Consider the following 55192-nt stretch of genomic DNA (forward strand, 5'->3'; position numbering starts at 1 on the left):
CATCGTCGGGCCGGTCGGATGCCTGGGTGGTGGCGGGGGAGGTGGGTGAGAAGGCTGGTGATGCTATGGCGAAGGTGCCGAGAGGCAAGCCGGGGATCCTTGGCTTGCCCTGTGGTGGTGTGCTGAAAAATTTATCTCAATGCGTCAGATTTTTGCTGAGCGAGGGGGCCTGATCTCAGCTCAGTTTTCCCTTCTGCAACCACTTGTCCAATGCGTTGGCGAAGCGCTGCTTGTCGGCGGCGTTGAAGGGGGCCGGGCCACCGGTCTGGACCCCGGCCGAGCGCAGCTCTTCCATGAAGTTACGCATGCCGAGCCGCGCCTGTATGGTCTCGCGGGTGTAGATCTCGCCGCGGGGATTGAGGGCTTCGCCACCGGCGTCGATCACCCAGGAGGCGAGCGGAATGTCCCCCGTTATCACCAGATCCCCCGGCATGACCTGCTGGGCGATGACATGATCCGCCACATCGAATCCTTTCTCTACCTGCTGGGTCTTGATGAAGGGAGAGGGAGGCACTCTGAGCCCCTGATTGGCCACTAGCGTGGTGACCACCTGGGCACGGTGGGCGGCGCGGTAGAGGATCTCCTTGACCGGGAGCGGGCAGGCATCGGCATCAACCCAGATGGGCATGGCATGGCTTCCTGTGTCTGAAACGAGGGCCGTATCTTAACACGGCTGACGCAGGGGCACCGCCATGAGGCTGAGTCGGGCCCGGCTTTCGTGTAAGCTGGCTCGATGAACCGAAGCGAGAAGGATGAATGGATGGATCGGGTGCCCAGTGATGTGATTTATGGCCTGACCCTGGATGGCAAGGGGGGCATGCAGCCGTTGGCGGCGGGGAGCGAGATCCCGGGACCGCAACCCAGCTGGTTGCACCTGGACTACGGCAATCCGGAGGCGGCCCGCTGGTTGCTGCAGACCCCTTTGCTCAACGAGGCGGTACGCGAGTCCCTGCTCGGCAAGAGCAACAGGCCCAAGCTGGTGCGGATGGGGGAAACCGTGCTGCTGATCCTGCGCGGCATCAACCACAACAAGGATCACAGGCCCGAAGAGATGGTGGCACTGCGCATCTACATCACGCCGGATCTCATCATCAGCAGCCGCCGCCGCCCCCTGCTGTCGGAGACGGATGTCTTCGAGCAGCTGAAACTGGGTGGGGGGGCCGACTCTCCCGCCGACTGGCTGGTGGAGATCTGCGACGCCCTGACCGACAGGGCGGGGGAATTTGTCGAAGTGCTGCACGACCAGATCCTGGATCTGGAGGAGATGGTGTTGCTGCGGGATCTGCCCGCCAATGGCCGGCTGGCGTTGATCCGCAAGCAACTCATCATGATCCGCCGCTACCTCTCCCCCCAGCGAGATCTGGTGGCCCGCCTCGCCAACGAGAAGATCAGCTGGCTGGATGAAGACGACAGGCGTCGCCTGCTCGACATCGCCGATCGCTTGCGGCGCTGGCTGGACGATCTGGATGCCGGGGTTGCCCGTACCGCCGTGCTGGCCGACGAGATCAACAACCTGATGGCGGAGGCGACCAATCGTCGCGCCTACCAGATGTCGGTGATGGCGCTGTTGTTCCTGCCTGCCAGCTTCCTGACCGGCCTGTTTGGCATCAACCTGGGAGGGATCCCGGGGGCCGAGAGTCCGACCGCTTTCTGGATCTTCTGTGGATCCTTGTTGGCGCTGGCGACCGGGCTGGCCATCTGGCTCAAACACCGGCGCTGGTGGTAAGGAGCACGCATGACAACATGGGAATCTTTTGGTGTGACCCTGCTGCTGTTGCTGGGCCATACCCTGATCCGCAGTCTCATCCACAAGAGTCTGCTGGCGTTGGCCCAGTCCAGGCAGGTGAGCGAGAACCGGGTGCTCTACGTGGAGCACGTGTTCCACTTCCTGCTCGGCTGCGCGACCCTGCTGATCCTGGCCGGGGTCTGGGGGCTCGACTTCTCCCGGCTGGTGGTGCTCGCCTCTTCCTTCTTCGCCGTGCTTGGCGTCGCCATGGTGGCGCAATGGTCGATCCTCTCCAACATCACCGCCAGCATCACCATCTTCTTCGCCTTCCCCTACAAGATTGGCGACAGGATCCGCATCCTCGACAAGGATGATTCGGTCACCGGTGTCATCACCGAGATAGGCCTGTTCTATGTCCGGGTGCGGGATGATAACGGCGATCTGGTCACCTATCCGGCCAACCTGATCCTGCAAAAGCCGGTCAGACGGCTGGAAGGCAAGGGCGTGGAGCCGACGCAACCGGAATGAAAAAGGCTCCTCACGGAGCCTTTTTTCTCACTCGATAGCGTCTCAGCGCTCGTAGAAGCGGTAGAGATGCTCGACCTGAATAGGGCAGTCGGCCACCCTGTGGATATGTTCCCGTGCATCCTCCTCCGAGGCGAATCTCACCGGGCAACCCAGGGTATCCGTCATCTCGTACAGGCGACCATCCTGGCCACGAAACTCCACTAGCCAGCCCGGAAAGGCGATGTCGTGCAGGATCTCGGCCTCCTTGAAGCGGCCTTGCTGATTCAGGGTGCGCAATTCGCTGACCGTCATGACATCCTCCTATGACCCATGGCGCCACCCTCAAGTCTAGTCGCCAGCCTGCGGTCCGGCTGGGGTCAGGGTCGTTAATGGCCGTTCACCGGCAATAGGGTTTCAGATGGAGGGTTCCGCTCACGAATGTCGGGGGATGGGGCGAGTCGTGTCACGAGATGAGGTGCAAAGAGGCGGCGGTCGGTCGGGCCGACCGGCCTGATTAGATGGGACTCTCTTTGTGGAGCTCGGTGACGCAATCGGTCACCGCCAGCACCAGGGCCGAGCGCACCACCTGATCGAGCCGGTTGAGCTGCATCTGGTAGAGGGGCCAGTCTTCCTCGTTGGCCGGGGGCTCCTGCGGCATCATGCTGCCTTGACTGAGGCAGTGCAGGCGCTCGAGCAGGTGGCGGATGGGCTTGTCGCTGAAGCGGTAATCCTTGGGATCGCGTACCAGCAGATCTCGGGTCTTCAAATAGAGCTCGAGATCCTGATAACGCTCGAGAGAGATGAGGCCGAGGGCGAAGATGAGCTTGAGGCGCACCTCCAGCTGGCCGAGGGGGCCGCTCTGGTTGAGCAGGGGTTCGATGGCGTATTTGACGGCATACTCCTCCTGGCGGAACGCACGCCGCATCAGGGAGTCGACCGCCTCTTCCAGGATGGTCACGACCTCGAGGAAGAAGCCGCGGGGGCCATCCTGCTCGTTCAGTCGTTCCAGTACTTCATCTTCCTGGTGTGTGGTCATAAGGGCATTGGGTCCAGCTGACAGGGAGAGAGTCAGCCTCTCTCCCGGTTTTTATCATATGAGGCGCAATCACTGCTCAGCCAACCGCGTGCCGCGGCCACCGGTGATAAGTGCGCCTCAGCAGGTCACTTCAAGTGGTGATAAAGGGCGACGATGGCATGAACGATGTCGCTGTCGGCATCCAGTCCGGTTACCCGCGCCAGGGCCTGGGCCGGGCCCAGATCCGCCAGCAGGGTCTGCAGTTCCACCGCCTGAGGGTCATCGGCGTTGCGATAATGCAGCGCCGCCGCTATCCCCTCCTGCAGTTGCTCGTTGGGCAGACCGTATTCCAGGGTCCCGAGCAGGGGTTTCACCAGCCGGTCTCCCGCCGCCAGCTTGCGCAGCGGTTGGCGGCCGACCCGGTCGATCTCGTCCACCAGATAGGGATTGGCGAAGCGAGACAGGATCTTCTCGATGTAGGCGGCGTGCAGCCGCTCATCGAAGCCGTAACGTTTCACCAGCACGGCCCCGCTCTCTTCCATGGCACGGCGCACCTTGCTGCGGATCACCGGATCCTCGATCGCCTCACGCACCGTCTGGTAACCCCGCAACTTGCCGAGGTAGGCGGTGACGATGTGGCCGGTGTTGAGGGTGAACAGCTTGCGCTCGATGAAGGCCATCAGGTTGTCGGTGGGCTCCATGCCCGCCACCTGGGGCAACTCCCCCTTGAACTGGGTCTGGTCGACTATCCACTCGCTGAAGCTCTCCACCGTCACCTCCAGCGGATCGTCGTTGGCCGCGGCGGGCGGCACTATGCGATCCACCGCAGAATCGACGAAACCGACGCAGGATTCGAGGGTGGCATGATACGCGACCGGCAGGTACTTGAGTACCTCCTGCTTGAGATGGCTGGTGCCCCGCACCATGTTCTCGCAGGCGATGACGTTGAGCGGGGTCAGGTTGCCGGCATCGAAGCGGGCCTGCAGCCCCTTGGCCAGGGTGCTGGCAATCTTGTCCAGGATGTTGGGGCCCACCGCCGTGGTCACCAGATCGGCGGTGATGATGCGGGCGATCACCTCGTGACCGGCGGAGCTGACCGCCGCCACGTTGCGCACCACATCCAGCTTCTGATCCGCACCCACCACATGCACCTTGTACTCCTGCCGGTGGTTGAGCTGATCGATCAGGGTCTCGTTGACGTCGGCAAAGGTGACCTGGTGGCTGGCGTCTGCCAGCAGTTTACCGATGAAGCCGCGTCCGATATTGCCGGCACCAAAATGCAATGTTTTCATGATGTTAACCTCTATAACCAAAGATGATGAAGATGACTTATGCGGCCTGTTCGGCGCCCAGCAGGTTCAGGAACTCCTGAGGATCCTGGGTGCTGGCCAAGCGGTCGATGAGACCAGGTTCATCCAGTGCATTGGTCAGTTTGGTTATTACTTGAATGTGTTCGTCGTTGCGGGCGGCGATGCCGATCACCAGCCTTGCCACTTCGTCGGCACCTTCACCGAAGGCGACCCCGGCCGGGTATTGGCAGATGACGATGCCGGTGCGCTTCACGTGCTCCTTGGCGGCTATGGTGCCGTGGGGCACGGCGATGGACTCGCCGAGGTAGGTGGAGACCAGCCGCTCGCGCTCCAGCATGGCGTTGACGTAGTCCGGTGCCACATAGCCTCGCTCGGCCAGCAGCTTGCCGGCGGCCAGGATGGCGGCCTCCTTGTTGTCGGCCTTGAGGCCGAGGTGCACGTCCTGCAGGCTCAGGGTGAAGACTTCACCTGCCTGCGGCTCGTAGCTGTCGTCGTTGGCGGCCACCAGCAGCTGCGGGTTGGCCACGTCGTCGTTGGCGGCACCGGCCAGGGTCAGGTTCTGCACCAGATCCTGATAGAGCGCATTGTCGAGGAAGTTGGTCAGGGAGATGTGCTGGGCGTGCGGCGCATGGCGACGGGCACGGTCGGTCAGATCCTTGTGAGTGATGACCAGGTCTACCTGATCGTCCAGGTTATTGATGGCACGGTTGGTCACGCTGATGTCCAGACCGGCAGCCTGCACCCGCTTGCGCAGCATGCCGGCACCCATGGCGCTGGAACCCATGCCCGCATCGCAGGCGACGACGATATTGCGGACCGCCATCAGCTCGGCGCCCGGTTTCTTGGCGGCAACGACCTCGGGCTTGGCACCCTTCATGGCCTTCATCTTGCGAGTGGCTTCACCCAGGGCATCGGCCTCATCGGCTTCCGGCTGTTGGGCACGGACGAAGACGGCGGCGACTAGGAAGGAGACCAGGGTGGAGCAGATGATGGAGAGCATGACCCCGATCAGGGAAGCTTTCGGCGTCATCAGCAGCACGGCGAAGATGGAGCCCGGTGAGGCAGGGGAGACCAGACCCGCGTTGAACAGGGTCAGGGTGAAGACACCTGTCATGCCACCGGCGATCACCGCCAGGATGAGGCGCGGGTTCATCAGCACGTAGGGGAAGTAGATCTCGTGGATGCCACCGAAGAAGTGAATGATGGAGGCACCGGCGGCGGATTGCTTGGCGGCGCCACGGCCGAACACCATGTAGGCCAGCAGCACGCCCAGACCCGGACCCGGGTTCGCTTCGATCAGGAAGAAGATGGAACGACCCTGCTCGGTGGCCTGCTGGATACCCAGCGGCGAGAAGATACCGTGGTTGATGGCGTTGTTCAGGAACAGGATCTTGGCCGGCTCGACGAAGATCGAGGTGAGCGGCAGCAGGCTGTTATCCACCAGGAAGCCCACGCCCGCCGCCAGCACGCCGGAGAGTACCTTGACGAAGGGACCGATCACGAAGAAGGCGAGGATGGCCAGCAGCATGCCGATGATGCCGGCGGAGAAGTTGTTGACCAGCATCTCGAAGCCGCTCTTGACACGACCTTCCATCAGCCTGTCGAAGCGCTTGATGGCCCAGCCGCCGAGGGGGCCGACCATCATGGCGCCCATGAACATGGGGATGTCGGTACCGACGATCACGCCCATGGTGGTGATGGCGCCGACCACGGCACCCCGTTCACCGCCGATCAGCTTGCCGCCGGTGTAGCCAATCAACAGCGGCAGCAGATAGGTGATCATGGGGCCGACCAGCTTGGCCAAGGTTTCGCTTGGCAGCCATCCGGTGGGGATGAAGAGCGCTGTGATGAAGCCCCAGGCGATGAATGCGCCTATGTTGGGCATGACCATATTGGACAGGAAGCGTCCAAAATTCTGTATCTTGACCTTGGTATCCGGTGATAACATGTCGGGACCCCGTTTTAAGCCTGATTGATTAAGAGTGGTAGCGGGAATGACGGGTTTTGCCGAACCCCCATCCCAGTCGTCTAAGCAACTTCAATCTACCAGTTTGCGCTCACATTAGGCTGAAAACGGGGCATCTTGTGACCTTCCTCTCAGTTATCCCCACCTCCCCCCTCCCTGCATGGTGATCCACATCACATTCGACGCCTGTTTTTTGGCTACAAATCGATCTTTCCCGTCCCGACAGTCAATTTTATGTGACTAAAGTCACTCTTTGTTGTTTGCGCAAATGACATGTCAATGTGATTTAGATCACAAAATGATGATTTGTATTCAAATGAGGCAAGTCTCCGCAGGGGAAAAGTGCGGGAATAAACGATGGATCGGCGGCCTTTTTCTATTATTGACCAATGAATGATGTATTTTGTAACCCACTTTCAGTTTTCGGCCGCGGCGCTATGACCGTAGTCTCCTGCTCCCAGCGTGCAAACAGGGCTCGTTCAAGCCACCTTGACCGCCAGATCTGCTGGTCGTGGGGCGTCGTGCCAGCCAGGTTTTGCACAGGCATAAAAAAGCCCGCCGAATGGCGGGCTTTTGCATCGAGCGGGTGGCTGCGAGCTTAGTCTGCCTTGGGGGCAGCTTCGGCCTGTGCCTCGGTGCTGTCGGCGGCCGGGGCTTCCGGCGCCGGGCCTGGTACCAGGGCTACCGCTGGTTTGGCGATGAGGGAGCGGGTCTCTTCCACCGCCTCGCTCAGCTTGACCTCGATGATCTGGCCCAGCTCATAGACCACCTCGGTCTTGTCCAGATAGACGCGACCGTTGTCCCAGTTGCACTCCAGCCTGTCCTTGTTGTCCAGGATGTGGCGGGCGGGCATGAACACCACGGCGCCGTTCTCCTGCAGACGCAGCTTGAGGCCGGCACGCATCACGTCGATGATCTCGGCGTTGAATACCTTGTCGGTGCCCGCATCGGCCATCAGGTAGCGGACATAGAGCCAGTCGCCGATGTCGCGCTCGACCCTGCGGTGCAGGCGGCGGCATTCGGTCAGGTGCTCGGTCAGCTCCTGGTTCGGGCGCTCGCCCGGGGTCTTGCCGGCGATGACGGCTTTCAGCAGACGATGGTTGACCATGTCGCCGTACTTGCGGATGGGGGAGGTCCAGGTCGCGTAGGCATCCAGCCCCAGGCCGTAGTGGGCACCCGGCTCGGCGGACATCAGCGCATAGCTCTGGAAGCGGCGGATCTTGCCATCCAGCCAACGGGTATCCTGGCTGTCGATCCAGCGGCGCAGGGCGCAGAAGCCGGACAGGCTCGCGATCTCTTCCTTCTCGAACGGGGCCTCGGCTGTCTTGAGCAGCTCGATGGCGCCGTCGAGGGACTCCTCGTCGAAACCGGTGTGGACGTTGAAGATGCCGTAGCCGACCTGCTTGCCGAGCACGCGGCCGGCGCAGATGTTGGCGGCGATCATCGACTCTTCGATCATCCGGTTCGCGATGCGGCGCGGCTCCACGTGGATCGCGAGCACGGCGCCGTTCTCACCCAGCTCGAAGTCGTAGTCGGGGCGGTCCGGGAACACCAGGGCATGCTCGGTGCGCCACTTGATGCGCGCCTCCGTCATGGCCTTCATCAGCGGCAGCTGGGCCAGCACGCCCGTGTCGATATCCAGTTCTTTGCCGTGTTCGGCCCAGTCGGAGACCTCGTCATAGTTCAGACGAGCGTGGGAGAGGATGCGGGCGGCGAAGAACTCGGTCTCCTCCAGCAGCAGGCCGTCTTCGGCGATCAGCAGGCGGGCGCACAGGGTGTTGCGCTCCTCGCCCTCTTTCAGGGAGCAGAGCTCGTCCGAGAGGGTGCGCGGGATCATGGGCACGTTGCGGCCCGGCATGTAGACGGTGAAGGCGCGCTGGGCGGCTTCCTTGTCCAGCTCGCTGCCTTCGGCTACGTAGGCGGTCGGATCGGCGATGGCGACCAGCAGCTCCCAGCCGTTGTCCAGCTTGCGGATGGCCAGGGCGTCATCCATGTCCTTGGTCTTGGCGCCGTCGATGGTGAAGAAGGGGGTGGCGGTCAGGTCGGTGCGCGGCAGCTCCTCTTCCTCGATCACCTTCCACTCGGGCAGGTCGGCCGGCTCAATCTGGGCCAGGTTGTGGCGCGCCAGCACCACCCACCAGGGCACGTTGTGATCATCTTTGTCGGCGATGAGCTGGGTGATCTCGGCAGAGAAGTTGCCGTCCACCAGGGCGTGACGCTTGAGAGTCGCCACCACCCAGTCCCCTTCCTTGAGGGACTTCTCATCCAGACCCTTCTTGGCGCGGGCCTTGATGGCGTCCTTGATGAGGGGATGGTCCGGCACCACGTTGAGGCGGTCGCGGAACATCTTCACGCGGCCGACGAAGCGGGTCACCGCCTGCTCCAGCAGGGCATCCGGCTCAGCCACTTCCTTCTCTTTTTCGGTGCGGATCAGGGCGCTCACCCGGTCACCGTGCATCACCTTCTTCATGTAGGGAGGCGGCACGAAATAGCTGGTCTTCTCATCGACCTCCAGGAAGCCGAAGCCCCGATCGGAGGCGCGGATCACACCCTCTTTCTTGGGGATGTTCTCGCGGATTTGTTGCTTGAGCTGAGCCAGCAGGGGATTGTCTTGAAACATAAGTGAGGAACCTGAGTGGAGACCTGATGAAGAATCGCCCAGCACTATACGTTTTTACCCCCCCAAAGCCAAGGTGAATGGCCCCCTCAGCGGGGTTGCAATGCCCGACGACCCTGCTGGATCAGACGCGAGGAGATCTGCTTGTGCAGCCCCCGCTCCAGCACCCAACGGTGCCAGTACAGGCGTTCGACCAGGTGATTGTCCGGGCAGAGATCGAGCAGCAGCCCCTGTGCCAGCTGCTGGCGGATCTGCAGCTCGGGGATGAGGCAGCAGGCCAGCCCCTGCTCGGCCATGGCGACGAAGGCCTCGGACGAGCGCACCGTGTGGCAGGGATAGCCACCGGGCTCCAGCCCGAAGTGGCGGGCCATGAAGCTGACGTGCATGTCGTCCCGCTGATCGAAGGCCACTGCCGGCGCCTTGGCCAGCGCCGCCGCATTGAGCCCCTGGGGGAAGTGGCGGGCGACGAAGGCGGGGCTGGCGGTGAGCATGTAGTGCATCTCGCCGAGCTCGTCGACGCAGCAGCCGGCCAGCGGCTGGGGCTGCAGGCTGATGGCGCCGAACGCCTGCCCCTCGCGCACCTTGTCGAGGGTGCGACTCTCGTCGTCCACCAGCAGATTCAGCTCGATGGGGTGTTGCTCCAGCAGCGGGGCCAGGGCGGGCAGGAACCAGGTCGCCAGGCTGTCGGCGTTGATGGCGATGCTGACTCGCACCGGCAGCTGTGGCGCCTCGGGGGAGAGCTCGCCGGCCAATTCCAGCTCGAGCTGGCGCACCTGGCGGTAGTGGGCCAGCAACTTCTGACCGAGCTCGGTGGCCCGCAACGGCTGGCTGCGGATGATCAGCGGCTCGGCAAATTGCTGCTCCAGCTGCTTGATACGCTGGGAGATGGCGGACTGGGTGAGGTGCAGACGCTGGGCGGCCCGCTCGAAGTTCTGCTCCTGCATCACCGCATCCAGCGCCAGCAGCAGCTTGTAGTCCAGAGCTTTCATCAGCATTCCTTATCAATCCGGTGATTCAAGAAAATATGCTACTGAATCCGGGGGCTGGCAACAAGGCCGGGCAGGGCACAGGGACGGCGTTGACGGCCGGGGTGAGGGGGTCGGTCACTGCGATAAGTGACAGTAGCGGCAAAATGAGATTCATTGGATACTCATTCGGTCCGTTTTTGCATGGGGTGGAAACGGGCCATAGCGAGAGTTTTGGTCCCGGGCAGCGTCCCGGGACTTTTTTATGGGTTAAGGCAGGAGAGTATCCATCGTCTCGCCGGCTGTTGTGTGGGGTGAGTGCCAGAGATCTGCGCTCACTTTGCCGGCCGGTGTACGGTGCTCACTGTGCCAGCCGGCCTATGGGGCCAGGGCTAGAGAGTGGCGAGCGCCTCGCCGGCAGGCGCGTAGCATTCGCGCAGGGGCCGGTTGATGGCGCGCTCGAAGCGCTCGTCCAGCAGGAAGCGGATGCCGACCCCGCGCACGGCCCCCAGATCCACCGCCTGGCGATGGCCGAGCCGTTCGATGGGCAGGCCGAGGCGGCGGAAGATGCGCTCCACCGGCAGGCTGACCACGGCGACCAGCTCCCGGATCCCCTGTTCCCTGGCGAAGGCATAGACCTCGCGGAAGATGACGCAGGTCAGCTCGCTGATGCCGTTGTCGAGCCTGGGGGCTCGCTCGGCGTCGATGGCGAGGCGGGTCAGCTCCCAGACATCGGCGCTGCGCGGCGCCAGTTCGCCCGCGAGGGCGCTGGGGAAGATGCTCGGCAGCATGTAATCCTGGGCGCAACTGAGCAGCCGGATGCAGCCGCACAGGCCCTGCTCATCCTCAATCAATACCCAGTGGGTATCCGGCTTGTCGAAGCTGTCCCGCTCCAGACCCCGGTGAGATTCCACATCCCAGCCGAGCCGATCGGAGAAGACGCGCTTGCGAAAACGATAAAGCTCGTTTTCGACCTCCCATTTGGGGTGTTCTTTCAATTTTCCTTTGAAAACAAGCATTCATGTCTCTCCATTTCATGGTTCGGCGCTATAATCCAAGGCCTTGGCCAGGGGGGCTAGCCTATGACACGTGACCAACTGCTTGAGTATTTGGAACATTTCACGCTGGTGACCGATGGGGACCGGTTGGCCGAGTTGATCGGTCGTTTCTCTCTGGGGATGGGCTACGACTACTATCGTTTTGCGCTCATCCTGCCCATGTCGATGCAAAGGCCCAAGGTGGTGTTGTTCAATCAGTGCCCGGATTCCTGGGTGCAGGCCTACACGGTGAACAACATGCTGGCCTGCGATCCCATCATCCAGCTCGCCCGCAAGCAGACCCTGCCCATCTACTGGAACCAACTGGACGAGAAGGCCCGCTTCCTGCAAGAGGGCAGCATGGATGTGATGGGGCTGGCGGCGGAGTTCGGGCTGCGTAACGGCATCTCCTTCCCGCTGCACGGGGCCGCGGGAGAGAACGGCATACTGTCGTTTATCACCGCCGAGCGGGCCTCGAGCGATCTGCTGCTGGCGTCTTCCCCCATCCTCTCCTGGATGTCCAACTACATCTTCGAGGCGGCGATCCGGATCGTGCGGCTCAGCCTGCGGGAAGACGATCCGCAGGAGGCCCTGACCGATCGGGAGACCGAGTGTCTGTTCTGGGCCAGCGAGGGGAAGACCTCGAGCGAAATCGCCTGCATCCTCGGGATCACGGAACGCACCGTGAACTACCACCTCAATCAGGTGACCCGCAAGACCGGCTCCATGAACCGCTATCAGGCGGTCGCCAAGGGGGTGAGCAGCGGTATTCTGATCCCGAACCTGGAGCAGGTGGTGGTCACCAATTTCCCCAAGTTGTGGCAATGATCCTCGCCAACTGAGGGATGACCCCCAGCCAGCCCTGGCCTGTGTCCACCTCTCCATGCCGCCACCGCATTCTTCGGGTGGCCGCGTCATGGTCGCTCCGTCGGCTGGCTCATCCTGGGGCCACTCCTTCCCGCGTTGACGTAATCGCTCTAGTGATTCTCGGGGTGGGAGGAGGGGCTCACAATTGTCAGATCCTGCAATTGACAGCCCGCCACAAAGGGCGTCGGGATTCCCATCATCAGATTTTTGAATGCATCAGCAAATGAATGAATTTCTCTGATTACCTCGCCTCCCTTATAGTGCCGCCATCATCTACACAGGGACGTTTCCTCCATGTTCGCGACCACACTGCAAGGCTTCACCCTCGGCCTCGCCATGATCATCCCCATCGGTGCCCAGAATGCCTTCGTGCTGAGTCGGGGCATTCACCGCAACCACCATCTGCTGGCGGCCACGCTCTGCTGCCTGTGCGATCTCGTGCTGATCGGTATCGGGGTATTCGGCGGGGCCAACCTGCTGGCGGCCAGCCCCATCGGGCTGGCGCTGCTGACCTGGGGTGGCGTGCTGTTTCTCGGCTGGTTTGGCATTCGTTCCTTGCGCAGTGCCTGGCGCGGGCAGGGGGCCAAGCTGGCGGATTCCCCCCAGCTGATGGGGGTCAAGAGCGTGCTGGCCATGACCCTCGGGGTTACGCTGCTCAACCCCCACGTCTACCTGGATACCCTGATGCTGCTCGGCTCTTTCGGTAGCCAGTTTGCCGAGTCGCTGCGGCCGGCCTTCGCGGCGGGGGCCATGCTGGCGTCCGTGGTGTGGTTCTACAGTCTGGCGTTCGGGGCGGCGGCCTTGTCCCCCTGGCTCGCCCGGGGCAGGGTGCAGCAAGCCATTGATATGGTTGTCGGTATTGTCATGCTGGGGTTGGCGTTGCAACTGGCGAGGGGGGCGCTCATGGCTTCATAAGGCTATTTTTGTGCCGGGCTTCATAAAAATTAATGTCGGTGCCATCTGCTGACATATTCGTCTGTTAAATTCCCGTCGCTGGTAAAGCGTTACTCATAATAATAGGGAAAAGACAGTGAATAAAACTATGAAGCTAGGTGCTATTGCAACCATCGTGCTGTTGTCTGCCTGCAGCAGTGACAACGACAGCAAGGCGCAGCCGGGGACCGTCTCCCTGCGCCTGATCCAGACCTCTGATATCCACTCCAACGTGCTGGGCTATGACTACTACCAGAACAAGGAGGACCGCAAGTTTGGCCTCTCCCGCACCGCCCTGCTGATCCGGGCTGCCCGCGCCGAAAACCCCAACAACCTGCTGCTCGACAACGGCGACCTGATCCAGGGCACGCCGCTGGCGGACTATATCTTCGAGCAGTCCGGCGCCGGCTACCTCGAGAAGCAGGCTCACCCCGTGTTCAAGGCCATGAACGAGCTCGGCTATGACGCCGGCAACCTCGGCAACCACGAGTTCAACTACGGGCTGGATTACCTCGGCAAGGTGCTGGCGGGTGCCAAGTTCCCCTATGTGAACGCCAACGTGTTCGAGGCCGGAGCCTTCAAGCGCGATGCCAAGGGGCAGATCGACTGGAGCGGCAACAAGTTCACCCCCTACCTGCTGCTGGATCGCCAGGTGACGGATGACAAGGGCCAAACGCAGACCGTCAAGGTCGGCATCCTGGGGCTGACCCCGCCCCAGGTGCTGCAGTGGGACAAGCGCCATCTGGAAGGCAAGGTGGTGGTGGCCGACATGGTCGAGACCGCCAATCACTACGTGCCCGAGCTGCGCGCCAAGGGCGCCGATCTGGTGATAGTGGTCGCCCACACCGGCATCAATGCCAACAGCTACGAGGCGATGATGGAGAACTCCGCCTGGCATCTGGCCAAGGTGAAAGGGGTCGACGCCCTGATGCTGGGTCATGCCCACAAGAACTTCCCCGGCGATTTCCCCGACCTGCCCGAGGTGGACAACAAGGCCGGTACCCTGAGCGGCATCCCGACCGTGATGCCCGGTTACTGGGGCAACCACCTCGGCATCATCGATCTCAAGCTGGAGCAGGTGGATGGCAAGTGGCAGGTGAAGCAGAGCCAGGCCAGCCTGCGCAAAATAGACTCAAGCGAAGGCAGTGCCGTGGATCAGCAGGTCGTGGATCTGGTGCAGGCGGATCACGACGCTACCAACCAATGGCTGGATGAGCCGCTCGGCAAGATCACCTCCCCCATCCACAGCTTCTTCGCCCTGGTGCAGGACGATCCCTCCGTCCAGCTGGTGAGCGACGCTCAGCGCAAGCACGCCGAGCAGCTGCAGCAAGATGGCCTGCTCAAGGAGTCCTACCCCATCTTGTCGGTGGCGGCCCCCTTCCGCGGCGGTCGCAACGGCATCAATGACTTCACCTATGTGGCCCAGGGCGACATCTCTCTGCGCAACGTCTCCGACCTCTACATCTACCCGAACACCCTGCAGGTGGTCGAGGTGAACGGCGCCACCGTCAAGGAGTGGCTGGAGATGAGCGCGGGCCAGTTCAACAAGATCGACGCGGGTCAGACCGGGGTGCAGTGGCTGGTGAACGAGAACTTCCCCACCTACAACTTCGACGTGATCGACGGAGTGAACTACGAGGTGGACATCACCCAGCCGGCCCGTTACAGCAAGGAAGGCACCAAGGTGAGCGACGGCCAGCGTATCAGCGGCCTGACCTTCAACGGACAGCCCGTGGATCCGGCCCAGAAGTTCTACGTGGTGACCAACAACTACCGCGCCAGCGGCGGCGGCCACTTCCCGGGTATCGACGGCAGCAACATCGTCCATGAAGATCCCTTCGAGACGCGGGAGATCATCGCCCAGTACCTGAAGTCCCAGTCCGCCGCCAACCCGGGTGGTTTCAGCCCGGCGGCCAACAACAACTGGCACATGAAGGCGCTGCCCACCGGCGTGGACGTGCGGCTCTACTCCTCGCCGAGCGCCGAGGCCAAGGCCCTGGCGGGGGCGGATCTGGCCTACCAGTCCACCCTGCCGATGGATGACGTCAAACACCCCGGCTACGCCATCTACCGCCTGACTCGCCAATAACGGCGGCGCCAGGCAGATAAAAAAAGCCCTCGCACTGCGAGGGCTTTTTCATGGGGGAAGGGGCTTAGTAGAAACCCGCATCCTCCGGATTGGGGCGGGTCTTGAAGCGGCGATGCAGCCACATGTACTGCTCCGGCGCACGGCGCACGGCGGCCTCTATCTCCCGGTTGGCGCGGCTGGCATCGGCCAGATCGTCGCCGCTCGGGTAGCCTTCCAGCGGCGCCCCTATGTGCAGGGTGTAGCCGTCCTGGGTGCGGATGTTGTAGCAGGGCAGGGTGACTGTGTTCTTCACCCGGGCCAGAGTGGCGGTACCGGTGATGGTGGCCGCCTGCTCCACCGCGAAGTAGGGCACGAACACGCTGGCGTGGGAGCCGTAGTCGTGATCCGGCGCATACCAGAGTGCGTCGCCGTTGCGCAGCGCCTTGATCATCCCCTTCACGTCCATGCGGTCCACCAGGTATTTGTTGGAGGCGCAGCGACCGTGATACTGGGCATACTCCAGCACCGGATTGGTGTTGGGGCGATAGACACCGACCCCGGGTCGCACCAGCCCGAAACAGCGCGCATTGAGTTCAAGGGTGAGGAAGTGGCAGGAGAGCAGCAGCATGCCCTGGTCCTGCTCGGCGGCCCGGATCACGTGCTCTTCTCCTTCCACCTTCATCAGGCGGCGCATCCGCCAGTCCGGCCAGAACCAGGCCATGCCGACTTCGAAGATGGCGCAGCCCACGCTCTCGAAGTTCTGCACCAGCAGGGTTTCGCGCTGGTCGCGGCTGAGCTCGGGCAAGGCCAGTTCCAGGTTGCGGCGCGCTATCTTGACGCGGGATTTCAACAGCTTGCGGGCCAGGGTGCCGAGCTGGCGACCGAGCCACATCTGGCTGCGCCAGGGCAGCAGCACCAGCAACCAGAGCAGGCTGAGCCCGAGCCAGCTGCCCCAGTAACGGGGATGGAACAGACGGGGTTCGAGGCGGGGAGCATGTTCTTGGGCCATGAAGAGTCTCTTGTTCTCAATCACAAATGAGCCGGGTGCCAAGTCGAGCGGGGAGAGACAAGGGCAGATGAATGCCCCGCTGGGATCACTTGGCGCGCAATCAGAGGATTCTATCCGAAAAGGGGGGGTTGGTGCGAATCGCCTCATCTGGTCAGAGGGGTCGCGGCGTCTGACGGACGTGGCAGGAACCGTCACGCTAGGTGTCTCACTGGAAACGACAGATTTGCTTTTTCTACACCCTATAAAAGAGTGTGATAAAATCCGGGACTGAATTTTTCAGGTTTTGAGAGCCGATACAGATGAAGATCACCCTGCCCGAATTTGAAAAAGCCCGCGTTCTGGTCGTTGGCGATGTCATGTTGGATCGCTACTGGCATGGCCCCACCGGCCGGATCTCGCCCGAGGCCCCGGTGCCCGTGGTCAAGGTTGAACACATAGAGGAGCGCCCGGGTGGCGCTGCCAACGTGGCCCTCAACTCCGCCGCACTCGGTGCCCACGCCGTGCTGCTGGGCCTGACCGGTCAGGATGAGGCCGCCGATGCGCTGGCCGGCCAGATGGCGGGCGTCAAGGTCGCCTGTGATTTCGTGCGCCTGGCCGACTACCCGACCATCACCAAGCTGCGGGTGCTGTCGCGCAACCAGCAACTGCTGCGTCTGGACTTCGAAGAAGCCTTCCACGACGTCGACGCCAGTCTGCTGATGGGCAAGGTCGAGCAGGCCCTGCCCCAGGCCGATGTGATGATCCTCTCCGACTATGGCAAGGGTGCCCTCAACGACGTGCCGGGCATGATCAAGCGCGCCCGCGCCGCCGGCATCCCCGTGCTGGTGGATCCCAAAGGGACCGAGTTCGAGAAGTACCGCGGTGCCACCCTGCTGACCCCCAACATGTCCGAATTCGAGGCCGTGGTGGGCAAGGTGAAGAGCGAGGACGATCTGGTCGCCAAGGGGTTGGCGCTGGTCGAGCGCTTCGAGCTGGACGCCCTGCTGGTGACCCGCTCCGAGAACGGCATGACCCTGATCCGCCGGGGCCAGCCCGAGCTGCACCTGCCGGCTCAGGCCCACGAGGTCTATGACGTGACTGGTGCCGGCGACACCGTCATCTCCACCCTGGCCACCTCCCTGGCCGCTGGCATGACGCTGGACGAGGCCTGCGCCCTGGCCAACACCGCCGCCGGTATCGTGGTCGGCAAGCTGGGAACGTCCACCGTCAGCCCGGTGGAGCTCGCCAACGCGCTCTACACCGAGCAGGAGACCGGCTTTGGCGTCATGTCCGAGGCCCAGCTCAAGGTCGCCGTGCGGGCAGCCCGCCTGCGGGGCGAGAAGGTGGTGATGACCAACGGCTGCTTCGACATCTTGCACGCCGGTCACGTCTCCTACCTGGCCAACGCCGGCAAGCTCGGGGATCGCCTGATCGTCGCGGTCAACACCGATGACTCCGTGCGTCGCCTGAAGGGGCCGGGTCGTCCGGTCAACCCGACCGAGCGTCGCATGACGGTGCTGGCGGCGCTGGGCGCCGTGGACTGGGTCGTGCCGTTCGCCGAGGATACGCCCCAGCGGCTGATCGCCGAGATCCTGCCAGACCTCTTGGTTAAGGGGGGCGATTACAAGCCGGAAGATATCGCCGGTTATGCCGAAGTCACCGCCAACGGCGGCGAGGTGCGGGTGCTGAACTTCGAGGACGGTTGCTCCACCAGCGACATCATCAAGACCATCCGCGAGCGCGGCTAAGCGGATACGTACCTCATGAAAAACCCGGCCTTGGCCGGGTTTTTTGATGGCTTTACCCGCGCTCATCAGGCGGGCAAGCAGGCAACGAAAAGGCGACCCTGGGGTCGCCTTTTTCATGGAGTCAATGTGACTCAGGACTGCTTGGTGACCTGGGCGGCGGGTACCAGCCCCTGGTTCACGTCTTCCAGATCCTTCTGCTCCAGCGTGCCTGCGGCCTGCTTGAGGGCGAGGATGCTGAGGATGTAGTTGTAGCGCGCCTCGGAGAGCTTCTGCTTGGCTTCGTACAGCTTGCGGGTCGAGTCCAGCACGTCGACTATGGTACGGGTGCCGACTTCGTAACCGGCCTCGGTCGCCTTCAGGGCGCTGTCGGCGGAGATGACGGACTGGCTGTAGGCGCGTACCGAGCCAATGCTGGCGTTCACGTTGTTGTAGGACGAACGTACCGTGCTCTGCACCGAGCGGAAGCTGCGCTCCAGCTGCTCACTGGCGGCCACGTAGTTGAACTGAGCCTGCTTGACCTGGGAGGTGGTGGCGCCACCTGTGTAGATAGGCAGGTTGAAGTTCAGGCCTATGTTGCCCTGATTGCTGTTGCTGTCCGGGTTGCGGATCTCGTCCTTGTAGTCGTTGTAACCGGCGGTGAGGCCGGCGCCGAGATCCAGGGTCGGCTCGTGGCCGGTCTTGGCGAGATCGATCTGCTCCTTGGCGATGTCCTTGCCGATGCGGGCGCTGTGCAGCTCCAGGTTCTTGTCGAGGGCCAGTTCCAGCCACTTGTCGGAGTTGAACGGAGTCTTCTGCGGGGCGAAGCGCGCGGTGTTGAGCACGTCCAGCTGGCGGTGATCGATGCCGGTCAGCTCGCGCAGGCTCTCGTAGCTGTTGTCCAGGTTGTTCTCGGCATTGATCTCGTCTGCCAGCGCCTGATCGCGCTCGGCCTCGGCTTCATGCACGTCGGTGATGGCGGTCAGGCCCACTTCGAAACGCTGCTGGGTCTGTTCCAGCTGACGCTCGACGGCGACCTTGTTGGCCCGCACGAATTCCAGGGTATCCATCGCCTTGAGCACGTTGAAATAGGCCTGGGCGGTGCGCAGCATCAGGTTTTGGATCTCGAGGTTGTAGCCCACGTCAGACTGGGTGGCACTCTTCTCGGTCAGGTCCAGGTTGACCCAGTTGCTGCGACGGTAGACGGACTGATCCAGGGTGACGGAGCCGGTGGCACCGCTGTTGGTCATGGTGTCGTTTTTGTTCTGCAGATAGTTCAGGCCGGCACCCAGGTTGATCTGTGGCAGCAGGGCGGCGCGTGATTCGTTGATCTTCTCGAAGGCTTGATCCCGTCTCGCCTTGGACTCCAGCAGCTGGGTGTCCTTGATCTGGGCCTGTTGGTAAATCTCGAGCAGGTTTTCGGCATGAGCACCAGAGCTCACACCCAGCATCACCATGACTGACAAGAGTGTTCTTTTCATATGATTGTTTTAACCTTATTTATCAACCCAAAGCTGTCCGCTGGCTGAAGAGGGGGGATTGTCACCGACCGAGCTTGATTTCAGCTTAACCACTCTACTATAAGCAGAATTTAATGCGAACTGTCTCTTTTCCAGTAACGGGAACGTCAAGGAACAGGGGCGTTTTTCTCGGCAACGCGCCTAGCCAAATGTCCTGTGGCTGCTAAAATCCATCCCTCATCGTCGGCGAGAACGAGTGAATGAATGTTCATTCATGTTCCCGAATATTATGGTCAAACCTAGCCAAGTCAAGCCGGCAGGAGCGTCGTATGTCACAGCAAGCCTTGCCTCAAACCAGCCACTATTCCGGTGATGATGTGAAAATCATCGATAAATCATCTGGATACAATGGTTTTTTCAAGATCAATGTCTACCGTCTGCAGCACAGGTTATTTGCCGGTGGCTGGAATGAGCCCATCGTCCGCGAGCTGTTCGAACGGGGTCATGCCGGTGCCTTGCTGCCTTATGATCCGGTGCGCGACCAGATTGTGCTGGTGGAGCAGTTCCGGATCGGTGCCATGGAGACCAGCGCCACTCCCTGGCTGCTGGAGCTGGTGGCCGGCATCATAGACGAGGGTGAGACAGCCGAAGCCGTGGTGCGCCGCGAAGCGGTGGAAGAGGCCGGCCTCGAGGTGGGCCGCTGCGAGCACGCCATCAGCTATCTGGTAAGCCCGGGCGGCAGCACTGAGCGGATCGAGGTCTATGTGGGCGAGGTCGATGCCAGCAAGGCCGCCGGGATCCACGGTCTGGCGGAAGAAGGGGAAGACATCCGGGTGCACGTGGTGAGCCGCGAGCAGGCCTATGCCTGGCTGAAAGAGGGGCGGATCGACAATGCGGCCTCCGTGATCGCGCTGCAGTGGCTGGCCCTCAACCACGGCGAGCTGCAGGCACGCTGGCTGGCGGATCGCTGACATGTCCGTATTATCCGCCAAGCGTCATGTTCCGGACCTGAAGTCCCTGCAGCGGACCTGCGAGGTCAACTACATGGCGCTGATGAAGCTGCTGCCACCGGGGGGCACGGTGGGGGCCGAGCGCCGCTATCAGGTCGGCAACGGCCTGCAGTTTGGGCTCAGCGTCAGCGAGGAGAGCCGCTTCACCAGCCAGGTGATCCTGGCCCAGCACAATCCCGAGTTGCCGAGCTACTTGCAGGCTCGAATCGAGATTCGTTTGTATCACGATGTGCGGATGGCGGAAGTGTGTGCCGCGCAACAGATTTCGATGTTGCAACCACGTTATGATTATCCCAATAAAAAAATGCACCACAGGGATGAAAAAGAGCAGGTAAATCTGTTTCTGGCCGACTGGCTAAAATTTTGTCTCAAACACGGCACCAGCCCGATTAACATCCTCTAGTCGAACTCATAAAAAGAAGCGTGATTTTGGAAACAGAGCTACCCCAGGCGCAGGACGGAAGTGTGCGCCTGTTACAGATTACCGATACCCATCTCTTCGCCAGTGCCGAGGGACGGCTGCTGGCCGTGCGCACCGCCGAGAGTCTGGCCGCCGTGCTGGAGCAGGTGCAGGCGAACGAGCACCCGTTCGACCTGATCCTGGCGACCGGGGATCTCTCCCAGGATCACAGCCCGGAATCCTATCAGCGTTTCGCCTCCATGATGGCGACCCTGGCGCGCCCCATCTACTGGCTGCCCGGCAACCACGATGACGCCCCGCTGATGACCGAATACCTGCATGCGGCCGGAATAAGCGAGGCCAAGCAGCTGGTGGGGGATCACTGGCAGGTGATCCTGCTCGACACCCAGGTGCGCGGCAAACCCCACGGCCTGCTCGGGGATCACCAGCTGGCGGCGCTGGATCAGGCGCTGCGCCAGCACCCGGAGCGCCATGCGCTGATCGCCCTGCACCATCAGGCGGTGCCGGTGGGCTGCGCCTGGCTGGATCAGCACAACCTCAAGAATGCCGACGACTTGTTTGCCGTGCTGGCCCGTCACCCGCAGCAGAAGACCATCCTGTTCGGTCACGTGCACCAGGAGTTTGACGAGGTGCATCAGGGAGTACGGCTGATAGCGAGCCCCTCCACCTGCATCCAGTTCAAGCCGCTGAGCGATGGCTTCGCGCTGGACGAGTCCGGCCCGGGCTGGCGCTACCTGACCCTGCACCCGGATGGCCGGATCGCGAGCCAGGTGTGGCGGCTGCCGGTGGGGCAGTTCGTGCCCGACCCCGATGCCACCGGCTATTGAGAGGGTCACCATGAGCTCAGTCCTGCTTTATCTACACGGTTTCAACTCCTCGCCAGGATCCGCCAAGGCGCAGCAGATGGCTGCCTGGGTCGCAAAGCACAGGCCCGATATCGAGGTCATGATCCCGGCCCAGCCCAATACCCCGGGGGCAGCCTGGGAGGCTATCGCACACAGCATCGAGGCAGCCAGAGGCCGTCACGGCACCCATCTCAGACTCGGCGCCGTGGGCAGCTCCCTCGGCGGCTTTATGGCGACCAGGGTCAGCGAGTTGTACGGTTGCCGCGCGGCGCTGATCAACCCGGCGGTGCGCCCTCACGAGCTGTTGCGTGATTACCTCGGTCCCCAGCGCAATCCCTACACGGAAGAACGCTACGAGCTGCTGCCGACGCACATGGACGAGCTGAAGGCGCTGGCGGTGCCGGTGACGGCGCCGGAGCGGCTCTGGATCCTGCAGCAGCAGGAGGATGAGGTGCTAGATTATCGCAAGGCGCTGGACGAATATCGCTTCGCCCGCCTGTCCCTGGAGTGCGGTGGCAACCATGCCTTCGAGGGCTTCGAGCGCTACCCCGCCCAGATAGTCCGCTTCCTCGGGATCTAGCCATGCAACCGCCGTTGGCTGCCTTTCTGGAACAGGTGCTGGCCACGGCCCAGGCCGGGCTCACCTACTCCAAAGACCCCTTCGATATCGGCCGCTTTCAAGCTCTGCGGGAGGCGACGGTGACCCTCATCGCCAGCCAGAGCGAGCTGGATCCCAAGGCCATCGCCCACTGGATAGCACTCGACAGCGGTTACCCGACTCCCAAGCTGGATGTGCGGGCCCTGATCCTCGATGACGCGGGTCGGCTGCTGCTGGTGCAGGAGCGCAGCGACGGACTCTGGACCCTGCCGGGAGGCTGGTGCGACATCGGCGACTCGCCGGCCGCTGCCGTGGTGCGCGAAGTGGTCGAGGAGACCGGCCTCGAGTGCCGCGCCGTCCGGCTGCTGGCCCTGTTCGACAAGCACAAGCACCCTCATCCGCCCCAGCTACCCCACGCCCACAAGGCATTCTTCCTGTGCGAGGTGACGGGGGGCGAGCTGCTCGGCGAAACCGACGAGACCCAGGGCGCCGGCTACTTCCCCATAGACCAGCTGCCCGCACTCTCCCTGCACCGGGTGGTGGCATCTCAGCTGCGCACCCTGCACGCCCATGTGCAGCAGGGGCGGCGCGAGACCCTGTTCGACTGATCCGGGAGTCCATCCCGTGGCAAGGAGGCCATATGATCAAGCGCATCGGCAACACCCTCATCCAGCAGCAACACAGGGCCAGCTGTCATTGCGGCGCTGTGGTGCTGGAGCTCAGCCTGCCGGATGGTGTGGTGGATCCCCGCCGCTGCGACTGCTCCCTGTGCCGGCGCCGTGGCGCCATCGTCGCCTCGGTGCCGCTCGCGGGCATCCGCATACTGCAGGGAGAGGAAGTGCTGCGCTGCTACCAGTTCAACACCCGTACCGCCAAGCATTACTTCTGCTCCGTCTGCGGCATCTATACCCATCACCAGCGCCGCTCCAACCCGGCCGAGTTCGGCTACAACCTGGCCTGCCTCGAGGGGGTCAACCCGTTCGAACTCGGCGAGGTGCCGCTGCGGGACGGGATCAACCACCCGGCGGACCGGTCGTCCTGAGCGAACGGGTGCCATCTGCTTCTGTGGCACGCCCAATGGCTGTGTTAACCTTGGCAAGCCTGCTCCCTGGCAGGCCATCGCCGATCCTTTGTCTTCCTCTACCATAGGGAGCACGCCATTGCCGACCCCCTCAGTGCTGCCCGATCTGATCCTGGGCGCCTCGCTCTACTTTCCGCCGCTGTTCAAGGCCGTGCTGCTCGGTCTGCTGGGCTGGTTGCCGGTGCATCATCTGCTGCGTGACTGGCTCTACGGCGGGGAGGTGTGGCACCCCTTGCTGATGGATCTCTCCCTCTTCATCCTCGCCGTCAGCGGCGCCTTATGGATACTGGTTCATGGTTAAATCCTTCCTCGCGACCCTCAAATACTTCTCCACCCTGCTGGTGTGCGCCCTGGCGCTGGCGGCGGGCTGGTGGCTGTGGAACTACTACATGCAGGGGCCCTGGACCCGGGATGGCAAGGTGCGGGCTGAGCTTATCAGCATCACCCCCGAGGTGTCGGGCAAGATAGTGGCCATTCCGGTGCGGGACAACCAGCTGGTGAAGACGGGGGAGGTGCTGTTCACCCTGGATCCCGAGCCCTACCGGATCGCCCTGGACAACGCCACCGCCACCCTTGCCAAGGCCAGATCGGATCTGGACAAGGCCGAGCACGAGGCGAACCGGCGTCAGAGTCTCTCCCGCACCGTCATCTCCGCCGAGGCCGTCGACGAGGCGCGCCTCAACGCCCAAGCGATGAAGGCGGCCTATCAGGTGGCCGAGGCCAATCTGGAGCAGGCCAAGTGGTCGCTCACCAAGACGACGATCAAGGCGGCGGGGGATGGCTACATCACCAACCTGCAGGCCAGGGTCGGCAACTACGCCAGCGCCGGGGTGCCGCTGGTGGCCCTGGTGGATATCCACTCCTTCTATGTGCAGGGCTATTTCGAGGAGACCAAGCTCAGGCACATCCAGGTGGGCAGATCGGCTGAGGTCATGCTCTACAGCACGGATCAGGTGCTCAAGGGGGAGGTGGAGAGCCTGGGGCGCGCTATTCACGATCAGAGCCTGGAGGGCAGCGACAGCCTGCTGCTCGACGTCAAACCGAACGTGCCCTGGGTGCGGCTGGCCCAGCGCGTGCCGGTGCGGATCCGCCTGCTGGAGGTGCCGCCCGAGCTCGCTCTGATCGCGGGCACGACTTGCACCATCACCCTGGGGGAGTGACATGAGGGTGTCGCTCTGGCGCCGCACCCCCTGGGGGCAGGCCAGTACCGGCCAGTGGCGTTACGCCTTGCGCAACGCGCTGGCCATGTGTCTGTCACTCTGGCTGGCGTTCGTGTTGCAGCTGGACTCCCCCTACTGGGCCATGACCTCCGCCGCCGTGGTGAGCTTTCCCACCGTCGGCGGCGTCATCAGCAAGAGCCTGGGGCGGGTGCTTGGCAGCCTCATCGGCGCCCTGGCGGCGGTGATGATAGCGGGGCTGGGGCTCAGCGATCCCTGGCTGTTCAGCGTCCTCATCGCGCTCTGGCTCGGCTTTTGTACCTACGTCTCCAACCACTATCAGAACAACGTCTCCTACGCCTTCGCCCTGGCGGGCTACACGGCGGCCATCATCGCCTTCGGCTGCGTCAACGTGGACGATCCCCAGCACATCTTCGACATCGCCCAGGCCCGGGTCAGCGAGGTGATCACCGGCATTCTCTGCGGTGCCTTCATGATGATGCTGCTGCCGAGCACGGGGGACGGCGAGACCCTGCTCGGCTCGTTGCGCACGACCCAGAGCCGCCTGCTGGAGCACGCCCAGCTGCTCTGGCAGCAGCAGGCCGGCGCCCTGGTGCGCCACGCCCACCAGGGTCTCATCAGCCAGATCCTCACCATGAACGTGCTGCGCATCCAGGCGATGTGGAGCCACCACAGGTTCAGGCGCCACAACCGGCTGTTCAACTACCTGCTCCATCGCCAGCTGCGCATGACCGGCCTCATCTCCGGGGTGCGCCGCCTGCTACACAACTGGAAATCTCCCCCGCCGGAGCTGGACGAGCTGCTCGCGGCGCTGCCCAAGGCCCTCGCCGAACCCGGCTGTGACAAGCTGCGCATCGCCCGCCTGCTGGCACCGCTGGCCCGCTCGGGGGATTACCGCGCTCGCACCTTCTGGCAGCGGCTGCGCCAGTTCTGCTGGTGCTATCTGGAGGCCCAGCGCTGGCTGGATCGGCTGGCGGGGGCGCAGCAGGAGGATCTCCCGATGCGCTGGCCGGCGCCCCCCAGGCTGAGATCGCTTGCCATGCACACCGACAGCTATGAGGCGGCCTACAACGGCGGCCGCACCGCGCTGTGCGTGCTGCTTGGCTGCATCTTCTGGTTCCAGACCCAGTGGAGCTCGGGCAGCTCGGCGCTGACCCTGCTCTCCATCAGCTGCGTGCTCTACTCGGCGGTGCCCGCGCCGCTCAAGAGCGTGACCACCATGCTGCAGGCCATAGTACTGCTCAGTCTCGGCTGCTTCCTGGTCAAGTTCGGCCTGATGATCCGCCTGGAGGCGCTCTGGCCCTTCCTCATCCTGCTGTTGCCGCCCCTGGTGACCATGCAACTGCTCAAGCAGCAGCGACCGGCATCGGCGGCCCTGTGGGGGCAGCTCATCGTGCTGCTCGGCTCCTTTCTCGCCATCACCAACCCGCCGAGCTACGACTATCAGGACTACATCAACGGCAGCCTCGGCCAGATGCTGGGGGTGATGGTGGCCGGGCTGGGGTTCCAGATCCTCAGGCCCAGCTCGGACAGGCGCAAGAGCCGCCGCCTGATCCGCCGTCTGCGGCGGGACTTCATGGATCAGCTGATGCCCTCCCCACGCCAGAGCGAGCACGAATTCGAGTCCAGGGTCTACCACGCGGTCAGCCAGCTCAGTCAGGGCAAGGATCAGCTGGCCCGGCTCTGGGTGTTGCGCTGGGGCGTGGTGCTGCTCAACTGCAGCCACATCGCCTGGCAGCTGCGCCAGTGGCGGGGCAAGGATCCGGCGCTCTATCTGGTGCGGGACGGCTGCCTCCGCTGCCTGAAGGGGATCCTCACCGAGCGGGGCGTGCAACATGACTCCCTCGGCCTCACCCTGGCCGAACTCAGGCGCATCGAGCAGGGGCTGGCCCTGCACCGGGAGCCGGCGGCGCGGGAGCTGGCGGGCCAGGTCTGGCGACTCGAAAGCGCCCTCTCCCAGCTGTTGCAGGCTCTGCCGGAGACATCCGACGCCCCCTGAACCCGGGGCGCACCCTGCCACCCCCTCTGGATCACCCTTTGTGGCCGCCGTATTTGTCGCAATCCCTCCCAAGGGTTAAGATTCCCCCCAAACGTCAATTCGCAAGGCCCTCCATGTCCACTCAATACAATGCGGATGCCATTGAGGTCCTCAATGGCCTCGAACCGGTGCGTCGCCGCCCCGGCATGTACACCGACACCACCAGGCCCAATCACCTCGGCCAGGAGGTCATCGACAACAGCGTCGACGAGGCGCTGGCGGGCCATGCCCGTACCCTGGAGGTGACCCTGTATGAAGATCAGTCCCTCGAGGTGATCGATGACGGCCGTGGCATGCCGGTCGACATTCACCCGGAGGAGGGGGTCTCCGGTGTGGAGCTGATCCTCTGCAAGCTGCACGCGGGGGGCAAGTTCTCCAACAAGAACTACCAGTTCTCCGGTGGCCTGCACGGGGTGGGCATCTCGGTGGTGAACGCCCTGTCCGATCGGGTCGAGGTGACGGTGCGCCGGGACGGTCAGGTCTATGACATCGCCTTCGAACGTGGCGACAAGGTGCAGGAGCTGACCATCAGCGGCACCTGCGGCCGTCGCAACACCGGCACCCGGGTGCGCTTCTGGCCCCAGGCGAGCTACTTCGATTCGCCGCGCTTCTCGGTCTCCAAGCTCGAGCACCTGCTCAAAGCGAAAGCCGTGCTCTGCCCGGGCCTCACCATCAAGTTCCTCGACAAGAACACCGGCATCAAGCTGGAGTGGTGCTACGAGGATGGCCTCAAGGATTACCTGGTCGATGCGGTCAAGCAGTTCACCTGCCTGCCGGAGCAGCCCTTCGTCGGCGCCTTCAGCACCGAGCAATCGGCGGTGGACTGGGCCCTGTGCTGGTTGCCGGAGGGGGGCGAGTGCCTCGCCGAATCCTATGTGAACCTGATCCCCACCGCGCTGGGCGGCACCCACGTCAACGGCCTGCGCCAGGGCCTGCTGGATGCCATGCGCGAGTTCTGCGAGTTCCGCAACCTGTTGCCGCGCGGGGTCAAGCTCACGCCGGAAGACATCTGGGATCGCTGCGCCTACATCCTCTCGGTCAAGATGCAGGATCCCCAGTTCGCCGGCCAGACCAAGGAGCGGCTGTCGTCCCGCCAGAGCTCGGCCTTCGTCTCCGGGGTGGTGAAGGATGCCTTCAGCCTCTACCTGAACAGCAACACCGAGCTGGCGGAGCAGATCGCCGAGATCTGCATCAGCAGCGCCCAGCGCCGGATGCGCGCCGCCAAAACGGTGGTGCGCAAGAAGATAACGCAAGGCCCGGCCCTGCCCGGCAAGCTCACCGACTGCAACTGCGCCGATCCCATGCAAGGCGAATTGTTCCTGGTGGAGGGTGACTCCGCGGGCGGCAGCGCCAAGCAGGCGCGGGATAGGGAATTCCAGGCCATCATGCCCCTGCGCGGCAAGATCCTGAACACCTGGGAAGTCGAGGCCGGCCAGGTGCTCGCGTCCCAGGAAGTGCACGACATCTCGGTGGCCATCGGCCTGGATCCGGACTCCGAGGATCTCAGCGGCCTGCGCTACGGCAAGGTGTGCATACTCGCGGATGCGGACTCGGACGGTCTGCACATCGCCACCCTGCTGTGCGCACTCTTTGTTAAGCATTTCAGAACCCTGGTCAACAAGGGCCACGTCTATGTGGCCATGCCGCCGCTCTACCGGATCGACATCGGCAAGGAGGTCTTCTATGCCCTGGACGAGGACGAGAAGAACGGCGTGCTGCAGCGGGTCGAGGCCGAGAAGAAGAAGGGCAAGGTGATGGTTACCCGATTCAAGGGCCTGGGTGAGATGAACCCGAAACAGCTGCGGGAAACCACCATGGATCCCAACACCCGCCGCCTGGTGCAGCTCACCATGGGCGAGATGGAGGAGGGGGACGAGACCCTGCAGCTGATGGACATGCTGCTGGCCAAGAAGCGTGCCCCGGATCGCCGCGAGTGGCTTGAGGAGAAGGGCAACCTTGCGATCATCTAAGCCAATGGCCTCCGTCATCAGCCGACCCGACTTCCAGGTGCGCCGCCCAGTGGCGCACCCCAGCAAGAGAACAACCTTATGAGTGATGCTATCGAGCTCAGTCTGGACGGGGTAGAGCGCCAGCCCATGCGCGCCTTCACCGAACAGGCTTACTTGAACTACTCCATGTACGTCATCATGGATCGGGCCTTGCCCCACATAGGTGACGGCCTCAAACCCGTGCAGCGGCGCATCATCTACGCCATGAGCGAGCTGGGGCTGTCGGCCCTCTCCAAGCACAAGAAGTCCGCCCGTACCGTGGGTGACGTGCTGGGTAAGTACCATCCCCATGGCGACAGCGCCTGCTACGAGGCCATGGTGCTGATGGCCCAGCCCTTCTCCTACCGCTACCCGCTGGTGGACGGTCAGGGCAACTGGGGGGCACCGGACGATCCCAAGTCCTTCGCCGCCATGCGTTACACCGAGGCGCGGCTGTCGCGCTTCTCCGAGCTGCTGCTCTCCGAACTCGGCCAGGGCACTGTGGAGTGGACGCCGAACTTCGACGGCACCATGAAAGAGCCCGTGGTGCTGCCGGCCCGCCTGCCGCACATCCTGCTCAACGGCATCACCGGCATCGCCGTGGGTATGGCGACGGATATCCCGCCCCACAACGCGCGGGAAGTGGCTTATGCTTGCGCCGAGCTGCTGGACAACCCGAACGTGGGTCTGGATGTGCTGATGCAGCATATTCAGGGGCCGGACTACCCGACCAACGCCGAGATCATCACCCCTCGCGACGACATCCGCAAAATTTACGAGACCGGCAAGGGCTCCATCAAGCAGCGGGCGGTGTGGAGCGAGGAGGATGGCGACATCGTCATCACGGCGCTGCCCCATCAGGCCTCGGGCGCCAAGATCATGGAGCAGATCGCCGCCCAGATGGTGGCCAAGAAGCTGCCCATGGTCACGGATCTGCGGGACGAGTCGGATCACGAGAACCCGACCCGACTGGTGATCATCCCCCGCTCCAACCGGGTGGACGTGGAGGGGCTGATGGCCCACCTGTTCGCCACCACGGATCTGGAGAAGAACTACCGGGTCAACCTCAACATCCTGGGGTTGGACAACCGACCCCAGGTGAAGACCCTCAAGATGATCCTCGCCGAGTGGATCACCTTCCGCCGCGAGACCGTGCGCCGCCGCCTGCAATATCGCCTCGACAAGGTGCTGGCTCGCCTGCACATCCTCGAAGGCTTGCTGGTCGCCTACCTCAACATCGACGAGGTGATCGAGATCATCCGCACCGAGGATGAGCCGGGCAAGGTGATGGTGGAGCGCTTCAACATCAGCGAGACCCAGGCCGAGGCGATCCTCGAGCTCAAACTGCGCCATTTGGCCAAGCTCGAAGAGTTCAAGCTGCGCGCCGAGCAAAACGAGCTGGCCGAGGAGCGGGACAAACTCGAACTGATCCTGGGTTCGGAGCGCCGCCTCAATACCCTGCTCAAGAAAGAGCTGCTGGCGGATGCCGAGAAGTACGGCGACGATCGCCGCACCCCGCTGGTGGAGCGTGCCACCGCCGTCGCGCTGACCGAGAAGGAGCTCACCCCGAGCGAGCCGGTCACCGTCATCCTGTCCGACAAGGGTTGGGTGCGCGCCGCCAAGGGCCACGACGTGGACGTGGCAGGCCTCTCCTACAAGGCGGGGGATGGCTATCTCACCCACGCCCTGGGGCGCAGTAACCAGCAGGTGGTGTTCCTCTCCACTCTGGGCCGCACCTATTCCCTCGAGGCGCATACCCTGCCTTCCGCCCGCAGCCAGGGTGAGCCGCTCACCGGCCGCTTCGCGCTGGGGGCTGGAGAAGAGGTGCGTCATCTGGTGATGGGCAACGAGGGAGAGCCTTACCTCATCGCCAGCGACGCCGGTTACGGGTTTGTCTGCAACTACGACGACCTCATCGGCAAGAACAAGAACGGCAAGGCGCTGCTGACGGTGCCGGAAGGGGGCCTGGTGATGGCGCCCCAGAAGATTGGCTCGCCGGAGACTGATCTGTGCATGGCCATCTCCAACGAGGGCCGCATGCTGCTATTCCCGCTCAGCACCCTGCCGGTGCTCGGCAAGGGCAAGGGCAACAAGCTCATCAGCATTCCATCCGCGCGCGTCAAGGCGCGGGAGGAGTTTATGGTGATGGCCGCCATCATACCCCAGGGCCAGTGCGTGACCCTGTTCGCCGGCAAGCGCAAGCTCACTCTCAAGCCGTCTGACCTTGACTACTACCGCGGCGAGCGCGGCCGCCGTGGCGCCAAGCTGCCAAGAGGCTTGCAGCGGGTGGACCGAATCGAGATAGAACCCACCGCCGGCGAGACGGTAGCTGGGGAAAATCAGGAAGGGTAATTAATAAAGAAGGGCGCGAAAGCGCTCTTCTTAATTTTATTAAAACCCTCTGGGGTTATATTAATTGATACAATGTTAAAAATCTACTTTAGTCCTTCTGCCATTTATATATTTATATAATTCCACATGTTTCAATTCTGTAACTTTAGTAATAATATCCTTTGCCTTTTCAATATGTTCCTGGGGGGCTTTTTCGCCAAAGCATATTGATTTTATATCATTTTTATTGAGTTTCTTTAGACAGAGAACTTCGGGGTGTCTAGCTATGTGATGTAAATCAACACTCCCATAAGGTTCTATGGTTAAGCTTCCATCATTGTGTTCTTCATATAAATGTTTGTGTTTTGAAAGAGACGACTTAAGTTCTTCTGATGGTTTTATAGCTATTATTCGGTCTGCGTAGTGAAGATCAATTATAAATCTAAACTCCTCCTCCTTACTCCAGCTCTCTTTTTTTCTGGTTAAAGCTGTTGTTGTAACGAATTTCCAAAGATACGGTAAGCTTTTATCAATTGGATGAAAGTTTTTAATGTCATATTTAGAATTACAGTATGTTACTTTGTGTAATTCGTTTTGACTGCATAAATTAGTGATGTCATATTCAACGCAGACACCTTTTTGCGCGTTCGCATACAAGCCCCACATCATATCGTTCAGTGGGTTTGTGCAGAGGGAAATAACACCCTTTCGTTGAATTTCTTCGTTGATTACTTGCAATGACCTTTCTTTGGCTATATGTATTAATTCAGCCTCTGATTTAGAGGGAAATTGTCTTTTGTACTCATTGATGATGAGTGGGATGGCTGGAAGCCTAGTAATAAGTTGTGAATAGTTTTCATGTGTCTTTTCTTCTTCGATATCATTTAACAATGCCACATGAGTCATTTTTAATGATGGAGAGGTTAATATTTCTTCAAAAAAAGAACTTAGGTATTTGTACATACTATTATCCTGCACGATAGGTATATTTTATACGGATGTATAAGATAGATAAAATAGCATTTGAAGAGCTTTATTTGAAGCTCGTTTTTGCTGAGGAGCTTGGTGGAGATTCTGGAATACCCACCGTTGTGAGCGTTATCTAACTGAATTGGGAACGATCAAGCGTCACCTCACGCTAAGGCGGGCACGGTATTGAGGCCCGTAGGTCTGATTAGCGAAGCGTAATCAGATGTTTGCGAAAACCGGTTGCCGCAATTCTGTTGGTGCTCCAGCTGCTCTTTTCTCTATGTCCATAGCCACCGATATTGTGGTGTGGCCAATTACGCTTCGCTAATCGCCCCTACTTGCCCATGCTTGATTTAACGCTCTGCAGTTTGCCCATTGCTTCTGTTGGGATGGCTTGTGCCCCCTCATCCCCGACCCTTCTCCCGCGAGGGGAGAAGGGGATCAGACCGCAGCTAGTTAGGACTATGGTGGTTGCATGGCTGGACGTCGATATTTGGGCAGTGGTTACATGGGAGAGAACGAACGTCTGAAGCAGTTGTTGAGATATGAAGTGACCACCATGGGTTAAGGCTGGCTCGATACGGTTCCCTCTCCCCTTGGGAGAGGGCCAGGGTGAGGGGATCCGGTAATCAGCAGGTAGGATGCAATGAACAAGCTGAATTGTACCGCTGAGCCGTCAGTTATTGAAATTCCACTTGATGGGCAGCTCGATATCAAAAGCCAGCTGATCCCCTTCGAGGCTAAAGGGCAGGCTGGTCTGGTGCTGCTCATATTCGTTGACGATAAGGCAGCACTCGAAGAAGTTGGATTCGTAGCTGAGGTGGGCCAGACCATGGGCGCCGTCTTGATCGAGTTCGATGCGCAGCACCTGCGGTGGATGCTCCTGACTGAGGTTGACCGCGGGATTGCCCTCATCCACCAGCCGCTCCAGCAGGGGGAAGAAGTCTTGTCTGTGGGCCGTTATGACCTGAGTGATGGCTTGCTCCAGCTCTGCCCGGGTGGCGAAGGGGCCGCCGAGGGGGTAACGGGTCTGGATCCTTTCCTGAGTCATGATCTTTGCTCCTGAACTGAGATGTGAGAATGGCCTGATCCGTTTGAGGGGCCCTTGATCCTGGACCGGAGACCCGGCTTTTTTATTGCAAATTATCGGCTCTGCCTTACTCCATCAGGGCATTCCTCGCCCTGGCAGATGAAACGATCTGTGAAATAACAATAGGGCAGATGTTTATAAAACATCAGGCGGGGATCCGGCCATTCTTCACCAGCGCCCGGCGGATGTTCTTGCACATCTTGCCAAAGCTATAGAGTTCGTCGAAGCTGGGCGGGATGCCGCGATTGATCTGATATTGCCAGTAGCTGAGATCCGTATCCACCAGCTCCATCAGCTTCTTGGGGCAGCCGATACAGGTGTTGTCCGGCCCGCATTTGAAGGTATCCGGTTGATAGAGCGGGAATTCTTGCTTCACGGCATCGATGATCTGCTGCATCGCTGTGATACGGTCGGGTTTTCTGCTCACGCCTGGCCCCTGCTGCCTGTAGGAAGGATTCATTATATTCCTGACAGTCTGTAGGCCAATTACACCAAGGGGTTAGCTCATTGTGGGTGGATCTGGTGGCAGGGGCCCTGGCGGGGCTGATGTCACATCGAGGGAGACGGCGCTCACTCCTCTATGGGCGAAGCGGGCAATGAAGCAGGAGGATGCAGTCTGTGGCTCCTCTATATGGGCTTGCCGGAGGCATGGCTGGAGAAGATGGTGATGAACCGGCCGGCGGGCTCGCGCAGGGTGAAGAGCTCGTGCGCGATGGCCGGGCGTGCCTCTATGGGAGAGGGCGCCAGCCCCAGGGCGCTCAGGCGCCGGTGGCTCTCGTGCAGATCGTCAACCATCAGATCGAAGGGGGCCTCTCCCGCAGCGACCTTATCGCTGTGCATCAGCAGCAGGTGGGTGCCGCCGCGCATCTCCAGCACGGAGATTTCGGGCCCGTCGAAGAGGAGCCTCATGCCGAGGGCCCGCATAAAGTGGACCGACTCCGCCATGCGATCCGTCTGCAGCACCACGTGGGCCACGCCCACCAGGGGTTTGTTGTCGTCCAGCTCCATCTCTGCCTCCCGAAAACGTGTGCCGCCGTCCAAGCCCACCTTTTCCCATGCCAGTCGATATGGCGGGATAGGGATACGCCCGGTCAGACCGGGCGTTATAAGGATGGATGGGATGGGTCACACTTGCAGTGACAGCCTCTGCCTCGACGCCCGCCATGGGGGCCAGCACTCCTGTGTGGCCATCAAGCATGGGCACATACCCTCTGCGTGACTGGCCGCAATAACCGAGGCGGAGTGCGATCAGGCGGTGACGGGCTCCGCCGATGGGCTGAACCGGGCGGCGATCAGCAGCCGCAGGCGGGGCACCAGCAGCAGCAGGACAAGACCACCTGCGAGGGATCCCCAACCCAGCATATTGAATACGGCGCCGTAGCCCGGGTTGGTGGCGATCGGGGTGCTGCCGCTGTTTTGCGGCATGGCGGCGGAGACATAGCCCGCCAGCACGGAGGCGACGCCGGTCACCATCATCCAGCAACCCATCATCAGCCCCTGCAATCTGGCGGGGGCCAGCTTGCCGATCATGGCGTAGCCGATGGGGGAGATGAGCAGCTCACCCAGGCTCTGCAACACATAGCTGATGGCGATCCACTTGAAGGCGACCAGACCGTCCGCCCCCGCCAGGTGGATGCCCACCGGCAGCACCAGCATCCCCAGCCCCATGCAGAACAGGGAGGCGGCAAACTGGGAGGGGATGTCGATGCGCCAGCCCTGCTCGCGCAGGCGCTTGAACAGCAGGGCCATCAGCGGGCCGCCGATGACGATGACCAGGGTGTTGATGTTCTGGATCCATTGGGGGGCGACTTGCCAGCCGAACACATTGAGGTTGATGTTGTGCTCGGAGAACAGCATCAGTCCCATGGGCGCCAGCTGGTAGAGGGACCAGAAGATGAGGGAGCCGAGGGCCAGAATGAGGTAGGCCACCATGCGGCTGCGCTCGGCCGGATCCCGATGGCGCGCCGTCATCACGCAGAGCAGCACCAGCACCATTGCCCCCAGCAGCAGCACGAAGCTGCCGCTGAAGCTGGCGTGGGTCAGCAGCAGGCGCAAGGCCGGCACCAGCAGTGCCAGGATGGCGAGGCCGCCGAGCATGCGCAGGTAGAAGCCGCGCCCCTTGATGTGGCGCAGTGGCGTGTTGATGTCCGCCAGAATGGGCCAGAAGCAGAGGGTGGCGATGATGGCCAGCACGTTGCCCAGGGTGGCGAACAGGAACAGGGTGCGGTAGTCCTCGGTCAGCTGGAAGTAGCCCGCCACCGAGAAGCCGATGAAGAAGCCCAGGTTCATGCCGGCGTAGTTCCACAAGAAGGCGCTCTCGCGGCGATGATCGTCCGGGGCGAAGCGCTGGGTCAGCATCATGTTGAGGCAGGTGACGTTGAGGCCGCTGCCGGTGAGGAACATGGCGAGCCCCCAGTAGAGGCCATCGACCCCCATCTCGGCGATGAGGTAGCAGCCGATCACCTGCAACACCATGCCCATGACGAACAGGTTGCGGTTGCTGAGATAGCGCCCGCCGAGGTAGCCGCCAAACAGGTGCAGGCCGTAGTTGAAGGCGCCGAAGATCCCCATCATAGCGTTGGCCTGGGATTCGCTGAAGCCGAGCCGCTTGGTGGCGTAGAGCACCAGGGTGGAGTAGAGCACGGCAAAGCCCAAGGTGGCGAAGGTCTGGATAAAGAACAGGGCACCCGAGCCCGGGGGAACGCTGGCGTGATGAGAAGCTGGGGTCGAAGCGCTCACGGCTTGTCTCCTGTGAGAGGGAAATCACAACTCATCCTGAGAGCGTACCGGTCTGCTGCCGGTGAGCCTTTCGTGCGTCCTGCGGGTTTCAAGGCTGGATCGACATTTAGCGACCAGCCTTGGCAAATTGCCAGACCTTAAATTTAATCCCGAATGATTAATTGCTGTTTATCAACTTATTTTGACTTTTTATTCTCTTGCCGCTGCGGCTCGGTCACGCCCTGGTTGGTGAGAACGGCGCCCCTTCGGCATCTTGATGGCTGTTTGGCACCCTGTTGGTGAGGATAGCGAGATCCCTGTCACCTTTGTCGGGGTGTTCCCGCCATGACCCGCAGGAGGGGGGAGAGTGCCATCCAGGAGGGCATTCCGCCAGAGTGCATAAATATCTGAATAATGGGGCCGTTGCCGCCATGGCCGGCTTGCTGCGAATAGCACAACGCCCGGCGAACCGGGCGTTGGCTTATGACGGATGAGGGAAGGCCTATTTCTTGATTTCATGGCCAATCACGCCACCGACGACGGCCCCACCCACGGTACCAACCGCACTGCCTCCGGTCAGCACAGAGCCACCGACGGCGCCGATACCGGCTCCGATGGCGGTACTCTTGTCTTGTTGCGACATGCCGGAGCAAGCTGCCAAGCCAAACAGCATGACCATTGCGGCGGCGCCTCGTGCTAAACGATGGATCTTCTTCATGGGGTTTACCTCTTGATAGTGCTCGAGACGTTGTCACCAGCGTCAATCCTGAGCCCGACGCGCAGGCCGGGACAAGGGGCGCTCGACAGCGGATCTGACGGGCATAGTGAGGGAGGGGGCCAGATGTCTGATCTAGATCGGGTGCTCTGGCCGCCCCTTGTCCTCGCTCGTCGGTTTGCCCAAGTGGCCGTCGGCGACGGCACATTCACCCAGAGAGATGGAGCCCCTCTCTCCATAAGCTCGGCTCCTGAGGGTATATACGCGCCGCCGTTCGTTTCGGTTTACATGGCGGCCAGCTCCTTATCCCGATCCATCGCGCGTGGGGATAAGCGGGAGCACCATTTCTCGCCTCACCAGATAGCACAACGCCCGGCGAACCGGGCGTTGGATAACACAGGGGGGCGGCAAGCCGGCCTTAGAAGTCGTGGTAGAGCGGCCAGCCGAGCAGGGGGTGCTTGAGACCGGCGCGCATCTCCATGTTGTCGAGCTTCTCCGGCGAGGCGTTCTCTCGCTGCAACTGCTGGTACTGGCGCACGAAGTTCAGGCTGTGCAACAGGTTGGGCACGAAGCCCGGGCTCAACTCCTGACGCAGGGCGCTGGCCATGTCGAGGGGCAGCTCGGCGAGCAGGCGTTCAAGCTGGGTGGCGATATAATCTTTGCTGTACCACTCATCCTTTAGCGCGATATCCCGTGAAAGCCGGCGTTTTAGATCCTGTTTCACCTTCAACGGGGCGCCGCCGCTCGCCTTCGCCGCGCCGTCACCCTCACCGCAGAGCAGGCGATAGAGCAGGGCCTCCGCCAGCTTGTCTTCCATGGTGGGGTGATCGTTGTCATAGGCGAAGAAGTGGCTGTCCAGCAGCCCCATCAGCCGGGTCTTGTTGTGCTCGGCCAGCGCTTTTTCATACTCCTGCCAGCCTTGCCACTCCTCCACGTCCGGCGGGCTCGAGATCTTGTCCAGCAGCCGCGCATCCACGTCCCCATAGAGGCTGTTGCCAGCCTGCTTGGGGCTGACGGAGATGAGCATGGACCAGCCCTTCTGGAACGGCTTGATGGGCCCTTCCGGCGCCTGCAGCAGGGCCAGCGCCTTGGCGGTATCCCGCTGGGAGAGCTCCTGCAGTCCCAGGCTCACCACCCCGATCACGTCGTGGGCGGCCTGTTCCAGCAGGTGCATCTTGTACTTGTTGTAGTACTTGTCGGCGAACTTCAGGCTCATCAGCACCGCCTTGCCCTTGATGGCGGCAAGTTGCTGGGGGCTCAGGCGTTCGTTGTCACGGCCGAAGCGCAGCACCTGGCTGAGGAAGGGACCCTCGTTGGCCTCGCGGATGACTAGTTGCATGGCTATCTACCTCAATCCAGGAAGCTGAACATGTCGTCGACGTCGCCGTACTCGTCTTCCTCGACCTTGTTCTTCTCCTTGGCCTGCATCACCAGTTCGGCGGCGAACTTGTTGATGATGCCATCCCAGGAGGAGTGCTCGTTGCGCAGCAGGGACTTGATGGCTTTCTCCACCTCGGGGGCCTGCTCGCGAATGAGCATCAGGAGGCTGCGCGGGTCATCCAGGGAGTAGTCGTGGGTGCCCTCGGCCTGCTGGCGTTCGCTGTAGCGCAGGGACTCCTCGAGATCCTCTTCTTCTGCGTGCAGCACGTCGCCATAACCTTCGTCGTCCTCATAGCGATCGCCACGATAGAACTCGATGAAGGGGATGGCGAGGTAGAAGAGGCCGGCCGGATCTTCGGCGATGCACTCCAGGATCTCGCGTTGCTTGGCCTCGCTGTCCTGGGTGCGGATCAGGTAGTTGAGGAAGTCGAAGGTGTGCTGCTGCAACTCATCGGCGTTGTTCTTGATCGCCTCTTCCCAGTAGAGGGGCTGCTGGCAGACGATGTCGCGGATCCGCTCCGGGGTCATCAGCTCGGAGATGATGGACGGGAAGGAGATGTCGTGCTGGCCGTTGATCTGGGTCAGGGTGACGATATCAATATTTTCAATGACTTCGGCCAACTGTTCGTCGGACATGGTCTTGGCGATCAGCTCGAACTTCTCGCTCGCCTGCTTCGGCTCGATCACGGCCAGCTCTTTGATCTCGATGGCGGTAATTTCTATCAGACTGTTGCTCATGCTCTTATCCACTGCTGGCCCCAATTAGAAACGTACTTCGTCGTACATGTCCTGATCGTCTTCTTCACCGTCTCCACCGTGATAGTCGGCGTCGGCATCTTCCCCGTCATCCTCATCCTCGTCCCGCAGCTCATAGTCGTCATCCATATGACGGCCGCCGCGGGGCAGAGGGTTGTCCAGCAGATAGACCACGGCACAGGCTTCGATGAGCTGCTCCTCGCTCTGGGCCCGTACCGCCTTGACCAGGGGCAGGTCTGCGTTGTTGAACGCCACCGACACCTTGAACTCATCCCAGTCGGGCTGCACGTTGCTGCCGAGCCACTTGGCCCAGGCCAGCTTGGCCTTGGGGGGGAACTGCACCCGGCCGTAGAGGGCCAGCGGCAGGTACTCGGGCATGAATTCCAGCATGCTGATATCCGCCAGCAGCAGGGCCTTCATCTTGCCGGTGAACTGCTCCAGCGCCTTGGGCTGGTCCTGATCCCGGTAGGATTCGATGTTCTCGCCAGCATCACTCTGTAGCGCCTTGAGTCGCGCCTGATCCCATTTTTTTTGCATAGCACCCTCAGGGGTAGAATTGGTCCCACATCTCCTGCATGGCAGCAGCGGGATCGGTCACGATGACATTGTTGAAATCTTTGATAAAAGCGGCGCGCGCCTTGGGATCGGAAAGCACGTCATAGGCCTTCTTCACCTGATGCAGCTTGATGGCTGCCTGCTCTTTCTCTTCTTCGCTCGCCCCGATCAGTTTATCGGGGTGGTACTGGTTCGAGAGCCGTCGATAGGCTTTCTTGATGTCGTTTTCGCTGGCGTTGGACTTGACGCCCAGCACCCGAAAGTAGTTGTTCATGACAGATCCTGCATCATCAGAGTCACAATGCTGGCGCCTGATGGGGCTTGGGGAACCAGGCACGGTAAAAACCCGTCATTTTAACGGAAACAAGGCGCCACCGCCATGAATAGGAAGCGATATGGCGAGGATCGGAGCGGGGCCGCCTCCCGCCCGCGGGGCTACAATGGCAGAAGGGGCGAGGTGGCGGCCTGTTCTTCACCTGCTCCCCGGTGGCAGGGACGAGTGCCGGAGCAGGCGCTCGGCTCAAGCCAGATCATCTGGGGCCGGCAAGGCCGGGTCAGCATAAGGAATCATCGCCATGTTCAAACCTTGTCTTCTCTCTCTCGCGCTCTTCAGCGGTTTCACCTTCGCCGTCGATTCGTTGCCGGTCACGCCCATGATGGGGGACATCACCAAGGCGCAGTTCATGAAGCGCGCCGAGCAGCGCTTCGCCGTGCAGGATCAAAACGGGGACGGTGTGCTCTCGGTTGCCGAGAAGGAGGCCGCCCTGACCAAGATGGAAGCCTTGATGAAGCAGGCGGGCAAGCCGGTGCCGGAGCGCATGAGCGGCCTGAAGCCGAAAGGCAACACCACCAAGGCGCAGTACATGGAGCGCCAGGAGATCATCTTCTCTCGTCTGGACAAGAACGGTGACGGGGTGATCGGCGAGACGGAGCGGGCCGACATCAAGGCCCATCTCGACAAGTGGGTGATGGAATCCACCCCATAGGCTGCGTCTGAGCTGTGCGTGCCATGCCATAAAAAGAGCCCGGTATCGCTACCGGGCTCTGGTCATTCAGGGGTTGCACCGTCGTTACCAACGAGCCCATAACAGCCTGAGCTTGAGCCCCCAGCGGCTGCTCCAGCCGGTGGTGCTGCTCACCAGCTTGCCATCCTTGATGATGAGGAAGGTCGGGGTGACGCCGACCTGCCACTGGGCGGCGAGGTTGCCCTGCTCATCGTTGTGGGTGGGAAAGCTCAGCCCCTTCTTGCTCATGCCTTGCTGCAGCTGGGCGTCGCTGCCGGAGCGCAGTGCCACCGTCAGCACGTTTTCACCCTCCTGCCACAGCTGCTCCACCGCCCCGGTGGTGAAGCGGCAGACCCCGCACCAGCTGGCCCAGTAGTAGACCAGCAGCGGCTTACCCTGGCTCAGGGCGGCCAGGCTGGTGTGGGTGCCATCCTGCAGGGTGAAGGGGGCCTCCATGGCTCCCGCCGGCAGGGTGGGCCCGCGCCACAGATCCAGCAGGGTGGAAACGACCAGCGCCATCAACAGCAGCCAGAGCGCCTCCTTACCCCAGCGTCGCCAGCGGGGCGCCTTTGCTATCGCATCTTCCGCCACGACTTAGCTCCGCTTGGCCAGCTCGGTCTTCACCAGCTGTTCCAGTTCTTCGTACGGGAGGGCGCCCGGCACCAGCTGGTTGCCGATCAGGGTCGCCGGGGTGCCCTGCACACCGAGCAAGGTGCCGATCCGAAGGCTGTTGCGCAGCTCCTCGGTGGCCTTGGCATCGGGCTTGAGCGCCAGGTTGTCGGTGGCCGCCAGCGCCTTGTTGATGTCCGTCTCGGTCAGCATGCCCTGCTTGCTCATCAGCTTGTCGTGCAGGGGGAGGAAGCGGGCCGGATCCTGCTGCCACAGGGTCAGGCTGTACTGGGCCGCCTTGGCGGAAGTCTGGCCCTTGAACGGCAGCAACTTGATCACCAGCCCCAGATCTTTCGGATAGGCCTTGAGCAGCTTGGTTAGCTGGGGATCGAACTGCTTGCAGTAGGGGCAGTTGTAGTCGGTGAACAGCACCAGAGTCAGCTTGGGGTTCTTGGCACCGAGGCGCGGGCTGGTGGCGCTGTTGAACAGCACGTCCTGATTGCCCTTGATGAAGTTGCCGAGCTGGGCCTCCTGGGCGGCGCTGTTCTGCTTCTCCCAGGATTCAGCCGCCTCGTCGAGGATCTTCGGATTCTGTACCAGGGTCTCGCGAATGAGCTCCTTGATGCGCGCCTCCTGCTCCGGGGTGAAGGGGGCGGCGTGCAGGGCTGGGGCCAGCAGCGCGGCGGAGAAAGAGGCGATCAGGGTCAGGGTACGCAGGTTCATGGTTGTTCTCCTTGGATGCGGTCGTGGTCCGGCGTTAGGCCGGCCTTTTTCAAGACGATGAGCAGGTCGGATTTGTCGAGCAGGGGGGAGAGGATCTCCCCCTGCGGCAGACCTGGGCCGTAGATCTGGTTGAAGGGCACGGCGGCGGCCCCTCGCTTGCGCAGGAAGGCGGCGATGGCGTCGCTCGGCCTGCTCCAATCGCCGCGCAGGGCCACCAGATCCGGGGCCGAGAGGGCTTCTTGCACCTCATCACGCAGCAAGACGTTGTATTTGTTGGCCTTGCAGGTCACGCACCAGTCGGCGGTGACATCCACGAAGACCCGCTTGTTCTGCGCCAATGCCTGAGTGATAGCCTGTTCGGACAGGGGCTGCCAGGCCACCCGATCGACGCTGGCCGAGCCCTGGACGGTGAAGGCACCTCCCAGCAGCAGGGCGCCGCCGATCAGGGCCGACAGCGACAGCGCCAGCGTGAAGCCACGGATGCCATATCGCCAGATGATGCCGACCAGCAGCGCCAGCAGCAGGCCCGCCATCAGCCAGCGGGTGGTGAGGGTGCCCAGATGGTTGCCGAGCAGGCTGACCAGCCAGAGGCTGGAGCCCAGCATCATCAGGCCGAGCAGGATGCGCAGTCGCCCCATCCAGCGGCCCGGTTTCGGCAGCAAGAGCGCCAGACGGGGCAGGGCCGCCACCAGCAGCCAGGGCAGGCTCATGCCAATCCCAAGTGCGGTGAAGATGAGCCACAGCTCCCCGAGTGGCGCCACCAGCGCGAAGGCAACTGCGGTGCCGAGGAAAGGGGCCGAGCAGGGGGTCGCCAGCAGGGTGGCGAAGCTGCCTTGCAGGAAGTGGCCGCCGAGGCCATTGCCGCCGCTGGTGGCGAGCCGGGTGCTGAGGCTGCTCGGCAGGCGGATCTCGAACAAGCCCAGCAGGTTGGCGCAAAACAGCGCCGTCACCAGCACCATGAAGCCGATGAAGCCGGCGCTCTGGAACTGGATGCCCCAGCCGACCGCGCCTTGGGTGGCCCGCAGCAGGCTGCTCATGGTGGCCAGCACCCAGAAGGAGGCGAGGATACCGGAGCTGGCGGCGAGGAACTGCTTGCGCACCTCGGCCTGCCGCCTGTCCTGCTGTTGCAGCACGGAGCCGAGCTTGAGGGCCAGCACCGGCAGCACGCAGGGCATCAGATTTAGGATGAGACCGCCGAGCAACGCTGCTCCCAGCAGCCAGAGCAGCGAATTGTGCTGCGCAGGCAGGGCCAGGGCCGCCGTTATGCTGGCCTCGGTCTGCCAGGCCTGATCCCCGTTGGTGAGCAGCAGGCCCAGGGTCTTGCCGCGCAGATCCGGTGCATCCCCCTGCCAGCCATCGCTGACGGGGACCCGGGCGATCAGGCGATTGCCCTGCACCTCCAGCTCGGGTTTGCCAAACTCGGCCCCTTCCAGCCCATCGATAAAGAGCGCCGGCGCCTGCCAGCCGTCTGCCCGCTCCGCTAGCAACTGCAACTGGTTATGCCCATAGCCGAGCCGGACGTCGATATCGTTCGGCAGGGGCTGGGGCAGGGCGCTCATGGCCTTGGCCCAGGCGAAGTCGAAGCCGTCCGGCACGGCGCCGCCCGCATCCAGGGTGAAGGGGTAATCGGTTAGTATGCAGACGTTGCTGCAGGTGGAGAGGCGCAGGGTACCCTTGAGGGGCTCAGCGGCCGGATGGCGCAGGCTGAGGGGGAAGCTGACGCTCTGCTGGTAGCCCTGGGTGCTGAGCCCGGCCACCTCGAAGTGGCGGGGCACGGGCCAGTGCCACTGGAAATCCGTGACGGGCTTGTCCCACAGGATCTGGGGCGCTATGCCCCCTTCACCCGGGCTGTGCCAGTAGGTCTTCCAGCCCGACTCCAGGGCTATGTCGAGCAGGATACGGGTCTGTTCCGGGTCGCTGCGGTCGGCTTGCAGCCGCACCTTGGCGTGATCGTTCTGGGGGCTGGTGAGCCAGCCGGTGTCGCTGGCCAAGCCGATGGATTGCCACAGCAAGCAGCCCAGTAACAGGGTTGCCTTGAAGAAGTTTGACATCTTGTTGTCTCGCAAAAAATGAATGACGGTTAGTGACAGAAACCGCTGAACTCATTCCCGCCAGACGCAGAGGGTGAGATGAAGACGCCGCTCGGGGGGCGAGATGACCCTCGGGGGAGGCAAGGGGGGCGTATATCGCCAGAGTGGGGCCAACAGGGCGATCACCAGTGCGACCGCGAAGAACAGTTGCTCGACGCAGAGCAGGGTGGCGGCGCTCAGCCACTTGCCGTTGAGCTGGCAACTGCTCGGCTGCGGGCTGGTGGCGTTGGCGCTATCCTGATGGTCGGCAGTCACTGGTTGGGGGAGCGCCTGGCAGCTGAGGGCCTGATCGAGCATGGCCAGCCGGGCCAGCGGCTGGGCCGCACAATTGAGCAGCAACAGGCAGACCAGCAGCAGCAGTCGTTTCGCCATGCGTTGTTGGTGGATCATGCTAGCCCCGTTCATCAAGATGGCCACATCCTAACGGCCAAGGGCGAGCGGGGCAAGTCGGGGGGAAGGTTGAATGTGTTCCAGGTGATGCCGGGGATGGTCGGTTCTGTTTGGCGAACGCTTGTTCGCTAAAAGGGGGACCAGTATACTGCGCCGAGTTAAATTCCGAGGTGTTCGATGCTCAAACTTGCCCGTGTGCTGCTGCTAACCCTGCTGCTCGTCTTCTGGTTCGTGTTTGGTCTGTTGCTCTGTCTGGTGCGCCCGCGCCACCCCAACAACGTCTATGTGTTTGCCCGCATGTACCATGCCGTCTGCCCGCTGATCGGGCTCAAGGTCAAAGTGATCATCCCGGACGAGGTCAAGTCGGTCGGCCCGGCTGTCTATGTCTGCAATCACCAGAGCAACTTCGACATCTTCACCGTGACCGGCGCCGTGCGCCCCGGCGTGGTGGCGGTGGGCAAGAAGAGCCTGCTGTGGTTGCCGTTCTTCGGCCTGATCTTCTGGCTCTCCGGCAACGTGCTGATCGACAGATCCAACCGCTCCCGCGCCATCGGCACCATAGGTCAGGTGGTGGATCGCATCAAGCACCACGGCACCTCCATCTGGATGTTCCCGGAAGGGACCCGCTCTCAGGGCCGTGGCCTGCTGCCGTTCAAGGCTGGCGCCTTCCACACCGCGGTACAGGCCGAGGTGCCCGTGGTGCCCATCGTCTGCTCCAGCTACTTCGGTCAGGTCGACCTGAACCGCTGGGACAACGGCGAGGTGCTGCTGGAGATGCTGCCACCTTTGTGCAGCAAGGAGCACGGCGCCGCCGGGATCCGCGAACTCTCCGACAACTGTCGCGCCAAGATGGAGGCCAAGCTGGCCGAACTGGACAGCCAGCTGGGCCACAGGCCAGCCGCCTGAGCCAGGATCTGCTAAGTGATTGAGGGAGCCGTCGGCTCCCTTTTTTATTGGTGAAAATCACCATCTTGTTGGTTTTTTTCACCACCCCATGGCTATTGAAATCTAGCTGTGCATCCCCATCTATCTGTAAAGCAACGATAAATTATCTTGGCACGGCTCTTGTAGTGGTATGGGAAGAGAGTGACATCCCATCAACGAGGAGCCAGACCATGAGCCTATTTAGCCGCCTGACCGACGTGATCAATGCCAACCTGCACAGCCTGCTCGACAAGAGCGAAGAGCCGGAGAAGATGCTGCGGCTGATGATCGAGGAGATGGAGCAGGTACAGGTCGAGATGAGAACCCAGGCCGCCCGCATCATCGCCGAGCAGAAGCAGCTGGAACGTCACCAGCAGGCGTTGCGCCACCAGATCCAGGAGTGGTCGGCCAAGGCCGAGCTCGCCATCCAGAAAGGCCGTGAGGATCTGGCCCGCGCCGCCCTCACCGAGAAGCTGGCGGAGGCCAAGAAATGTGAGCAGCTGGAGCAGGACAAGGCCAGAGTGGCCGAGGTGCTGGCCCAGCTCAGCGCCGACAGCGAGCGGTTGGCTGCCAAGCTGACCGAGGCGCGGGAGAAGCAGAAGCTGCTGACCCTGCGCGAGCAGACCGCCCACAGCCGGATCCGCGCTCGCGCCCAGGTCGACAATCAGCGCATGCACGAGCTGATGGCCCGTTTCGACGGTTTTCAGGGCCGGGTGGATCAGCTGGAAGCCCAGCTGGAGGCGGCGACCCTGGGGCAGAATCCCTCCCTGGAGGCGCAGTTCCGCGAGCTGGAGCTCAATGACGAGATCGAGCGTGAACTGGCCCGTCTGAAGGGTCAGAAGGTCGAGGTGTGATCATGACACCCTGGTCGAAAGACTTGGCCCATCGCAAGCTGACCGGCGTCTGCGCCGGCCTTGCCAACGGGTTGGGTATCTCCAGGGTGACGGTGCGGGTGCTGGCCTTGCTCGCCCTGATCCTGATGCCGCCGCTGGCCCTGGCGGCCTATCTGCTGGCGGTGCTCGTGATGCCACCCCGCCGTGAGTTGAAGCGCTGGCTGGATTGACCTCGGGTCTTCCCGCTGGCAAGTGAGATGCGTGAGGAGCAACACATGCTGGAATTTATCGTCTTGATGCTGGTGCTGGTGACCATGGCGCTGACCGGTTTTACCGTGCTGGCCATGTTGCTGGTGAGCGGGGTCTTCGTGCTGTTTGGCGCCCTGGCCGGCATGGTTGCCCTCATCATCAAGCTGGCGCCCTGGTTGCTGGGGCTGTTGCTGGTGTGCTGGCTCATCAGCAACAGGCGCAAGCAGTCAAATACCTACCGTTAAGCCTCCCTGGCTTTTCCCCGGCCACCGTTCGCGGTGGCTTTTTTTATGGCGTCGGGTCGGTGGTGGCCTCGGCGGCGATACTTGCCAGCGAGAGCCGACTCCACTCATCCCACAGGGCAGGGTCTTGTACCAGTCGCTCCTTGAAGGCCTTGCTCTGCTGCTTGAGGCGATATTCGAGGCGAAGGGCCTGGCTCTTGTCTTCGACCTGCTGCCGCCACACCAGGGCCAGCGGGCCCTTGCCCCGCAGGGCGCGAGCCCCCTTGCCGCTCTGATGCTGGCGCAGGCGCCGCTCCGGATCCGTGCTGATGCCCGCGTAGAGCGAGTTTGCCCCGGTGCGCACCAGATAGATAAACCAGTTGGTTGCAGGTTTATCGGTGCAAACGTCCGCCGTCATGACTCTTTCCACTGAACTTGGCTACGCCGGAGCCGATGCAGGGGCAGCAGGCTGATCAGCAGGCCGGCCCAGACGAAGGCGAAGCCCACCGATTTCACCGGATCCGGCGTCTCCCCGAACCAGAAGATGGCGAGCAGGAAGGCGAGGCTGGGCTCGATATATTGCAGCAGCCCGACCGTGCTCATGCGAGTGCGGGCCACGGCGTAGCAGAACAGCCCCACCGGCAGCAGGGTGGCGGGGGCGCTGCCCATCAGCAACAGGCGCTCGCTCCAGTCCCCGTCCATAAACAGGCTGGTACCCTGGATGCCGAGATAGCCGATGACGAGCAGGGCGATGGGGAGCTGCACCAGGGACTCGAGGTAGAGGCTGACCCCGGCGTCGTAGCGCACTTTCTTCTTGATGAGGCCGTAGAAGGCGAAGTTGGCTCCCATGATGAGGGAGAACCAGGGCAGCTCGCCGTAGGAGAACAGCATGTAGGCCAGTCCCGCCAGCGCCAGGGCGACCGCCAGGTGTTTCTGCGGGGTCAGCCGTTCTTTCAGGAAGAGCACGGCGAAGACGATGTTGAACAGCGGCGTCATGAAGAAGGCGAGACTGGTGGCCAGCACCTGGCCCGTGGTCAGGCACCAGGTGAACATGCACCAGCTGATGGACATGACGGGGCCCGCCAGCAGGATCAGGCCGAGCTGACGCGGCTCGGCGCGCAGGCGTGCCCAGGGCAGGGACGTGCCGAGCAGCAGGAAGATCCCGCCGAGCAGGACGACCGACCAGAGCACCCGGTGGGAGAGCAGCTCCCACATGTTCACCTCGGGCATGAACTGGTAGTAGAGGGGCAGCAGGCCCCACAGCACGAAGGAGAGGGCCGCACTGCCGGTGCCCAGCCAATTTTTCATCCCATTCCGTTTATTAAATTAAACATTTGTGGCGGCATCATAAGTATCTGCCGCCAGTTCCACAAGCGGGATCTGGCTGAAAAGTCTGCTACCATGGCCCCATGAACCGACTCGATAGCTTGTTTGAACAGATCCGGGCCTGCCGGTTATGCGAGGCCCATTTGCCGCTGGGACCCAGGCCGGTGATCCGCGGGGCCGAGAGCGCCCGTCTGCTGATCATCGGGCAGGCGCCGGGTACCCGGGTCCATGCCAGCGGCATCCCCTGGGACGACCCTTCCGGCGATAGGTTGCGCCGCTGGCTCGGGGTAGACAAGGAGACCTTTTACGATGAGTCCCGCCTTGCCATCATGCCGATGGGGCTCTGCTATCCCGGCAAGGGCAAGTCGGGGGATCTGCCGCCCCGGCCGGAATGCGCGCCGACCTGGCACGACAAGGTGTTGATGCTGCTACCCAATATCGAGCTGACCCTGCTCATCGGTCAGTATGCCCAGCACCATTATCTGGGCAAGGCCGGCAAGGAGACCCTCACCGAGACGGTGCACCACTGGGCCGACTATGGCCCCGCCTGGTTGCCGCTGCCCCATCCCTCGCCGCGCAATACCTTCTGGCTCAAGAAGAATCCCTGGTTCGAGCAGGATGTCATCCCCCATCTGCAGCAGAGGATCGCCCCCCTGCTGGTGTGACCTCTCGTCATCGGAGTCAGAGCGCGGGCTCGGCCGCCGGTTTTGGTTTGCCACGGGCCATGACGACCAGAGGCAGCACTATGCACAGGCAACCCAGTAGCAGCGGCAGACCGGGCTGCTCGTCGAACAGCCAGACCCCGATGGCGACCGCCATCAACAGGCCGGTGTACTCCGCCGAGGCGATCTTGCTCGCCTCCGCCTTGCGGTAGGCGACCACGCAGAGCCCGGCGTAGACCATGATGAGCGCCGAGGAGCCGAATGCGGGCCACCACATCTGCCACTGCCAATCCCCCCCTTCCCACCAGGCCAGCGCCAAAATGATGGGCATGCTCAGCACGTTGGTGAAGAACAGGGTCTGGGCGATGGGCTGCTTGAGCGGGATGCGCTTGATCAGCAGGTTGTTGACCGCCATGGAGAGTGCGACCCCGAGGGCCGCCAGAGCAGCCCAGTTTACCTCGGTCGGTCGCAGCACGATCAGCACCCCAATGAAGCCGAGCAGTGCCGTCAGCACCTTCTGACGTGACAGCGCCTCTCCCGCCAGCCAGACCGCGAGCGGCACCATCAACAGCGGCGCCGCATAAAACAGGGCGTTGGCGGTGGCGAGCGGCAGGCGGGTGAGGGCGACCACCATCAGGCAGACGCCGATGGCCCAGATGTGGGCGCGCAGCAGGTGCCACTTGATGGCGACCGGCGGATGACGACGCCAGGACCAGAGCAGCCAGGGGGTCAGCAACAGCGCGGCGGAGAGTTGGCGGAAGAATACGAACTGGAACACCGGCTGGCTTGGGTCCAGCACCTTGACCAGCGCATCGGAAAAGACCGCCACCATGTTGCCAAGCACCAGATAAAGGATGCCGATCCCGACTGCATTCATACCACCTCCCGTTTTAGATGAGGGAAGGGTAGCCCTCCTCTTGTTATCCAGTAAAATGATAAAAAATCACCATCCATGAGAATTTTGGATAATGAAACTCCCCCCCTTGCGCGCCGTTCAATACTTCGAGGCGGTCGCCCGTCTGCTCAGTTTCTCCCGCGCGGCGCTCGAGCTGAATGTCAGCCAGAGCGCGGTCAGCCACCAGATCCGGCTGCTTGAGGATTTTCTGGGTGAGCGGCTGCTGCTGCGCCAGGGGCGATTGTTGTCACTGACCCAGCAGGGGGAACTCTACTTCGAGGGCATCTCGGCGGGGCTCGGTCAGATAGCTCAGAGCAGCGAGCAACTGCGCGGTGGCGGCGAGATGCGGCTGCGGCTCGCGGTCTACAGCTCCTTCGCGGTCAAATGGCTGATCCCGCGCCTGGCGGGTCTGCGCCAGCTCTACCCCGAGCTGGATCTCAGCCTGGAGATGGTGGCGGAAGATCCCGAGCTTTCCGATCGGGTGGCGGACTGCTTTATCACAGTCTCTCCCGAGGGGCCCGGTTACATGCACGATCTGCTATACCGGGAGCGGCTGATGCCAGTGTGCAGCCGTCGCCTGTGGCAACAGGTGGAGGGGGAGTGGCCCGGGGCCTTGTGGCAATTGCCGCTGCTCTCCATCCAAGCGATCTACAGGGAGAAGGGAGAGGATTGGCGGCGCTGGGCCGAGGTGGGGGGGCTGACGATTGCCCCCGAGGCGAGGATGCATCATTTCAGCCACATACTGCTGGCGCTGGAGGCGGCCAACTGGGATCAGGGGGTGGCGCTCATCAACGACTATATGCTGCAGCCGGAGGATCCCGGTCTGGTACGACTGCCGCTGCATTCCCTCGAGACCGGGGATCACTTCTATTTCGTCTGCAAGCGCTCGCGTGCCCATGAACCCGCCATCAGCCGGCTGCGACAGTGGCTCTGGCAGGAGGCACAGGCGAGCCTGCGCCCGGGGGAGAATGAGCCACTCAAACGTGTTTGAACGGACTCAGGCTCGCTTGAACTGGCTCAGCACGAACAGGCTGGTGGCACAGACCACGACGGACGGGCCCGCCGGGGTGTCTTGATACCAGGAGAGGCTGAGCCCACCCAGCACCGCTAGGCAGCCGATCAAAGCCGCCAGGCCGGCCATCTGTTCCGGCGTCTGGCTGAAACGCCGGGCGGTGGCGGCGGGGATGATCAGCAAGGAGGTGATGATAAGCGCCCCGACAAACTTCATCGCCACCGCGATCACCAGGCCGATCAGCAGCATCAGTACGCAGCGCAGCACGTCGACCCTCACCCCTTCCACCCGCGCCAGCTCCTCGGAGATGGTCATGGAGAGCAGGGGATCCCAGAGTCGCCACAGGGTGAGCAGCACCAGGGCGCCGCCGCCGTAGATCCAGAGCAGATCCATGGGTTGCACCGAGAGCAGGTCGCCGAACAGGTAGGCCATCAGATCCACCCGCACGTTATCCATAAAGCTTAAAGTCACCAGACCCAGCGACAGGGCGCTGTGGGCCAGGATGCCGAGCAGGGTGTCGGTGGCGACCTGCTGGTTGCGGCTCATGATCACCAGCAGCATGGCCATGGCGAGGCAGCAGACCACCACCGCCAGGGTCAAATCCACCTGCAGCAGTATGCCGAGGGCGATGCCGAACAGACAGGCGTGGGAGAGGGTGTCGCCAAAATAGGCCATCTTGCGCCACACCACGAAGCTGCCGAGGGGGCCAGCCAGCAGGGCGATGCCGAGGCCGGCCGCGAGGGCATATAACAGAAAGCTGTCCACTGGAATGTCCTATTGCTTGCGAGAGGGCAGGCGGATGACGGGCGCCTGGGGTTCATGATGATGGTGTTCGCCATCGCAGTGGTGATGGTGGGTGTAGACCGCCAGCACCTCCTGCTCCGGGCGCCCGAACAGACGGGCAAATTCCGGGTGACGGGCCACGCTCTCCGGCTCGCCGTGGCAGCAGACGTGGCGATTGAGGCAGATCACCTCGTGGGTGCTGGCCATCACCAGGTGCAGATCGTGGGAGACCATCAGCACGGCGCAGTTGAGCTCGGCAGCGAGCTTGCCGATGAGGGCGTAGAGCTCGATCTGGCCGCTGATGTCGACCCCTTGCACCGGCTCGTCCAGCACCAGCAGCTCGGGCTTGACCAGTAGGGCGCGGGCCAGCAGCACCCGCTGCATCTCGCCACCTGAGAGCTTCTGCATCCGGTTGTCCAGCAACTCCTGGGCACCGACCCGGTTCAGCGCCTCGTCGATGGAGAGGCGACCGTTCTTGCCAAGCTGCAGGAAGCGGCGCACCGTCAGCGGCAGGGTGGGATCCAGATAGAGGCGCTGGGGCACATAGCCGACCCGCAGATCCCGGCGGCGCAGGATCTGGCCGGAATCCGGGCTGAGCAGGCCCAGCACCAGCTTGCTCAGGGTGCTCTTGCCCGCCCCGTTGGGGCCGACCAGCGTGGTGATTTTGCCTTTGTTCAGGGTAAAGGAGACCTTGTCGAGCACGGATCGTCCGTCGAACGAGAGACAGACATCTTTCAGCTCCACCAGTTGGGTCATGACAGCTCCGGGGTTTACAGCCTGTGAGAGTTATAATATAACAACAGCGTTGGTTTGTTATATTATCACACACTCACTTCCTGACGAGATCTCTATGCGAATTCTTACCCTGATCACTGCCTTGCTGGTGGTGAGTCTGCCCGTCCGTGCCCTCGAGGTGCTGACCACCATCAAACCGCTGGGCTTCATCGCGGCCGCCATCACCGACGGTGTGAGTGAACCCAAGGTGTTGCTGCCGACCGGCGCCTCTCCCCACGACTTCGCCCTGCGCCCGTCCGACATTCGCAGCATCAATGACGCCGATCTGGTGGTTTGGGTCGGCCCCGAGCTGGAAGGCTTCATGGCCAAACCGCTGGCCCAGCATCCTCACGTGCTGACCCTGACCAAGGTTCAGGGCATGCCGCTGTTCGACTACAGCAAACAGGCCGGGCATGAGGAGCACGCCGACGAGGAGCATGACCATGACGGGCACGAGGGACATCATCATGAGGGGGTCGATCCTCACATCTGGCTGGGGCCGACCCAGGCGCTGGTGATCGCCCAGGCGCTGAGCGACACACTGAGTGCCCAGGATCCGGCCAATGCCGCCCGTTACGGCGCCAACCTGAAGGCATTCAAGGCCAAGGTGGAGGCCAAGGACAAGCTCATCGCCAGGCAGATGCAGGCGGTGAACCAGAAGGGATATTTTGTCTTCCACGAGGCCTATGGCTACTGGGAGCGCCACTATGGCATGAGTTCCAAGGGCCACTTCACCGTGAGCCCGGAGCGTCGCCCCGGCGCCAAGACCCTGGTGGAGATCCGCAAGGCGCTGGAGGAGAAGCAGGCGAGCTGCATCTATGCCGAGCCGCAGTTTTCGCCGGCGGTGATCGAGTCGGTCGCGCGCAATACCGGGGCCAAGGTGCTCTTGCTGGATGAAGTGGGCGAACAAGTGCCGCTCGGTCCCGACGGTTATCCGCAATTTATGCAGCAACTGGCCGATGCCTTTGCCGAGTGCCGCTAAAGGTGGCGACCGTGGTCATCTGACCGTCAGGGCTGACTATACTGACCTCCAGCGCATGAGATGGAGTGTTCGGTATGAAATGGATTGTCCCCGCCTGCATCGCGGCACTTGCCTGTGCCCCGCTGCAGGCTTCCCAGCTCTCCACTTACATTACCAGCCCTGAGCTGAAGGCCAAGTTGCAGGAGGTCTACGGCGGCCGAGCATTGCAGCGGGCCGAGGCATTTTCCCGGCTGCTCACGCCCAGAGCGGGCACCACGGATCAGCAGAAACTGGAGTTGGTGAACAACTACTTCAACAACCTGACCTACAGCGACGATCCCAAGCTGTGGGGAGAAGAGGATTACTGGGCCAATCCGCTGGAGTTTATCGGCGCTCGGGGAGGGGACTGCGAGGATTACAGCATCTCCAAGTACTACACCCTGATGGAGCTCGGCGTCGACGAGAAGAAGCTGCGGTTGGCCTACGTGAAAGCCATTCGGTACAACCAGTTTCACATGGTGACGCTCTACTTCTCGACCACCAAGTCCGATCCCCTGGTACTCGACAACATCAATGGTCGCATCCTGCCCGGCAGCAAGCGCAACGATCTGCAGCCCGTTTACAGCTTCGATGCCAAGAGCATCTGGGTCATGAAGTCACGGCGTGAGGGCACCCTGGCCGGCAGCGCCGATCGTTTGACCCAATGGACCTCGATGCAGAGCCGCTTCTCCAGCGAGCATCTGCGTACCCCCCGCCGCCAGCTATAGCTTGCCCGCCGCTTTCAACTCCTCGAAATACTTTGCCGCACCCGGATGCTGCTCGACACTCAGCACCGGGCCTATCTTGTTGCGCGCCTTGTGAAACAGGTTGGCGTAGCCGTAAGTCTGTTCGTTGAAGCTGGTCTGCTGGCTCAGCATCGCCTTGGTCAGGCGATAGACATCGGCATCTGGTGTGGCGCCATTGGTGACCAGGGTAGCGGCGATGGCGAAGGTGGGGGTGGCCTTCAGATTGCCGGGATAGATACGGGCTGGTACCTGACTGCGTTGATAGAACTTCACCCCCTTCAACAGTTGATCCCGAACCGGCCCTTCTATGGGTAAAAAGCCGATGGCGCAGTGTTTAGCCGTCTCCAGTACGATCCGGTTTGGATGCCCCATCACCAGTCCATAGGCATCGATCTGCTTGCTGCACAGCGCCTCGGCCAGATTGGCCACGCTCTTCAGATCCAGATCCTGCTCTTTCACCCCCATGGCAGAAAACAGGGCCAGTGCGGTCTGACGGGTACCCGAACTCTTCAGCCCCATGTCGATGGGGGCCAGCTTGAGCTGATCCAGCTTGGTGATGTCGCCATCGGCCCGCACCACTATGGTGAAAGGCTCAGCATGGGTCGCGAAGAGTGCCCGCAGCTCGGGTTGGGGCTGCTTGGCAAAAGGTCCAAGGCCATGGCTGGCCTGATAGAGCCAGTCGGATTGGACGAGGGCGTAGGAGATCTCTCCCGTTTGCAGCAGGCGAAGATTCTCGATGGAGCCCGAGCTGGCCTGCGGCTTGCATTGCAGATCCGGGTCACTCTTGCTGGCCAGTCGGCAGAACTCCTTGATGACCTGGTAATAGATCCCCTGCTCACCACCCGTGGCGATGATGGCGGCGTGTGAGGTGGGTTGCCACAGCAGGGCCAGCAACAGCAGAAACGTTCTCATGATGCCTCCCGGCTGGCATAACCATCTATGCCCCAGCCACGCAGGGTGTCTATGTCGCTCACCTCGCTCGCCTCTGCCAGCAGGGTATAGCCGGAGGCATGCAGACACTGGGAGAGCAGGTTCCAGTAGAGGGGGGTCTGGGTCAGCTGACAGCTGATGAACACCGGTCTGACGGGATCGAGCCTGGTCAGGTTGTCGTTGTTCATGGGCACGTTGCTGAATGCCATCTCGACCCCCTGGGCCTGCAGCGCCGTCAGCCGTTCCTCGGCCAGAGGGGGGAAGCTGGTCAGATCCCAGCGCCAGTCCAGGGTCTTGCCTCGGCCGCTCGCCAGGGATGAGGCGAACTGTGCCCAGTCGGGGTGAGTGAGCAGGCTGAGGGGGAGCTGGATCCCCTCCGCCTTCTGCGCCAGCCAGTCGTTGAGCAGGGCCCGGATCTCGTCCGGTGAACTATCCGTGGTCGGCGGGGTGCGGGGAATGAGCCGGCTGTATAGCCTTATGTCCCCCTGGGTGGAGACGAAGTGCTGCAGATGCATGCCGTTTGCGGTCTCGGCCAGCCCCATCAGCGGCTGAGGGGTCTGGATGTCGTCGTGCTTGCCGAGTTGGGTGATCTTGAGGCGCTGCTGCAGCAGATCCCGTTTACGCTCGGAGATCAGCTGGTTGATGGAGGCGACAACCTCCTGCAGTTCCCGCAACCAGGGAGTGGGCAGGTTGCCGCTGAACTGGCGTTTGCGGATCTGCATCAACTGCAGGCTGACTTCCTCGAGGGGGCGCAGCAGGCGATTGCACACCCACTGGATGATGAGGGTCAGCACCACCAGACCACCGAGCAGGGCCAGCCCGGTGCGGCTGATGGCGTTCCACAGGTGCTGGTAGGCATAGCCCTTGTGTCCCTCGAGGGTGAGGGTGCCGAGGATGCGCCAGCCATCGGTGAGCTCCTGTTCGACCTTGACCGGCGGCATGCTGATGACGGTGGGAAGCCAGCTGGGAATGTTCTGTTGCGCGGTGTGGAATGCCTTCTGGAACAGCAGTTGTCCATCCGGATCCAGCAGGGTGACCGAGCTGACGAAGCCACCGTCGAACATGGCGTTGACTATGGTTTCCGCCAGCACCTTGTCGTCGTTGAGCAGGGTCCCCTGCAGCACCAGCCCCAGCGCCGTGATGGCGGTCTCCAGGTTGGCCGACA

At 62.2% G+C, this 55192-nt stretch carries 57 protein-coding genes (1 of these 57 cut by a window edge); 26 read left to right on the top strand and 31 right to left on the bottom strand.

Going from position 1 to position 55192, the window contains the following annotated elements; translation table 11 throughout:
* Window positions 1-175: 175 nt before the first annotated feature.
* A complete protein-coding gene (locus BN1124_RS14335; RefSeq protein ID WP_042643011.1) occupies window positions 176-628 on the bottom strand; it encodes a YaiI/YqxD family protein in 453 nt (150 codons plus the stop codon).
* 105 nt (window positions 629-733) lie between these two features.
* Between BN1124_RS14335 and zntB the strand changes: the two genes are divergently transcribed.
* On the top strand, window positions 734-1726 hold the full coding sequence (gene zntB, locus BN1124_RS14340; RefSeq protein WP_042643013.1) for a zinc transporter ZntB: 993 nt from the start codon (window positions 734-736) through the stop codon (window positions 1724-1726).
* A gap of 9 nt (window positions 1727-1735) precedes the next feature.
* Window positions 1736-2254, top strand: coding sequence for a mechanosensitive ion channel domain-containing protein (locus BN1124_RS14345; protein ID WP_042643015.1), 519 nt, complete (start codon window positions 1736-1738; stop codon window positions 2252-2254).
* Between the two features lie 42 nt (window positions 2255-2296).
* Here the strand turns inward: BN1124_RS14345 and BN1124_RS14350 are convergent, their stop codons facing one another.
* The 7 genes from BN1124_RS14350 to BN1124_RS14380 all read right to left on the bottom strand — a co-directional run bounded on the left by BN1124_RS14350 (window position 2297) and on the right by BN1124_RS14380 (window position 11125).
* A complete protein-coding gene (locus tag BN1124_RS14350) occupies window positions 2297-2545 on the bottom strand; it encodes a hypothetical protein (protein ID WP_033131762.1) in 249 nt (82 codons plus the stop codon).
* 202 nt (window positions 2546-2747) lie between these two features.
* Window positions 2748-3269: an MltR family transcriptional regulator gene (locus BN1124_RS14355; RefSeq protein WP_042643027.1), complete on the bottom strand. Its 522-nt coding sequence runs from the start codon at window positions 3267-3269 to the stop codon at window positions 2748-2750.
* Between the two features lie 125 nt (window positions 3270-3394).
* A complete protein-coding gene (locus BN1124_RS14360; protein WP_042643029.1) occupies window positions 3395-4540 on the bottom strand; it encodes a mannitol-1-phosphate 5-dehydrogenase in 1146 nt (381 codons plus the stop codon).
* A gap of 37 nt (window positions 4541-4577) precedes the next feature.
* On the bottom strand, window positions 4578-6506 hold the full coding sequence (locus BN1124_RS14365; protein WP_042643031.1) for a PTS mannitol transporter subunit IICBA: 1929 nt from the start codon (window positions 6504-6506) through the stop codon (window positions 4578-4580).
* A gap of 616 nt (window positions 6507-7122) precedes the next feature.
* A complete protein-coding gene (locus BN1124_RS14370; protein ID WP_042643033.1) occupies window positions 7123-9144 on the bottom strand; it encodes an exoribonuclease II in 2022 nt (673 codons plus the stop codon).
* Between the two features lie 86 nt (window positions 9145-9230).
* Window positions 9231-10130, bottom strand: a complete 900-nt coding sequence (locus tag BN1124_RS14375) for a LysR family transcriptional regulator ArgP (RefSeq protein ID WP_042643035.1) — start codon at window positions 10128-10130, stop codon at window positions 9231-9233.
* Between the two features lie 368 nt (window positions 10131-10498).
* On the bottom strand, window positions 10499-11125 hold the full coding sequence (locus BN1124_RS14380) for an acyl-homoserine-lactone synthase (RefSeq protein WP_042643038.1): 627 nt from the start codon (window positions 11123-11125) through the stop codon (window positions 10499-10501).
* A 63-nt stretch (window positions 11126-11188) separates the two neighbouring features.
* Here BN1124_RS14380 and BN1124_RS14385 point away from each other — a divergent pair, with 63 nt between their 5' ends.
* The 3 genes from BN1124_RS14385 (at window position 11189) to BN1124_RS14395 (ending at window position 15032) form a co-directional block, all read left to right on the top strand.
* Complete coding sequence (locus tag BN1124_RS14385) at window positions 11189-11971, top strand: LuxR family transcriptional regulator (protein ID WP_042643040.1); 783 nt, start codon at window positions 11189-11191, stop codon at window positions 11969-11971.
* Between the two features lie 333 nt (window positions 11972-12304).
* Window positions 12305-12925, top strand: coding sequence for an L-lysine exporter (lysE, locus tag BN1124_RS14390; RefSeq protein ID WP_042643042.1), 621 nt, complete (start codon window positions 12305-12307; stop codon window positions 12923-12925).
* A gap of 127 nt (window positions 12926-13052) precedes the next feature.
* The gene (locus tag BN1124_RS14395) at window positions 13053-15032 is read left to right on the top strand and encodes a bifunctional 2',3'-cyclic-nucleotide 2'-phosphodiesterase/3'-nucleotidase (RefSeq protein WP_042643044.1); all 1980 of its coding nucleotides are present in this window, start codon (window positions 13053-13055) and stop codon (window positions 15030-15032) included.
* 64 nt (window positions 15033-15096) lie between these two features.
* Here the strand turns inward: BN1124_RS14395 and lpxL are convergent, their stop codons facing one another.
* Window positions 15097-16020, bottom strand: coding sequence for an LpxL/LpxP family Kdo(2)-lipid IV(A) lauroyl/palmitoleoyl acyltransferase (lpxL, locus tag BN1124_RS14400; RefSeq protein WP_042643046.1), 924 nt, complete (start codon window positions 16018-16020; stop codon window positions 15097-15099).
* A gap of 299 nt (window positions 16021-16319) precedes the next feature.
* Here lpxL and hldE point away from each other — a divergent pair, with 299 nt between their 5' ends.
* Complete coding sequence (hldE, locus tag BN1124_RS14405; RefSeq protein WP_042643047.1) at window positions 16320-17747, top strand: bifunctional D-glycero-beta-D-manno-heptose-7-phosphate kinase/D-glycero-beta-D-manno-heptose 1-phosphate adenylyltransferase HldE; 1428 nt, start codon at window positions 16320-16322, stop codon at window positions 17745-17747.
* A gap of 131 nt (window positions 17748-17878) precedes the next feature.
* Here hldE and tolC read toward each other — a convergent pair whose 3' ends face one another.
* A complete protein-coding gene (tolC, locus tag BN1124_RS14410; RefSeq protein WP_042643049.1) occupies window positions 17879-19204 on the bottom strand; it encodes an outer membrane channel protein TolC in 1326 nt (441 codons plus the stop codon).
* 308 nt (window positions 19205-19512) lie between these two features.
* Between tolC and nudF the strand changes: the two genes are divergently transcribed.
* The 11 genes from nudF to parC all read left to right on the top strand — a co-directional run bounded on the left by nudF (window position 19513) and on the right by parC (window position 30694).
* The gene (gene nudF / locus BN1124_RS14415) at window positions 19513-20154 is read left to right on the top strand and encodes an ADP-ribose diphosphatase (protein ID WP_042643051.1); all 642 of its coding nucleotides are present in this window, start codon (window positions 19513-19515) and stop codon (window positions 20152-20154) included.
* A 1-nt stretch (window position 20155) separates the two neighbouring features.
* Entirely contained in the window at window positions 20156-20596 is a 441-nt protein-coding gene (locus BN1124_RS14420; RefSeq protein WP_033131777.1) for a DUF1249 domain-containing protein, read from the top strand.
* Between the two features lie 26 nt (window positions 20597-20622).
* The gene (gene cpdA, locus BN1124_RS14425; protein WP_042643053.1) at window positions 20623-21441 is read left to right on the top strand and encodes a 3',5'-cyclic-AMP phosphodiesterase; all 819 of its coding nucleotides are present in this window, start codon (window positions 20623-20625) and stop codon (window positions 21439-21441) included.
* Between the two features lie 10 nt (window positions 21442-21451).
* A complete protein-coding gene (locus tag BN1124_RS14430) occupies window positions 21452-22039 on the top strand; it encodes a YqiA/YcfP family alpha/beta fold hydrolase (RefSeq protein ID WP_042643055.1) in 588 nt (195 codons plus the stop codon).
* A 2-nt stretch (window positions 22040-22041) separates the two neighbouring features.
* Window positions 22042-22665 carry an NUDIX hydrolase gene (locus BN1124_RS14435; RefSeq protein WP_042643057.1) on the top strand — a complete coding sequence of 208 codons (624 nt, stop codon included), beginning with the start codon at window positions 22042-22044 and terminating at the stop codon, window positions 22663-22665.
* A gap of 32 nt (window positions 22666-22697) precedes the next feature.
* A complete protein-coding gene (locus tag BN1124_RS14440) occupies window positions 22698-23099 on the top strand; it encodes a GFA family protein (RefSeq protein WP_042643059.1) in 402 nt (133 codons plus the stop codon).
* 118 nt (window positions 23100-23217) lie between these two features.
* Window positions 23218-23439, top strand: a complete 222-nt coding sequence (locus BN1124_RS14445) for a DUF1656 domain-containing protein (protein WP_025325578.1) — start codon at window positions 23218-23220, stop codon at window positions 23437-23439.
* Window positions 23432-24298, top strand: a complete 867-nt coding sequence (locus tag BN1124_RS14450) for an efflux RND transporter periplasmic adaptor subunit (RefSeq protein WP_042643061.1) — start codon at window positions 23432-23434, stop codon at window positions 24296-24298. Before BN1124_RS14445 ends, BN1124_RS14450 begins: the two co-directional genes overlap by 8 nt.
* A gap of 1 nt (window position 24299) precedes the next feature.
* Window positions 24300-26315 (top strand): FUSC family protein, encoded by a 2016-nt coding sequence (locus tag BN1124_RS14455; protein ID WP_042643063.1) that lies wholly within the window; start codon window positions 24300-24302, stop codon window positions 26313-26315.
* Window positions 26316-26428: 113 nt separating this feature from the next.
* Complete coding sequence (gene parE / locus BN1124_RS14460; RefSeq protein ID WP_042643065.1) at window positions 26429-28324, top strand: DNA topoisomerase IV subunit B; 1896 nt, start codon at window positions 26429-26431, stop codon at window positions 28322-28324.
* 78 nt (window positions 28325-28402) lie between these two features.
* Window positions 28403-30694 carry a DNA topoisomerase IV subunit A gene (gene parC, locus BN1124_RS14465; protein ID WP_042643067.1) on the top strand — a complete coding sequence of 764 codons (2292 nt, stop codon included), beginning with the start codon at window positions 28403-28405 and terminating at the stop codon, window positions 30692-30694.
* Window positions 30695-30769: 75 nt separating this feature from the next.
* Here the strand turns inward: parC and BN1124_RS20975 are convergent, their stop codons facing one another.
* From BN1124_RS20975 to atcJ, 10 genes are all read right to left on the bottom strand, one after another.
* The gene (locus tag BN1124_RS20975; protein WP_082041645.1) at window positions 30770-31636 is read right to left on the bottom strand and encodes a DUF2971 domain-containing protein; all 867 of its coding nucleotides are present in this window, start codon (window positions 31634-31636) and stop codon (window positions 30770-30772) included.
* A gap of 682 nt (window positions 31637-32318) precedes the next feature.
* The gene (locus BN1124_RS14470) at window positions 32319-32693 is read right to left on the bottom strand and encodes a hypothetical protein (RefSeq protein ID WP_042643068.1); all 375 of its coding nucleotides are present in this window, start codon (window positions 32691-32693) and stop codon (window positions 32319-32321) included.
* Window positions 32694-32877: 184 nt separating this feature from the next.
* Window positions 32878-33129 carry a hypothetical protein gene (locus BN1124_RS14475; protein WP_042643069.1) on the bottom strand — a complete coding sequence of 84 codons (252 nt, stop codon included), beginning with the start codon at window positions 33127-33129 and terminating at the stop codon, window positions 32878-32880.
* A 230-nt stretch (window positions 33130-33359) separates the two neighbouring features.
* Window positions 33360-33740 carry a VOC family protein gene (locus tag BN1124_RS14480; RefSeq protein ID WP_042643071.1) on the bottom strand — a complete coding sequence of 127 codons (381 nt, stop codon included), beginning with the start codon at window positions 33738-33740 and terminating at the stop codon, window positions 33360-33362.
* A 240-nt stretch (window positions 33741-33980) separates the two neighbouring features.
* On the bottom strand, window positions 33981-35471 hold the full coding sequence (locus BN1124_RS14485; RefSeq protein WP_042643072.1) for a peptide MFS transporter: 1491 nt from the start codon (window positions 35469-35471) through the stop codon (window positions 33981-33983).
* 481 nt (window positions 35472-35952) lie between these two features.
* Entirely contained in the window at window positions 35953-36168 is a 216-nt protein-coding gene (locus BN1124_RS14490; RefSeq protein WP_042643073.1) for a glycine zipper 2TM domain-containing protein, read from the bottom strand.
* A gap of 415 nt (window positions 36169-36583) precedes the next feature.
* Complete coding sequence (gene atcC / locus BN1124_RS14495) at window positions 36584-37504, bottom strand: cold adaptation protein AtcC (protein ID WP_042643074.1); 921 nt, start codon at window positions 37502-37504, stop codon at window positions 36584-36586.
* An 11-nt stretch (window positions 37505-37515) separates the two neighbouring features.
* Complete coding sequence (atcB, locus tag BN1124_RS14500) at window positions 37516-38283, bottom strand: cold adaptation protein AtcB (RefSeq protein ID WP_042643076.1); 768 nt, start codon at window positions 38281-38283, stop codon at window positions 37516-37518.
* A gap of 24 nt (window positions 38284-38307) precedes the next feature.
* Window positions 38308-38838: a cold adaptation protein AtcA gene (gene atcA, locus BN1124_RS14505; protein WP_042643077.1), complete on the bottom strand. Its 531-nt coding sequence runs from the start codon at window positions 38836-38838 to the stop codon at window positions 38308-38310.
* A 7-nt stretch (window positions 38839-38845) separates the two neighbouring features.
* On the bottom strand, window positions 38846-39130 hold the full coding sequence (gene atcJ, locus BN1124_RS14510) for a cold adaptation protein ActJcold adaptation protein ActJ (RefSeq protein ID WP_042643078.1): 285 nt from the start codon (window positions 39128-39130) through the stop codon (window positions 38846-38848).
* 301 nt (window positions 39131-39431) lie between these two features.
* Between atcJ and BN1124_RS14515 the strand changes: the two genes are divergently transcribed.
* Window positions 39432-39842: an EF-hand domain-containing protein gene (locus BN1124_RS14515; protein WP_042643080.1), complete on the top strand. Its 411-nt coding sequence runs from the start codon at window positions 39432-39434 to the stop codon at window positions 39840-39842.
* Between the two features lie 84 nt (window positions 39843-39926).
* Here the strand turns inward: BN1124_RS14515 and BN1124_RS14520 are convergent, their stop codons facing one another.
* Genes BN1124_RS14520 through BN1124_RS14535 form a run of 4 tightly spaced genes read right to left on the bottom strand, consistent with a single transcriptional unit; the run spans window position 39927 to window position 43672 of the window.
* The gene (locus BN1124_RS14520) at window positions 39927-40451 is read right to left on the bottom strand and encodes a protein disulfide oxidoreductase (protein ID WP_042643081.1); all 525 of its coding nucleotides are present in this window, start codon (window positions 40449-40451) and stop codon (window positions 39927-39929) included.
* A gap of 3 nt (window positions 40452-40454) precedes the next feature.
* Window positions 40455-41192, bottom strand: coding sequence for a DsbA family protein (locus BN1124_RS14525; RefSeq protein WP_042643082.1), 738 nt, complete (start codon window positions 41190-41192; stop codon window positions 40455-40457).
* A complete protein-coding gene (locus BN1124_RS14530; RefSeq protein WP_042643084.1) occupies window positions 41189-43243 on the bottom strand; it encodes a protein-disulfide reductase DsbD family protein in 2055 nt (684 codons plus the stop codon). Before BN1124_RS14530 ends, BN1124_RS14525 begins: the two co-directional genes overlap by 4 nt.
* A gap of 51 nt (window positions 43244-43294) precedes the next feature.
* Window positions 43295-43672: a hypothetical protein gene (locus tag BN1124_RS14535; protein ID WP_042643086.1), complete on the bottom strand. Its 378-nt coding sequence runs from the start codon at window positions 43670-43672 to the stop codon at window positions 43295-43297.
* Window positions 43673-43849: 177 nt separating this feature from the next.
* Here BN1124_RS14535 and BN1124_RS14540 point away from each other — a divergent pair, with 177 nt between their 5' ends.
* From BN1124_RS14540 to pspG, 4 genes are all read left to right on the top strand, one after another.
* Complete coding sequence (locus BN1124_RS14540) at window positions 43850-44578, top strand: 1-acylglycerol-3-phosphate O-acyltransferase (RefSeq protein WP_042643087.1); 729 nt, start codon at window positions 43850-43852, stop codon at window positions 44576-44578.
* A 209-nt stretch (window positions 44579-44787) separates the two neighbouring features.
* Complete coding sequence (gene pspA, locus BN1124_RS14545) at window positions 44788-45450, top strand: phage shock protein PspA (RefSeq protein ID WP_042643089.1); 663 nt, start codon at window positions 44788-44790, stop codon at window positions 45448-45450.
* Between the two features lie 2 nt (window positions 45451-45452).
* Window positions 45453-45659 carry a PspC domain-containing protein gene (locus BN1124_RS14550; protein ID WP_042643091.1) on the top strand — a complete coding sequence of 69 codons (207 nt, stop codon included), beginning with the start codon at window positions 45453-45455 and terminating at the stop codon, window positions 45657-45659.
* A gap of 45 nt (window positions 45660-45704) precedes the next feature.
* Entirely contained in the window at window positions 45705-45923 is a 219-nt protein-coding gene (gene pspG / locus BN1124_RS14555; RefSeq protein ID WP_042643093.1) for an envelope stress response protein PspG, read from the top strand.
* 43 nt (window positions 45924-45966) lie between these two features.
* Here the strand turns inward: pspG and BN1124_RS14560 are convergent, their stop codons facing one another.
* Window positions 45967-46317 carry a GIY-YIG nuclease family protein gene (locus tag BN1124_RS14560; RefSeq protein WP_042643095.1) on the bottom strand — a complete coding sequence of 117 codons (351 nt, stop codon included), beginning with the start codon at window positions 46315-46317 and terminating at the stop codon, window positions 45967-45969.
* Window positions 46314-47207 carry an EamA family transporter RarD gene (rarD, locus tag BN1124_RS14565; protein WP_042643097.1) on the bottom strand — a complete coding sequence of 298 codons (894 nt, stop codon included), beginning with the start codon at window positions 47205-47207 and terminating at the stop codon, window positions 46314-46316. The genes BN1124_RS14560 and rarD overlap by 4 nt, the downstream gene beginning before the upstream one ends.
* Window positions 47208-47308: 101 nt before the next feature.
* Between rarD and BN1124_RS14570 the strand changes: the two genes are divergently transcribed.
* Window positions 47309-47890: a uracil-DNA glycosylase family protein gene (locus tag BN1124_RS14570; protein ID WP_042643099.1), complete on the top strand. Its 582-nt coding sequence runs from the start codon at window positions 47309-47311 to the stop codon at window positions 47888-47890.
* 16 nt (window positions 47891-47906) lie between these two features.
* On the opposite strand, the gene BN1124_RS14575 is transcribed toward BN1124_RS14570, so the two are convergent.
* Window positions 47907-48764 carry a DMT family transporter gene (locus tag BN1124_RS14575; protein ID WP_042643101.1) on the bottom strand — a complete coding sequence of 286 codons (858 nt, stop codon included), beginning with the start codon at window positions 48762-48764 and terminating at the stop codon, window positions 47907-47909.
* Window positions 48765-48855: 91 nt separating this feature from the next.
* Here BN1124_RS14575 and BN1124_RS14580 point away from each other — a divergent pair, with 91 nt between their 5' ends.
* A complete protein-coding gene (locus tag BN1124_RS14580) occupies window positions 48856-49773 on the top strand; it encodes a LysR substrate-binding domain-containing protein (RefSeq protein WP_042643103.1) in 918 nt (305 codons plus the stop codon).
* 6 nt (window positions 49774-49779) lie between these two features.
* On the opposite strand, the gene znuB is transcribed toward BN1124_RS14580, so the two are convergent.
* Both znuB and znuC read right to left on the bottom strand, forming a co-directional pair.
* A complete protein-coding gene (znuB, locus tag BN1124_RS14585; protein WP_042643105.1) occupies window positions 49780-50559 on the bottom strand; it encodes a zinc ABC transporter permease subunit ZnuB in 780 nt (259 codons plus the stop codon).
* Window positions 50560-50568: 9 nt separating this feature from the next.
* Window positions 50569-51333 (bottom strand): zinc ABC transporter ATP-binding protein ZnuC, encoded by a 765-nt coding sequence (gene znuC, locus BN1124_RS14590; protein ID WP_042643107.1) that lies wholly within the window; start codon window positions 51331-51333, stop codon window positions 50569-50571.
* Window positions 51334-51427: 94 nt separating this feature from the next.
* Between znuC and znuA the strand changes: the two genes are divergently transcribed.
* Together znuA and BN1124_RS14600 are read left to right on the top strand one after the other, a co-directional pair.
* Window positions 51428-52333, top strand: coding sequence for a zinc ABC transporter substrate-binding protein ZnuA (gene znuA / locus BN1124_RS14595; protein WP_042643108.1), 906 nt, complete (start codon window positions 51428-51430; stop codon window positions 52331-52333).
* 74 nt (window positions 52334-52407) lie between these two features.
* A complete protein-coding gene (locus BN1124_RS14600) occupies window positions 52408-53079 on the top strand; it encodes a transglutaminase-like cysteine peptidase (RefSeq protein ID WP_042643110.1) in 672 nt (223 codons plus the stop codon).
* On the opposite strand, the gene BN1124_RS14605 is transcribed toward BN1124_RS14600, so the two are convergent.
* Window positions 53074-54009 (bottom strand): TAXI family TRAP transporter solute-binding subunit, encoded by a 936-nt coding sequence (locus BN1124_RS14605; protein ID WP_042643112.1) that lies wholly within the window; start codon window positions 54007-54009, stop codon window positions 53074-53076. The genes BN1124_RS14600 and BN1124_RS14605 overlap by 6 nt on opposite strands.
* On the bottom strand, window positions 54006-55192 hold the 3' portion of the coding sequence (locus BN1124_RS14610) for a LapD/MoxY N-terminal periplasmic domain-containing protein (RefSeq protein WP_042643114.1). Its footprint extends 112 nt past the window's final position; 1187 of the gene's 1299 nt are visible here — the last part of the coding sequence; its start codon lies beyond the right edge, outside the window — the gene reads right to left on this strand; its stop codon occupies window positions 54006-54008. Before BN1124_RS14610 ends, BN1124_RS14605 begins: the two co-directional genes overlap by 4 nt.

This window comes from Aeromonas eucrenophila (assembly GCF_000819865.1).
GTDB lineage: Bacteria > Pseudomonadota > Gammaproteobacteria > Enterobacterales > Aeromonadaceae > Aeromonas > Aeromonas eucrenophila.

What these genes read in the sequence shown, in the direction of transcription:
- BN1124_RS14335 (WP_042643011.1), bottom strand. Translation starts at nt 628, where the DNA reads ATGCCCATCTGGGTTGATGCCGATGCCTGCCCGCTCCCGGTCAAGGAG.
- zntB (WP_042643013.1), top strand. Translation starts at nt 734, where the DNA reads ATGAACCGAAGCGAGAAGGATGAATGGATGGATCGGGTGCCCAGTGAT.
- BN1124_RS14345 (WP_042643015.1), top strand. Translation starts at nt 1,736, where the DNA reads ATGACAACATGGGAATCTTTTGGTGTGACCCTGCTGCTGTTGCTGGGC.
- BN1124_RS14350 (WP_033131762.1), bottom strand. Translation starts at nt 2,545, where the DNA reads ATGACGGTCAGCGAATTGCGCACCCTGAATCAGCAAGGCCGCTTCAAG.
- BN1124_RS14355 (WP_042643027.1), bottom strand. Translation starts at nt 3,269, where the DNA reads ATGACCACACACCAGGAAGATGAAGTACTGGAACGACTGAACGAGCAG.
- BN1124_RS14360 (WP_042643029.1), bottom strand. Translation starts at nt 4,540, where the DNA reads ATGAAAACATTGCATTTTGGTGCCGGCAATATCGGACGCGGCTTCATC.
- BN1124_RS14365 (WP_042643031.1), bottom strand. Translation starts at nt 6,506, where the DNA reads ATGTTATCACCGGATACCAAGGTCAAGATACAGAATTTTGGACGCTTC.
- BN1124_RS14370 (WP_042643033.1), bottom strand. Translation starts at nt 9,144, where the DNA reads ATGTTTCAAGACAATCCCCTGCTGGCTCAGCTCAAGCAACAAATCCGC.
- BN1124_RS14375 (WP_042643035.1), bottom strand. Translation starts at nt 10,130, where the DNA reads ATGAAAGCTCTGGACTACAAGCTGCTGCTGGCGCTGGATGCGGTGATG.
- BN1124_RS14380 (WP_042643038.1), bottom strand. Translation starts at nt 11,125, where the DNA reads ATGCTTGTTTTCAAAGGAAAATTGAAAGAACACCCCAAATGGGAGGTC.
- BN1124_RS14385 (WP_042643040.1), top strand. Translation starts at nt 11,189, where the DNA reads ATGACACGTGACCAACTGCTTGAGTATTTGGAACATTTCACGCTGGTG.
- lysE (WP_042643042.1), top strand. Translation starts at nt 12,305, where the DNA reads ATGTTCGCGACCACACTGCAAGGCTTCACCCTCGGCCTCGCCATGATC.
- BN1124_RS14395 (WP_042643044.1), top strand. Translation starts at nt 13,053, where the DNA reads ATGAAGCTAGGTGCTATTGCAACCATCGTGCTGTTGTCTGCCTGCAGC.
- lpxL (WP_042643046.1), bottom strand. Translation starts at nt 16,020, where the DNA reads ATGGCCCAAGAACATGCTCCCCGCCTCGAACCCCGTCTGTTCCATCCC.
- hldE (WP_042643047.1), top strand. Translation starts at nt 16,320, where the DNA reads ATGAAGATCACCCTGCCCGAATTTGAAAAAGCCCGCGTTCTGGTCGTT.
- tolC (WP_042643049.1), bottom strand. Translation starts at nt 19,204, where the DNA reads ATGAAAAGAACACTCTTGTCAGTCATGGTGATGCTGGGTGTGAGCTCT.
- nudF (WP_042643051.1), top strand. Translation starts at nt 19,513, where the DNA reads ATGTCACAGCAAGCCTTGCCTCAAACCAGCCACTATTCCGGTGATGAT.
- BN1124_RS14420 (WP_033131777.1), top strand. Translation starts at nt 20,156, where the DNA reads ATGTCCGTATTATCCGCCAAGCGTCATGTTCCGGACCTGAAGTCCCTG.
- BN1124_RS14430 (WP_042643055.1), top strand. Translation starts at nt 21,452, where the DNA reads ATGAGCTCAGTCCTGCTTTATCTACACGGTTTCAACTCCTCGCCAGGA.
- BN1124_RS14435 (WP_042643057.1), top strand. Translation starts at nt 22,042, where the DNA reads ATGCAACCGCCGTTGGCTGCCTTTCTGGAACAGGTGCTGGCCACGGCC.
- BN1124_RS14440 (WP_042643059.1), top strand. Translation starts at nt 22,698, where the DNA reads ATGATCAAGCGCATCGGCAACACCCTCATCCAGCAGCAACACAGGGCC.
- BN1124_RS14450 (WP_042643061.1), top strand. Translation starts at nt 23,432, where the DNA reads ATGGTTAAATCCTTCCTCGCGACCCTCAAATACTTCTCCACCCTGCTG.
- BN1124_RS14455 (WP_042643063.1), top strand. Translation starts at nt 24,300, where the DNA reads ATGAGGGTGTCGCTCTGGCGCCGCACCCCCTGGGGGCAGGCCAGTACC.
- parE (WP_042643065.1), top strand. Translation starts at nt 26,429, where the DNA reads ATGTCCACTCAATACAATGCGGATGCCATTGAGGTCCTCAATGGCCTC.
- parC (WP_042643067.1), top strand. Translation starts at nt 28,403, where the DNA reads ATGAGTGATGCTATCGAGCTCAGTCTGGACGGGGTAGAGCGCCAGCCC.
- BN1124_RS20975 (WP_082041645.1), bottom strand. Translation starts at nt 31,636, where the DNA reads ATGTACAAATACCTAAGTTCTTTTTTTGAAGAAATATTAACCTCTCCA.
- BN1124_RS14470 (WP_042643068.1), bottom strand. Translation starts at nt 32,693, where the DNA reads ATGACTCAGGAAAGGATCCAGACCCGTTACCCCCTCGGCGGCCCCTTC.
- BN1124_RS14475 (WP_042643069.1), bottom strand. Translation starts at nt 33,129, where the DNA reads ATGCAGCAGATCATCGATGCCGTGAAGCAAGAATTCCCGCTCTATCAA.
- BN1124_RS14480 (WP_042643071.1), bottom strand. Translation starts at nt 33,740, where the DNA reads ATGGAGCTGGACGACAACAAACCCCTGGTGGGCGTGGCCCACGTGGTG.
- BN1124_RS14490 (WP_042643073.1), bottom strand. Translation starts at nt 36,168, where the DNA reads ATGAAGAAGATCCATCGTTTAGCACGAGGCGCCGCCGCAATGGTCATG.
- atcC (WP_042643074.1), bottom strand. Translation starts at nt 37,504, where the DNA reads ATGCAACTAGTCATCCGCGAGGCCAACGAGGGTCCCTTCCTCAGCCAG.
- atcB (WP_042643076.1), bottom strand. Translation starts at nt 38,283, where the DNA reads ATGAGCAACAGTCTGATAGAAATTACCGCCATCGAGATCAAAGAGCTG.
- atcA (WP_042643077.1), bottom strand. Translation starts at nt 38,838, where the DNA reads ATGCAAAAAAAATGGGATCAGGCGCGACTCAAGGCGCTACAGAGTGAT.
- atcJ (WP_042643078.1), bottom strand. Translation starts at nt 39,130, where the DNA reads ATGAACAACTACTTTCGGGTGCTGGGCGTCAAGTCCAACGCCAGCGAA.
- BN1124_RS14515 (WP_042643080.1), top strand. Translation starts at nt 39,432, where the DNA reads ATGTTCAAACCTTGTCTTCTCTCTCTCGCGCTCTTCAGCGGTTTCACC.
- BN1124_RS14525 (WP_042643082.1), bottom strand. Translation starts at nt 41,192, where the DNA reads ATGAACCTGCGTACCCTGACCCTGATCGCCTCTTTCTCCGCCGCGCTG.
- BN1124_RS14530 (WP_042643084.1), bottom strand. Translation starts at nt 43,243, where the DNA reads ATGTCAAACTTCTTCAAGGCAACCCTGTTACTGGGCTGCTTGCTGTGG.
- BN1124_RS14535 (WP_042643086.1), bottom strand. Translation starts at nt 43,672, where the DNA reads ATGATCCACCAACAACGCATGGCGAAACGACTGCTGCTGCTGGTCTGC.
- BN1124_RS14540 (WP_042643087.1), top strand. Translation starts at nt 43,850, where the DNA reads ATGCTCAAACTTGCCCGTGTGCTGCTGCTAACCCTGCTGCTCGTCTTC.
- pspA (WP_042643089.1), top strand. Translation starts at nt 44,788, where the DNA reads ATGAGCCTATTTAGCCGCCTGACCGACGTGATCAATGCCAACCTGCAC.
- BN1124_RS14550 (WP_042643091.1), top strand. Translation starts at nt 45,453, where the DNA reads ATGACACCCTGGTCGAAAGACTTGGCCCATCGCAAGCTGACCGGCGTC.
- pspG (WP_042643093.1), top strand. Translation starts at nt 45,705, where the DNA reads ATGCTGGAATTTATCGTCTTGATGCTGGTGCTGGTGACCATGGCGCTG.
- BN1124_RS14560 (WP_042643095.1), bottom strand. Translation starts at nt 46,317, where the DNA reads ATGACGGCGGACGTTTGCACCGATAAACCTGCAACCAACTGGTTTATC.
- rarD (WP_042643097.1), bottom strand. Translation starts at nt 47,207, where the DNA reads ATGAAAAATTGGCTGGGCACCGGCAGTGCGGCCCTCTCCTTCGTGCTG.
- BN1124_RS14570 (WP_042643099.1), top strand. Translation starts at nt 47,309, where the DNA reads ATGAACCGACTCGATAGCTTGTTTGAACAGATCCGGGCCTGCCGGTTA.
- BN1124_RS14575 (WP_042643101.1), bottom strand. Translation starts at nt 48,764, where the DNA reads ATGAATGCAGTCGGGATCGGCATCCTTTATCTGGTGCTTGGCAACATG.
- BN1124_RS14580 (WP_042643103.1), top strand. Translation starts at nt 48,856, where the DNA reads ATGAAACTCCCCCCCTTGCGCGCCGTTCAATACTTCGAGGCGGTCGCC.
- znuC (WP_042643107.1), bottom strand. Translation starts at nt 51,333, where the DNA reads ATGACCCAACTGGTGGAGCTGAAAGATGTCTGTCTCTCGTTCGACGGA.
- znuA (WP_042643108.1), top strand. Translation starts at nt 51,428, where the DNA reads ATGCGAATTCTTACCCTGATCACTGCCTTGCTGGTGGTGAGTCTGCCC.
- BN1124_RS14600 (WP_042643110.1), top strand. Translation starts at nt 52,408, where the DNA reads ATGAAATGGATTGTCCCCGCCTGCATCGCGGCACTTGCCTGTGCCCCG.
- BN1124_RS14605 (WP_042643112.1), bottom strand. Translation starts at nt 54,009, where the DNA reads ATGAGAACGTTTCTGCTGTTGCTGGCCCTGCTGTGGCAACCCACCTCA.